This window comes from Micromonospora sp. H61, assembly GCF_018070325.1.
GTDB classification, from domain to species: Bacteria; Actinomycetota; Actinomycetes; order Mycobacteriales; family Micromonosporaceae; genus Micromonospora; species Micromonospora salmantinae.
The window spans coordinates 171,045-228,715 of the sequence record NZ_JAGPXY010000003.1 but is presented as its reverse complement, the minus strand read 5'-3'; the positions used below and the strand labels follow the sequence as shown (position 1 = coordinate 228,715).

The following is a 57,671-nucleotide window of genomic DNA, read 5'->3' as shown; positions in this document are numbered from 1 at the left end:
GAAGAGCAGGATGCCCTCCGCGCCGATCTCCACGTCGAAGCCGTCCACCTCGGTCAGCTTCAGCACGTCCCGGGCGCCGGAGTGGGTGACAGTGCCGGAGACACTGACCGTCCGGCCGTCCGGCAGCGCGCCGCGCACCGTGACCAGGGTCGGCTGCTCGGCCGTCTCGGCCAGCGTGGCAAGGGTGACCTCGACGCCACGCTCGGCGGCCAGGTGCGGGGCGTTGACGTAGGTGACCTGCTCCTCGACCACGGAGCTGAACAGGCCCTTGGTGGCGGCGAGCTTGAGCACCGACACGTCGTGGCTGACGATCTCACCGCGGACCTCGACAGTGACGCTGGCGGCGACCCCGCCGGCGACCGCGGTGAACGCCCGACCGAGCTTCTCCGCCAACGGCAGCAGCGGCCGAACGTCCTCGGCGACCACGCCGCCGGCCTGCACGTTCACCGCGTCCGGAACGAACTCGCCCTGCAACGCCAGCTTGACGCTCTTGGCCACGGCGAGACCGGCCTTGTCCTGCGCCTCGTGGGTGGAGGCGCCCAGGTGCGGGGTGGCCACCACGTTGTCGAAGGCGAACAGCGGCGACGAGGTGCACGGCTCCTTGCTGTACACGTCGACGCCGGCGCCGGCGACCCGCCCCTCGGCGATCGCGTCCGCGAGCGCCTGCTCGTCGACCAGCCCGCCACGGGCGGCGTTGATGATGCGAACGCCGGGCTTGACGAGCGCCAGCTCCTTCTCACCGATCAGGCCCACCGTCTCCGGCGTCTTCGGCAGGTGGATGGAGATGAAGTCGCTCTCCCGCAGCAGCTCCTCCAGGCCGACCAGGCGGACGCCGAGCTGCGCCGCACGGGCCGGCTGGATGTACGGGTCGTACGCGATCAGCCGGGTGCCGAACGCGGCGATGCGCTGAGCGAAGAGCACCCCGATACGACCGAGACCGACCACGCCGACCGTCTTGCCCTGCACCTCGACGCCGGTGTACTTCGACCGCTTCCACTCCCCCGCCTTGAGCGCGGAACTGGCGCTGGCGGTGTTACGGGCGACGGCGAGCAGCAGCGCGACGGCCTGCTCGGCGGCGGAGACGATGTTCGAGGTGGGCGCGTTGACGACCATGACGCCCCGCGCGGTGGCGGCCGGCACCTCGACGTTGTCCAGCCCGACGCCCGCCCGGGCGACCACCTTGAGTCGCGGCGCTGCGGCGACCGCCTCGGCGTCGATCTGGGTCGCGCTGCGCACGATGACGGCGTCGGCCTCGGAGAGCGCCGAGAGCAGGGCCGGACGGTCGGTGCCGTCGACGTGACGGACGTCGAAGTCGTGGGCGAGCACCTCGATGGCGGCGGGGGCGAGTTCTTCGGCGATCAGTACGACAGGATTCATCGGTCCTCGTAGAGGTCGTGTTTGCGATCGGCCCGGGCGGCGGGGCGCCGCACTGCGCCCTGCGCTGATCCGTGCCGTGGCCGTCAGGTGCCGGCTGCTGCACCTACAGGCGATCGTAGGGGCCTCGCTGGTCGGCGTGTTCCGGTCTTCGGGGTGAGTGCCCTCACACGCCCGGTCGGGCGACGGACATCGGCCGTTCACCGCACCGACACGGTTGCTCCGGCCGGGCCGAGCACCGGCGGCGTCGGTCACCCGGTCACTTCGGGAGAGCCGTGGCGCACGAGCACTGCCGCCCGACGTATCGACGGGCGGCAGCATGCCGGGCAGCCCCGGGGCGGCGCTGGGGAGAGCGCCGGCCCAGGGGCTGTCGGTGGATCGTCGTTCGGACGGGTCAGGCGGTCTCGGTGATCGGGCGGTCGACCCAGCTCATCATGCCGCGCAGCTTCTTGCCGGTCTCCTCGATCGGGTGCGCCGCACCCTCGGCCTGCCACTTGGTGAAGTTGGGCCGGCCGGCCTCGTCCTCGGCGACCCACTCGCGGGCGAACTCGCCGGACTGGATCTCACCCAGGATCTTGCGCATCTCGTCCTTGACCCGGGAGTCGATGATGCGCGAGCCGCGGGAGAGGTCGCCGTACTCGGCGGTGTCGGAGATGCTGTAACGCATCTTCGCGATGCCGCCCTCGTACATGAGGTCGACGATCAGCTTCAGCTCGTGCAGGCACTCGAAGTAGGCGACCTCCGGGGCGTAGCCCGCCTCGGTGAGCACCTCGAAACCGGTCTGCACCAGCGCCGAGGCGCCGCCGCAGAGCACCGCCTGCTCGCCGAAGAGGTCGGTCTCGGTCTCCTCGGTGAAGGTGGTCTTGATCGCGCCGGCCCGGGTGCCGCCGATCCCCTTGGCGTACGCGAGGGCGAGCGCGAGCGCGTTGCCGCTGGCGTCCTGCTCGACGGCGACGAGACAGGGCACGCCCTTGCCGTCGCTGTACTGGCGGCGGACCAGGTGGCCGGGGCCCTTGGGCGCGACCATCGCCACGTCCACCTCGGCCGGCGGCTTGATCAGGCCGTACCGGATGTTGAAGCCGTGGCCGAAGAAGATCGCCTTGCCGGGGGCGAGGTGCGGGGCGATCGACTCCGCGTAGATCCCGCGCTGGGCGGTGTCCGGTGCGAGCACCATGATCACATCGGCCTCGGCGGCGGCCTGTGCGGGCGTGACCACCCGCAGGCCCTGCTCCTCAGCCTTGGGACGGCTCTTCGAGCCTTCCGGCAGACCGATCACCACGTCGACGCCGGAGTCACGCAGCGACAGCGCGTGGGCGTGGCCCTGGCTGCCGTAACCGATCACCGCGACCTTCTTGGCCTGGATCAGGCCGAGGTCGGCATCGTCGTCGTAGTACACCTCAACGCTCATGAGAACTTCCCTTTCGTACGACGGCCGGGGCGGCCCGTCGTGGTCTGTGCGGATGAATTCGCCGGACGGTCGGCCGAGGGCCGACCGGCGGGTCAGGCGGCCCGCAGCGCGGGACCGGCGGTGATCGAACGCGAGCCGCGCCCGATGGCCACCAGCCCGGACTGGACCATTTCCTTGATGCCGAAGGCCTCGAGGTCGCGGAGCAGCGCGTCGAGCTTGTCCGGGGTGCCGGTGGCCTCGATGGTCAGCGTGTCCGGTGCGACGTCGACCACCCGGGCGCGGAACAGGTTGACGGTCTCCAGCACCTGCGATCGCGCGGACCGGTCGGCGCGAACCTTCACCAGCAGCAGCTCTCGGGCGACCGAGACCTGCGGATCCAGCTCAACGATCTTGAGCACGTTGACCAGCTTGTTCAACTGCTTGGTGACCTGCTCCAGCGGGGACGACTCCGCGTTGACCACGATGGTGATCCGCGAGACGTCCGGGTTCTCGGTCTCGCCGACGGCGAGGCTGTCGATGTTGAACCCGCGCCGGGAGAACAGGCCGGAGACCCGGGCGAGCACGCCCGGCTTGTTCTCCACCAGCACGGACAGCGTATGCATGGTCATTAAATGTCATCCTCGTCGAAGACCGGGCGGACGCCACGGGCGAACATGATCTCGTCGTTGCTGGTGCCGGCGGCGACCATCGGCCAGACCATCGCGTCCTTGCCGACCACGAAGTCGATCACCACGGGCGCGTCGTTGATCTCCATGGCGGCGGCGATGGTCTTGTCGACGTCATCGGCGCTCTCGCACCGCAGCCCCACGCAGCCCAGGGCCTCGGCGAGCTTGACGAAGTCGGGGATGCGGTGCTTGTGGGTGCCGAGCTCGGTGTTGGAGTAGCGCTCGTTGTAGAAGAGCGTCTGCCACTGCCGGACCATGCCGAGATTGCCGTTGTTGATGACGGCGATCTTGACCGGGATGCCCTCCAACGCGCAGGTGGCCAACTCCTGGTTGGTCATCTGGAAGCAGCCGTCCCCGTCCACCGCCCAGACCACGGTGTCCGGCTTGCCGACCTTGGCGCCCATCGCCGCCGGCACCGCGTAGCCCATCGTGCCGAGGCCGCCGGAATTCAACCAGGTGTACGGCTTCTCGTAGGAGATGAACTGCGACGCCCACATCTGGTGCTGGCCGACCCCGGCCACGAAGATCGCGTCCGGGCCGACGATCTCGCCCAGCCGCTTGATCACGTACTGCGGGGACAGGGTCCCGTCGACCGGCTCGTCGTAGCCCAGCGGGTAACGGTTGCGCAGGTCGTTGAGCTGCGTCCACCAGTCACCGAGGTCGGCGGTGCGCCCCGCCGACCGCTCGGCCGTCACCGCGGTGATCAGCTCGTCGATGACGTGCTTGGCGTCGCCGACGATCGGCACGTCCACGTGCCGGTTCTTGCCGATCTCGGCGGGGTCGATGTCCGCGTGGACCACTGCCGCGTCCGGGGCGAACGAGTCCAGTTTGCCGGTGACCCGGTCGTCGAAGCGTGCGCCCAGCGCGACGATCAGATCAGCCTTCTGCAGGCCGTAGACCGCGGCGACCGTGCCGTGCATGCCGGGCATCCCCAGGTGCTGCTGGTGCGAGTCGGGGAACGCGCCGAGCGCCATCAGCGTGGTGACGACCGGGATGCCGGTCAGCTCGGCCAGCCGGCGCAGCCCGTCGGTGGCACCGGCCTTGAGCACCCCGCCACCCACGTAGAGCACCGGCCGTCGGGCCGCGGCCATCAGCCGCGCCGCCTCCCGGATCTGCTTGCCGTGCGGGTGCAGGGTTGGCCGGTAGCCGGGCAGGTCCAGGGTGGGCGGCCAGGAGAAGGTGGTCGACGCCTGGAGCACGTCCTTGGGGATGTCGACGAGCACCGGGCCGGGTCGCCCGCTGCTGGCCAGGTGGAACGCCTCGGCCAGCACCCGGGGGATCTCCTCGGCGTTCTGCACGAGGAAGTTGTGCTTGGTGATCGGCAGGGTGATGCCCTGGATGTCCGCTTCCTGGAAGGCGTCGGTGCCGATCGACGGGCTGGCCACCTGACCGGTGATCGCCACCATCGCCACCGAGTCCATGTACGCGTCGGCGATCGGGGTGACCAGGTTCGTCGCGCCCGGGCCGGAGGTGGCGATGCAGACGCCGACCTTGCCGGTGGCCTGCGCGTAGCCGGTCGCCGCGTGCCCCGCGCCCTGCTCGTGCCGCACCAGGATGTGCCGGACCGTCGAGTCGTAGAGCGGGTCGTACGCCGGCAGGATCGCGCCGCCCGGAATGCCGAAGACGACGTCGACCTCGAGCGCCTCGAGGGACCGCACGAGCGAGCCGGCCCCGGAGATCGGGGTCGCGGCGGCGGGCCGTACCGCCGGAGCGGCCGGAGTGGCCGGGCGCGTGGCGGCCTGGTCGACGTCGAGGGTCGGGTCGGCAGCCGCGCGGGCCCGGCGGGCGGTGTGGGCGAGGGTCTCGGGCGTGGGTCTCGTCATGGCGGTTCTGGCCTTCGGCTGGAGTGGCTGGTGGCTAGTCAAGCGATGCGACGCGGGCGCGGCCCGCCTCGCCAGGTTCCGATGGCAATAAAAACGGCCCTCGTGCAGATGCACGGGGCCAGCGCACTCTCGGTGAGGGAGAGTGCGCTCAGGTAAGTACTCGCAGCGACCGGTACGACGACATGCGGCTAAGCCTGACGCATCTCACGCGATGAGTCAACTGATCCCACATGTTGGTTAACGGAGGTCGGCGCGTCGGCCGGCGACGCGCCATCGGCAGGTGGGGTGAGCTGCCCGGACCCGCCCGGAGCGCGGCGTGGCGCGGGCACCGGAGCGGGACGCGCGCCCGGGGACGTGGCTGCCTCCAGCATCGCCTCCAGGTGCTCGGCCGGCACCCCCCAGCCGAAGAGCGCGCCCTGGCCGAAGCGGCAACCGGCGGCCACCACCGCTGCCAACTCGGTCGGGGTGGTCACCCCCTCGGCGATCACCTCCAGGCCCAACTGGTGGCCCAGACGCATGACGATGTCGACCATCGGGGCGAACGCCGGGCCGTCCTGGCCGACCGGATGGACCGGCTCGTGCTCGGCGACCAGGCTGTGATCGATCTTGAGGATGTCGATCGGCAACCGGCGCAGCTGCCCCAGCGACGAGTAGCCGGCCCCGAAGTCGTCCAGCGCGATCCGGACACCGGTCAACCGCAGCGCGGTGAGCCGCCGGATCAGCTCGTCCAGGTCGGTGGCGACCGCGTGCTCGGTGACCTCCAGCACCAGCCGCTGCGGCGGCACGTGGTGGGCGCGCAGCGCCTCGGCGACCTGGACCACGTACGCCGGGGCGTGCAGCTCGCGCGGGGAGACGTTTACCGACACCCACACGTCGTGCCCGTCCGCCAGCCACCGGGAGAGCTGGTAGCAGGCCTGATGCAGCACCCAGGCACCGAGCGGGGCGATCATGCCGCACTCCTCGGCGAGCGGGATGAACTCGTCCGGACGCACGTTGCCCAGCTCAGGATGGTGCCAGCGGAGCAGCGCCTCGGCGCCGACCGGCCGCACCGACGGCAGCGACGCCACCGGCTGGAACGCCAACCGCAGCTCGTCGCGGTCGATGGCCCCGCGCAGCTCGTGCTCCACCGTCGTACGCCGGCGCAGCAGTTTGTCGTACGCGGCGTCGTACCGCTCGATCCGGTTCTTGCCACGCTGCTTGGCGTAGCGCAGCGCCAGGTCGGCGTGGCGCAGCAGCAGCTCCACGTCCGGCTCGTCGGCCCAGTCGGCCACCCCGATGCTCACCGACAGGAAGACCGGCCCCTCCGGCTGGTCGTAGGGGCGGTTGAGCACCCCGAGGAGCCGTTCGGCGACCCGGTCCGCCTCGACCGGCCGGCCCTGCATGAGGACGGCGAACTCGTCGCCACCCAGCCGGGCGGCCACGTCGCCGGGGCGCAGGTTGCCGCGCAGCCGCCGGCCCACCTCGGCCAGCACGGCGTCGCCCACGTCGTGGCCCCGCATGTCGTTGACGTTCTTGAAGCCGTCCAGGTCCAGGCCGAGCAGCACACACGGGTTGTGGTCGGCGGCGTTGCGGTGCAGCGCCCGGAGCAGCCCGCGCCGGTTGGCCAGCGACGTCAGCGGGTCGGTGTGCGCCAGCTCCCGGAAGTGCGCCTCCCGCTCGGCCAGGCGGCTCGCGTACCCCCGGACGTCGCGCAGGGTGAGGTACTGCCGTGCCACCAGGGCGAAGCCCTCCACGCTGCCGGCCACGATGCCCGCCGCGGTGAACCGGCCGTCCTGGGCGAGGTGGTACATCGCCGAGGCGGCCATCGCCAGCATCGGGGCGATCGCGTACTCGCCGTCGCTGCCGACCAGGTCCAGGTCGATCTGCCCCGGCCGGTCGGCCCGGTACACGGCGAGCGCGACGATCAGCAGACCAGCGGCGAGCACCGCCGCTCCGGTCAGCGCCATTGTCGGCCCGGCCTGGCAGAGCCCGGCGCTGAGACCCAGCCCACCGCAGGTCACCGCGCTGATGCCGGCGCCCAGCGCGGCGAGCCGTCGACGTGGCGCGGCGGCCCGGAAGACGACGATCACGACGAGCCCGGCACCGAGCGCGGCACTCACAGTGGCCACCAGAATCGCCGGGCAGGCCATCGGGGTGGCGGCACCGAGCAACCGGGTGGGCTCGGAGAAGAGCACCCAACCGACGAACCACAGCGCCGCCGCCATGACCAACCCGTCCAGGGCGAGCCGGGTCGTTCCGGCAGCGGTGGCGGCCACCCCGGGCAGCCGGAGCAGACCAGCGGCGAAGGCCAGCCCGCTCACCGCAGTGCCGATCGCCACCGCTGTCGCCCAACCGGTGCGCTGCCCCTGCTCGTGGGCCCAGTGGTCGTTCGCGCTGAGCGCGGCGACCACCCCGGCCAGGAGGCTGAGCACTGCAACACCGGCGGCCGCCGCGAGCAGCACGTGTGCCGGTCGACGCGGCACCGTCCGCCGCCGGGCGACGACGGTCAGCAGCACGGTGGCCACCGCGGCGACGAGCCCGCTGAGCGCCGCGACAGCGACCATGCCCGGTGGAAAATGCACGCCTCCAAGAGTGCCGGATGGGCGCACGTCATGGGGGGCTGGGTGTGCATCTGTTGGGACACGGCAGATACCGGGGTGGGCCGACGCGCCGACGGTGTCATGCTGGTATGCATGCCTGAGCTGCGGTCGAGGACTTCCACACACGGTCGGACGATGGCCGGCGCCCGGGCCCTCTGGCGGGCCACCGGGATGACCGACGACGATTTCGGCAAGCCGATCGTCGCCATCGCCAACAGTTTCACCCAGTTCGTGCCTGGTCACGTACACCTCAAGGACATGGGTGGCCTGGTCGCCGACGCGGTCGCCGAGGCCGGTGGGGTGGGCCGGGAGTTCAACACCATCGCTGTCGACGACGGCATCGCGATGGGCCACGGCGGCATGCTCTACTCGCTGCCCAGCCGTGAGCTGATCGCCGACGCGGTCGAATACATGGTCAACGCGCACTGCGCGGACGCCCTGGTCTGCATCTCCAACTGCGACAAGATCACCCCCGGGATGCTGCTGGCCGCGTTGCGGCTCAACATCCCGACCGTCTTCGTCTCCGGCGGCCCGATGGAGGCCGGCAAGACGATGGCGATCGAGGGCGTCGTGCACAGCAAGATCGACCTGATCGACGCGATGATCGCCTCCTCGAACGAGGCGGTCACCGACGAGCAGCTCGGTGAGATCGAACGCTCCGCCTGCCCGACCTGCGGCTCCTGCTCCGGCATGTTCACCGCCAACTCGATGAACTGCCTCACCGAGGCGATCGGGCTCGCGCTGCCCGGCAACGGTTCCACGCTGGCCACCCACGCCGCCCGCCGGTCGCTCTTCGTCGAGGCCGGCCGGACCATCGTGGAGATCTCCAAGCGGTGGTACGACGGCGACGACGACTCGGTGCTGCCGCGTACGGTCGCCTCCAAGGCCGCCTTCGAGAACGCTGTCGCCCTGGACGTGGCGATGGGCGGCTCCACCAACACGGTGCTGCACCTGCTCGCCGCCGCCCGCGAGGCGGAGATGGACTTCGGCGTCACCGACATCGACGCGATCTCCCGGCGGGTGCCGTGCCTGGCCAAGGTCGCGCCGAACTCGCCGAACTACCACATGGAGGACGTGCACCGGGCCGGCGGCATCCCGGCGATCCTCGGCGAACTGGACCGGGCCGGGCAGCTCAACCGGGACGTGTGGGCCGTGCACTCCCCCTCGCTGGCACAGTGGCTGACCGACTGGGACGTGCGCGGTGGCTCGCCGACGCCGACGGCGGTCGAGCTGTTCCACGCGGCTCCCGGTGGGGTGCGTACCGTCGAGCCGTTCTCCACCACCAACCGGTGGTCGTCGCTGGACACCGACGCGGCCGGCGGCTGCATCCGGGACCGCGAGCACGCCTACTCCGCCGACGGCGGGCTGGCCATCCTGCACGGCAACCTGGCACCCGAGGGCAGCGTGGTGAAGACCGCCGGCGTGCCCGACGACTGCCTGACCTTCCGTGGCCCGGCGAAGGTCTACGAGTCGCAGGACGACGCGGTGACCGCGATCCTCGCCAAGCAGGTGGTCGCCGGGGACGTCGTGGTGATCCGCTACGAGGGGCCCAAGGGCGGCCCCGGCATGCAGGAGATGCTCTACCCCACCTCGTTCCTCAAGGGGCGCGGGCTGGGCCGCTCCTGTGCGCTGCTCACCGACGGCCGTTTCTCCGGCGGCACCTCCGGGCTCTCCATCGGGCACGTCTCCCCCGAGGCGGCCTCCGGCGGGCTGATCGCCCTGGTCCGCGACGGCGACGAGGTCGTCATCGACATCCCGGGCCGGTCGATCGAGCTGAACGTGCCCGCCGAGGAGCTGGAGGCACGACGGGTGGCCGAAGAGAAGCGCGACAAGCCGTACACCCCGACCGATCGGCAGCGGCCGGTGTCGGCGGCGCTGCGCGCGTACGCCTCGATGGCCACCTCGGCCAGCGACGGCGCATACCGCCGCGTCCCGGAGTAACCAGCCGTTCCCACCCGTACGGCCGACATCCGTTGCTGTCGGGGTATCCCGTCGACCCGGATACCCCGACAGCAACGATCGCGTCTCGATCAGGGGTGGATCGGCGAGAACGCGGTGCCCCCGAATCGACCATGTGGGCTAGCGTGTCGTCGGTCCACTGGGAATCGCCCCAGGGTCCTACGGGGAAGAGGCACGCGCGTGTCGCTCTGGAAAAGGACCGCGGTGACAGCGGTGTCGGCGCTCACCGTGTTCGCTGTCTCGGCCTGCGACGTGGCATCCGGGTCGTCCGAGACGCCGAAACAGCCCAGCGCCCTGGAGTTGCTCACCAGCGATCCCAAGGGGGCGCTGCAGAAGACGGCCGAGGTCACCGACAGGGCCGATTCGGTGACGCTGATGATGCTGGGCACCGCGGGCGACGAGAAGATCTCGATGCAGGGCGTCCTGGACCCTGGCGACCCGGTCAAGGCCGAGATGACGATGGCGAACTCCAGGGGCACCATGAACACCGTCCGGATGATCGGCGCGGTCTTCTACGTCGAGATGCCGGCGGAGAGCCGCGCGAGCATGGGCGGCAAGCGCTGGTTGAGGCTTGACCCGACCACCGACGGCGACCAGGCTGGGCTGGATCTGACCAGGCAGTTCGACGACGTCGATCCGACCAGGCAGGTCAAGAGGCTGCTCGCCACCGAGGGCACGAGGGTGGTCGGGCAGGAGACGGCGAACGGGGTGGTCGCTGTCCACTACACCGTCACCACCCCCGTGGCGACCTACCTGGGCCAACTCGATGCCAAGCTGCGGGCAGGCGTCAAGAAGCAGATGACCACGTGGGGCGTCCGGGAAGTCACCGTCGACCTGTGGGTCGACGAGCAGTACCGACCCCGTCGGGCGGGCCTAGACATGGGCGCGTACGGCCACCTGGTGACCGACTACACCGACTACGGCGACGCAGTGCCCGTCGAGACGCCGCCGCTGGCGGAGATCGCCGACCTCGCCGAACTGCCCAAGGGCATCAAAGGTCTGACCACCGGTAGCTGACCGGACCGACGCACTCGACGCTCCGCTGTCGGGGTATCCCATCGACCCGGATACCCCGACAGCAACGATCGCGTGGCGATCAGCGCACGACGAGGACCCACTGGGCGAATCGGCAAAACGCGGTGCCCCCGAATCGATCAGGTGGGCTAGCGTGTCGTCGGTCTACTGGGGATCGTCCCAGATTCCTACGGGGGAAGGCGTGTACGTGTCATTTTGGAAGAAGCCGGCTCTGGTGGCGGTCTCGACGCTCACCGCGCTCGCCGTCTCCGCCTGCGGTGTGACGTCCGGAGCCTCCGAGGCGCCGAAGCAGCCCAGCGTCCTGGAGTTGCTGGCCAGTGATCTCAAGGGGTCGCTGCTGAAGGCGGCCGAGGCGACCGACAAGACCGAGTCGGTGACAGTGACGATGACGGGCACGATGGGCGGCGAGAAGATCTCGATGCAGGGTTTCCTGGACCTGGGTGACCCGCTCAAGGCCGAGATGAAGATGACCAACAGCAAGGGTGCCACGACCGTCCGGATGATCGGTGCCGTGATCTTCACCGAGATTCCAGCGGAGGGCCGCACGGCTACGGGCGGAAAGCGTTGGATGAAGATGGACCTGACCGGTCTGAGCGAGATGGCAGGCACAGGCTTCAGCAAGCAGCTCGAGGACATGGACCCGGTCAAGCAGGTCAAGACGCTGCTCGCCATCGAGGGCACGACGGTGGTCGGCCAGGAGACGGTGGATGGGGTGCCAACGGTGCACTACACCGTCACCACTCCCGTGGCGACCTACCTCAAGCAGATCGACGCCATGCGCCGCGACGCCACGGAGGAGACGCTGGCCACGCAGGGCGTCAAGGAGCTGAAGATCGACCTGTGGGTCGACGAGCAGTATCGGCCGCGTCGGGCGGGCATGGTCATGGGCAAGATGGGCGACATGGTGATCGACTACACCGACTACGGCAAGGCCGTGACCGTCGAGACCCCGCCGCCAGCGGAGACCGCCGACTTCGCCGAGATGCTCAAGGGCCTGACCGCCGACAGCTGACCAGAACTGGATTGCTGCCCGGCCGGCGCGGAGAGGCGCCCGCCGGGCAGTGCCGTCTAGGGGCAGGGGCAGCCCGCACAAAAAATCTGATTCCGAACGGACCCACGCTCATCGTTCTACAGCGCACTTAGCCGGGTCGAACATCGGATCCTCGATCGCCTTCAGCAGCGGTCGGGATGCCGCATGCTCCGGCCTGATGTGCCGCCCGAGCACCACGACCGCCACCGACGACGCGCCAGCGCTCTTCAACGCGTACGCCAGCGACTGCGCCCGGGAACCGGTCGTCCAGGTGTCGTCCAGGACCAGCGGCCGAACGTTGACGCTCTCGACCGGAAGCTGGACCGTGAACCAGTCGCGCTGGAACGTCCGCGTCTCAGATCCGTGGCGGGGATTGGACAGCGCCGTGAGCCACGGCAGTCCAAGACGGTCGCCGATCAGATCCTGCAGGGGGTGCGGATGAGCCTGGGCCGACCCCGGTGTGGACTTGTACAAGCGCAGATGGTGGTGATGCTGACCGGTACGCGGCGAGTAAGCGATTGGAGCGACCACGTCGGCGAGCAGGCCACCAGACGTCGTCTGGTGTTCCTGACAGGGGTAGCAGTAGTCGAACCCGGGAGTGCGGACACCGCGACACGTCGGGCAGATCCAGGGAAGAGTGGGCAGGGGATTTCGAAGGAAGTTCCGCTGGGTTTCCACGTACTCCCGGACCCTTGCCCACGGGTCAGAGGCTGGCGAAATCAGGAAAGCCCTCCAACTCGGCCGCGGCCGGTGAACGGTCGAGAATGGCGTCGACCGCCTCCACCAGGTCCATGGTCCCGTGCGCGACGTGGACGCCGGGCCGGGCGGCGAAGGCGCGTGCCCAGTCGTGCCGCATCACCTGACTGGTGAGCACCACGGGCCGACCGTGCTGAAGAGCGAGCCGTGCCTGGATCCGGGCTCCACTGCGTTCGCCGGCTTCGATGACCACGGTGGCAGCGGCGTAGCCGCTCATCACCGCGTTTCGCATTGGGAAGCTCTGCTTTGTCGGGGCGGCATCGGGCCAGAACTGGCTGAGCACCAATCCGACCTCTGCGATGTGCTCCTGGAGCGCGCGGTTGACCGTCGGGTAGTGGTGACGGATTCCGGTGCCGATGACCGCGACGGTGCGGCCCCCCGCCGCGAGTGCCGCCTGGTGGGCCGCGGTGTCGATCCCCTTCGCCAGACCGCTGACTACCGTCACACCACGGCGGGCAAGTGATTCTGAGACCGAGCTGGCGATCTCGACGCCTCGATCGCTCGCTTCGCGGCTGCCGACCACCGCGATGGCCCGAGCGTCGGGACGCGACTCACCTCGGGCGAAGAGCACTGGCGGCATCTCGCGGATGTCACGCAACTGGGCGGGGTAGTCGTCGTCGAAGAAGGCCCGCACAGTGATGCCCTCGGCCCGCCAGCCCGCGAGGTCGCCGGCCGCGGCCTCGATCAGCGAGTCGACGGAGCGGGTGTCGGGAAAGAGCGTGTCGGTCTGCCCGACGACCCGGCGCAGGACTGCCAGGGCGGTGCCGACCTCTTGAATGTCGTGCACGGCATCAGACCAGCCGAGGTCTGGCTGCCGCAGCAGCGCGATCAGCGCAGCCCGCTCCACCGTCACCCGGTCCATGCCCCTGATCGTAGAGGCAACTCCCGGTCGCCCGGCCCGCCGGCCACGCGGAGCCGGCAGAGAAGCCCGGCGCACCTCAGATCGCCCCACGTGATCGAACATATGTTCCCTCGACCCTCAGGTCAACCGAAGATCGCGCAGGTCGGGGGCTTCGGCGAGGAGGCGTACGCCGTCGCCGTCGTGTCGGTGCGCGGTGCAGCCGGCGCGGGTGAAGCGAACGGTGACCACCCTCCCGGCGTGCTGGGCCGCCAGGCGTAGCAGTTCCGGCTCGGGATCGGCGACGTCCCACGGCCCCGAGCCGGGCACCGGGATGGACACCGTCGGGTCGGTTGGGGCGGCCCCGGCTACGGCGTCGGTCAGGCACTCGACGCACCAGGAGAGCGCGGCGGCCAGGCTCGGCCGGTAGGGGAAGTCGTCGGGGCGGACAGGTGCGTCAAGCGGCTTCACCTCGACCGACCAGCGCAGTCCGTCGGCCAGCAGTGGGTCTGCGGCGTTGTGCCGCAGGTCGCAAACGGCCACCACGAGGGCCAGGTCGAGGCCGAGGGCGAGCCGCAGCAGCTCGGCCAGCGGCGGCGCGTCGGGAGGCGTCGCCACCACGATCAGACGGCCGGCCGGAGTACCCCGCCCTGCGCTGCGGACGTGCTCCCCGACCGGGTCGGCCCCGGCCCAGGGCAGTGTGACGTAGCCGTCGCGGAGGTCCTTGCCGATCTGCTGCCCGCCGTCGGCGTCGGCCAGGTCGTCGGGCCGCGCGCCGAGCACGGCCGCCCAGGAGCCCAGCCGGTAACGGTCCGGAAGCTGGACGACGGGCCTGCCGCCCGGTTGGGTGGCGACCAGCGGGGCAACCTCGGGCGTACCGGCCTGCCAGGCCAGGTGCACCACCCGGTGCCGCAGGTCGGTGACGGTGACCAGCACGGTCTGATGCAGGCGCTGGGTGTCGCCGCAGGTGAAGCAGTGCAGCGCGGATGGGCGCAGGCCGGCGCCGCAGCAGTGCGGGCAGTCGGGGTCGGCGGCGCGACCGCCGAGCCGGCAGTCGCAGGCGCGTAGCCGGCTGTGTGGTCGGCAGTCCGGGCACTGCCGCCAGTCGACGGGTTCACCCAGCCAGGGCGGGTCGGGCGGTTCGTAGCCGCGGCTGACCGGCACCAGCACGCGGCGGACGACCTGGCCGGTGGGCTGCTCCGCGAGGGTCTCCACTGGCTCGCCGGCGCGCAGAGTCGTGTGCCACCAGCGGCCGTTGCGCCACAGGGCCTGTGCGCCAGGCAACTCGCCCCCGTCCAGGCCGACGCAGTCAGCGAGGACCCGGCGTTCGAGTTGGTCGACGTCCACGGCCGGGGCGGCGGGTGGGCGCGGCGAGTCGGGGCGAAGCAGCCGGGCGGGAGCGGCCAGGCCGCGCTCGGCAAGCCCGCTGAGCGCCCTGGCCACGTCGGTGCAGGCCAACACCTCCGGCAGGTCCCGGCACCAGCCGGGCGACCCGAGCGGCACCGGGGAGCCGGGCACCTCGTGCCGGATGGCCCAGCAGAACCCCGCGCCCTGCCGGCGGGCCTCGACGACCAGGTCGAGCAGCAGCAGGTCGGCCAGCGCGCACAGCCGGGCCAGCCGTGCGGCCGGGTCGACGGTCGCCGGGGCGGTGGATCGGCCCAGCACCAGCCGCCAGGGGGCGTGATCGGCCCGCAGGATGGCGTGGGCCTCCAACTCGTGCCGCAGCGCTGCGGGCAGGTCGGGCCGCCACTGCCGGTCCAGCCACAGCGAAGGCGCGTCGGCCTCATCCAGGACCGCGCCGACGGTGGCGGCGAGTTCGCGTACCCGGGAAGGAAGGTCGACCACCCAGTGGCCCGCCGGGTCGCGGTGGGGGTCGAGGCCGCCGGGCACGACCTGGTGGGACGCGACAGCGCCGGTGTCCAGGTTGGCGACGGTGACCACGAGCTGCGCCCGCCGCCGGCCGCGCCGGCCGCAGCGATAACAGGGGTACGCGACGCTGCCCGCGCCGCGACACTGCTCGCAGCTCCGGTACGCCTCCCGGCGCGGCCCGAGCGCGTCGGCGTCGGCGAGGAACCGGTCACCGTAGGTGGTGCACCGGCAAGGCTCCAGCGTGAAGGTCATCCCGTCGCAGTCCGGGCAGACGACGACGGGCGCGGCGGTCACCGACACCGCCGGGCCGCGCAGTCACCGTCGTGTTCCACCCGCCGCACGCACCGCCGACCGCCGTCGAGCGGCAGGTCGCAGAAGACCCGATGGCGTACGCCCTGCGCGTCCTCGGCCGACACGGTGGTCTCACCGGCGTCCACTTCGGTGAGGAAGGTCAGGGAGCGGGCCAGGGTGCCGGCAAAGTGTTGGGCGGCCGGCAGGCCGGCGGCGGTGAACGGCAGGTGCGCCACCCAGCGGGCGCTCATCGGCGGGCCGCCAGGTCCTCGCGGGCCCGCCGTGACTGCCAGCACCTCAGCGCATCCTTGATCCGCTCGGTCTCCCGCCGGCTGCTGCCCAGCGCCGCGTACACCTCGGCCAGATCGTGGGCGACGCGGTCGAGGAACTCGGCGACCTCCACGGCGTCCACGCCACGCCGGCCACGGCGGGTGAACCGGCGCCCGCGGACCTGCCAGGGCTTCAGGGGTACGTAGTTGGCCGCCCGATAGGGCGCCGGCCGGGGTGGCTCGGCCCGGAGATGACGGAGAAATGCGCGCACGAAGCAGCACCACCCTTCCTCATATTTGATCGACGATCACCGGCGCGGCAATTGCGCGTCCATCGCTGATGTCGGACCAATCTTGTAAGGTCGGAGGCACCATCGCAATGAATGTCGACTCACACTGTTCCGCTATTTATGGGCAACATTCCGGTGTTGCAGAACGGCTGTCGGGATGTTGCAAAACTCAACAGGAAGGAGAGCCGGGTGGCCGATGACATGGGCTCGACGGTGCCCCGACGCCAGCTCGGCAGGGCACTGCGTGACCTGCGCACCGAGGCGGGAGCGACCCTCGACGCGGTCGCCGAAGCGCTGGAGTGCAGCCGGCAGAAGGTGTGGCGGATCGAGAGCGGGCTCGGCTCGGTGCGCGGCGTCGACGTCCGAGCGATGTGCGAGCTGTACGGGGCGACGGGCGAGCTGACCCGGGCGCTCATCTCCCTGGCCGGCGAGACGAAGGCGAAGGGCTGGTGGCACGCGTACGGCGATGCCGTCCCGGAATGGTTCGAGCTGTACGTCGGCCTCGAATCCGCCGCGTCGAAGCTCCGCTTCTACAAGAACAGTCTTGTGCCTGGCATCCTTCAAAGCCGCGACTATGCCCGGGGCATCTACCGCATCGACCAGCCGGACATGAGCGACGATGACCGGGAGCGAGCGGTCGAGCTTCGGCTACAACGACAGTCCCTGCTGACCCGCCGCCTGCCACGGGCTCCGCAGGTGCAGGTGGTGCTCTGCGAGTCGGTGCTCCTTCGGCCGGTAGGCGGCCCCGAGACCGTGGTGGATCAACTCCACAACCTACTTCGGTTGACCCGCCTGCCGAACATCTCGATTCGCGTGTTACCCCTGATCGCGGGGCCCCACCACGGGACCGTTGCTGGCGAGTTCGTGCTTCTTGATTTTCCGATCGGCAACCGAAGCATGCCTGAGCCGCCGTTGGTCTACAGCGAGGCGATCACGGGCGCTCTCTACCTCGACCGTCCCAATGAGTTCGCGACCTATGAGAAGGTCTGGTCGAGCCTGCTGTCACTCGCCCTCGATGAGGGACAATCGTTCCAACTGATCAACAAGATCATCGGGGAGGTTCACCATGGTTGACCTGACGGGCGCTTCCTGGCGCAAGAGCACCCGCAGCGCGGGCAATGGCGGTGAGTGCGTCGAGGTTGCCGACAACCTGCTCGGCATCGTCGCCGTACGCGACAGCAAAGACCCGCACGGACCGGCCCTCACCTTCTCCCCCACCGCCTGGGCAAGCTTCGTTCGGGGAACCCACCGCCACTAACCTGTGAGCAGCGAGCGCGCTCACGTTGAGCCTTCGTCAGGTGACTCCTCAGACGTAACCCGGCGCACGCTGACTTGCGGTTATCACTACCCAACACCTGCCCTAACGACGAGGCCCCCAGCGCTTGCCGGGGGCCTCGCTCTTCACTCAGGCGGACCAGGTGCGACGGCCGGTCGAGAACTTCGGTGGACGTGTCGGGCGTTGAGAGCGCATCGTGACACTGGTCTGGGCATCATCGCCGGGAGGCTTGGCGGCGGTCAGAGTGCGACGACGGCGTCCTCGGCGAGGGTGAACAGCCCGGCGTCCAGGGTGATCGTTTTGAGCTTGGTGCCCTTCGGAACGTCGAAGAACACGTTCGCGGTCACCGAGTTGCCCGGATTGATCTCATCGAGGAATCCCTGCCCGTCATCATTGCCGTAGATCCCGGCCTCGCCGTCGACCTCGTATTTCCGGCCACTCCCGTCCTGCGCGGAAATACTGCCGTCGGCGTGGAAGCTGTGCGCCTTCTTAGTAACGTTTTTGACCGTCACGCTGACTCTGCAGAACGTGCCCTGCGCCTTGGTGTTGAGGAACTCGCTGCCTACCTTCGCGATCCCACACTTCACGCTCTTGACGGTGAATTCGAAATCACCGCCGCGCACCTTGTCGCCGATGCCGGCTACCTTGGGCTTCGTCTCTGCGGGAGCCGCCGAAGTCTTGGCCGGCGTGGGTGCGACCGCCTCGTCTGCCGGTGGCGCTGCGCTCGCGGCAACGCTGTTCGTGGCGGCGGGTGCGCCACTGCTAACGGCGGCGGCGTCAACCTTCTTGTCATCAGCGGTAAGACTGACCACCATGGCGCCACCACAGCACAGCACCACGAACGCGCCGACCCCGATGAGAGTGGGAAGTAGCCAGGATGCACGCTTCTTTGGGGCGGGCGGCGGCGGGAACTGGCCGGGCGGCGGCGGAGACTGACCTAATGGGGGCGGCGGGAACTGCCCGGCGGGCACCTGCGAGAACTGAGCCGTCGGTGGCATCGGCGGCTGGCCGGCGGGGAGCTGATTCTGGTGAGGCTCGTTGGGTGCCGTCATCGAGTGGTGTCTCCCGGGTCTTGACTGGCGCTGCTGCGCAAAGAAGCAAAGCGCTTTGCACAGTGCCATAGGCACCCTTGGAGATTAGTCCTCCGGCCGGGCTGGAACCACACGACGAGGCAGCTTATAAAGCACCCGGTCTGACCAGACCAATGTCAGCCGTTCAGGCAATTCTTGAACTCGGTCCAGCGAATATCCAAATACCTCCACTCTCAGCTCTGTCAGATATCCTACAAAAGGCCTCTTTGTCTGACGGCTGGCCTGTGATTCCCCGGTCAGGGGCCGGGAGGAAAGAGCGCCTTCGCCGCAGACCCAGCACGGCCGGAAGGACATCGACCACGGTACCCATTCTCGACCGTGCGACCCCACGGAAACCGTCCAATTCGGTGGACCGCAGGCCATCAAGTCCGGATCACCAGGTCAGGACGGCGCCCACGGTCCGCTGACGAACTGCCCGTTGCCGACGAACGGGCTGACGTTGGGCACGCACCCGCCCAGGCCCATCGTCTGGGTCATCATGACCGGGGCCGGCTTGCCGCGACCGCCGCACTTCATGTGGGCGAAGCCGAGGAAGTGGCCGAACTCGTGATTGATCACGCCGGCGTGGTACTCGTCGATGCTGACCGGGTATCCCGGTGAGCCCTGGAGCCAACGCCGCAGGTTGATCATGATGGTCTTGCCGTACTTGCAGGAGTAGACGCCCTCGGTGTCGACGCCACTAGCGCCGCAGAGTCTGTCCACTGTCCTCGGTGTCGCGAGCCGCACGTCGACGTCGACCTTAGAGGTGCCGACCCGCTGGAAGGACCACGACGCCCGGGTCAGGTTCACCGCGGCGTTGGTGACCGGGTGCTGTGCGGACGTGGCCCACCCGTTCGGTGCGGCCAGCACCTGGTCGATGCTCGCGGCGAACCGGTCCGGCTTCCAGGCGGGGATGTCACCCCAGGCGATGCCCTTCTCCACCGAGACGCTGTAGCGCACCCGCTTCTTGCCCTTGCCGATCACGCGACCGTTGCCGGTGGCGGTGGTGAAGGTGCCGGCGGCCCTGGTGGGGATCTGCGCGTCGGTCGGGATCTCCGGAGTCGGGCTGGAGGTCGGTGTGTCCTTGGGGCTCGGAGCTGAGCTGTGCGTACTCGGGCCGGAGCGTGGGACTTCGGCCTGCCCGGACGCCGGTGCCGACAGGCCACAGGCGGCGGTTGCCAGCACCACTGCCAACGAGATCGGCACGAGCAGCCGTCCGTTGATCCGCACGTCGAAACCTCCTGGGGCAGTCACGGGTGAGTGAGGAACATCGGAAGGCTACGTGACTGCCTGTAAGGAAACTGTCAGGATGATTGGTGTCGACGCACGCGTAAAATCGGATAGATCCGGCATGCTACACAGAAGAAGATAACCCTAGGTGACCACTGCGGTTGCTTTGAGCGAGATCAGGCGGACGCTACGACGTGGTCGATCACCAGGTGGGCGGCACCGGTGATGCCGACGTCCTGGCCGGCGGCGACCCGTTCGATGAGCAGGGTCTGGGTGGCCAGCGGGAGGCACCGTTCGTAGAGGGTGGCCCGCATGCTGGCCAGCAGCGGCTCGCAGTCGGCGAGCCGACCACCGATGGCCACCACCTGCGGGTTGAAGAAGTTGACCACCACGGCCAGGATCTCGCCGACTGCGCGACCGGCCTGCCGGGCGAGGGCGGTGGCCTGCCGGTCACCGTCGTCGATCAGGCGGATCACACCGGTCAGGTCGGAGACCGGCACACCCTGCTCCCGCAGCGCGGTGACCAGTGCGGCGCCGCTGGCCACCGCCTCCAGGCAACCGGCGTTGCCACAGGTGCACGGTGGCGCGGGATCGGCCACCACCCGGCAGTGGCTGATGTCCCCGGCCGAGCCCTGCGCGCCCCGGTGCAACCGTCCACTGGAGATCACCCCGGAGCCGATTCCGGTGCCAGCCTTGATGTAGACAGCGTGGTCCAACTCGGAATGCGCGGTGCGGTGCGCGCCGAGCGCCATCAGGTTGGCGTCGTTGTCCACGATGACCGGCACGTCGACCCGGTCGGCGCAGAACGCGGCGACGTCGAAGCCGTTCCAGCCGGGCATCCGCGACGGGCTGACTATCCGCCCGGTGGAGTGCTGCACCGGACCGGGAATCCCGATGCCGATGCCACGGAGCGCACCTGACGCCGAGCCGCCGGTCGCCGGGGCGCTGCCCACCAGCGTGGCGACCTCGGCGAGTAGCGCGCCGAGCACCGCCTCCGGGCCGTCCTCGATGCGGACCGGCAGGGTGCGGGCCTGGACCACCCGCCCGGAGAGGTCCAGCGCACCGACGCGGGCGTGATGCGCGCCGAGGTCGATGGCGCCGACCACGGCGCCGCCGGTGGGCACCGCGAGTTGGCGGGGTCGCCGGCCACCCCGGGACCGCCCGGCGCCGGCCTCCTCCAGCAGCCCCTGGCTGATCAACGCCTCGACCCGCTGGGAGACCGTCGACGGGGAGAGCCCGGAGAGGCGGGACAGGTCGGCCCGACTGACGGCCGCACCGGTGGCCACCCAGCGCAGTAGCTCCCGGGGGCCGCCCCGGAGGGCATCGCGTGGCGCGTCGTCAATCGTCACGTCAGCTTCTTAGCACCCGGAGTTTGTTCAAGCAACCGGTTGACTTAGTTTCCTGGCTACCTTTAGATGGCGCTGTTGGTTCGATATGAAGCTGACTTAGTTTTGTAGTCGAAGGAAGTGAGGCCCGTCTGGTGGCACCGAAGACGACGGATGCGGACCGACCGATGGTGTCGGTACGCGGCCTGAACAAGTGGTTCGGTCCGCTGCACGTGCTCAAGGACATCGACCTCACGGTGGCCGCCGGCGAGGTGGTCGTCGTGGTGGGGCCCTCCGGCTCCGGCAAGTCGACACTGTGCCGCTGCCTCAACCGCCTGGAGACCGCCGGGCAGGGCAGCGTCGAGATCGACGGTGAGCCGCTGCCCGCCGAGGGCCGCGCGCTGGCCCGGCTGCGCGCCGATGTCGGCATGGTCTTCCAGTCCTTCAACCTCTTCGGCCACAAGACGGTGCTGGACAACATCACCCTCGGCCCCACCCGGGTCCGCCGGATCCCCCGACCCGAGGCGCGGCAGCAGGCGATGGCCCTGTTGGAGCGCGTCGGTATCGCCGACAAGGCAGACCACCACCCGGCCCAACTCTCCGGCGGGCAGCAGCAGCGGGCCGCGATCGCCAGAGCCCTGGCGATGCAACCGAAGGTGCTGCTCTTCGACGAGCCGACCTCGGCCCTCGACCCGGAAATGGTCAACGAGGTGCTCGACGTGATGGTCTCCCTCGCCGCCGAGGGGATGACCATGATCGTGGTGACCCACGAGATGGGCTTCGCCCGTCGCGCCGCCGACCGGGTGGTCTTCATGGACGACGGCCGGATCGTCGAATCCGGCGCACCCGACGACTTCTTCGCAGCCCCGCGCACCGAGCGGGCCCGCGACTTCCTATCCAAGATCCTCCAGCACTAGCCCCCAACGGGAGGGTGTCATGTCAATCCTCAAGATGAGCTTCACCGGGCGGCGGTCGCTCGCCCTCACCGCCACCGCTGTGGCGGTGGCCCTCGCCGCCGCCGGCTGCGGCGGCGACAGCGGCGGCAGCGCTCCGACGTTGCCCGGCAACCCCGGCCTGGGCGGCGACGGCGTGGTCGCCCAATCGGTGTACGACGCCGCCCCGGTGGCCACCGACGCGGACATCCCGGCCGGTTCGACGATGGAGGCGATCCGCAAGCGCGGCTACCTGAACATCGGCGGATCTCTGGACGCGCCACTGCTCGCCCAGCAGAACCCGGTCAGCGGCACCATCGAGGGCTTCGACGCCGACATGGCGAAGTTGCTGGCGAAGTACATCATCGGCAAGCCCGAGGTGAAGACGACGACCATCGGCACCCAGACCCGGGAGGCCATGCTCCAGGCCAAGTCGGTGGACGCGGTCTTCCAGACGTACACGATCACCCCGCAGCGGGCCACCCAGGTCGCCTTCGCCGGGCCGTACCTCACCTCCGGCCTCGCCGTCGGGGTCCGCAAGGACGACACCTCGATCAAGAGCGTGAAGGACCTCGCCGGCAAGACCGTGATCGTCGGGGCGAACACCCCCGCCGTCACCGCGCTGCCCTCCGCCGCGCCCGGCTCGAAGCAGATCGCCTTCGGCACCGACCCGCAGGCGTTGCAGGCGCTGCTGCAGAAGCGCGGCGACGCGTACGTGCAGGACTTCACGCTGCTCGCCTCGGGCGCCAAGGCGAACCCGGGGATGAAGGTGGTGGGCGAGCCGTTCACCACCGAGGCGTACGGCATCGGCCTCAACAAGGAGGACGTGCAGTTCAAGGAGTTCGTCAACAACTGGCTGAAGAAGATCCAGGCTGACGGCACCTGGGCGAAGGTCTGGGAAGGCACCCTCGGCTCGGTGGTGGAGGGCGGGGCGCCCACCCCGCCCGCCCTCGGTTCCGCCGACGGCTCCTGAGCAGCCTCTCGTACCGATGGAAGCCCTCACCTCCCACCTGAGCGAGCTTGGCCACGGCCTGGTCACGACGGTCGAACTGACCGTCGTGACCACCGTCGGGGCGATGCTGCTGGGCATCGTCGTGGCCACCCTGCGCATCGCCCCCGTTCCGCTGCTGCGCGCCATCGGCACCGCGTACGTGGAGGTGTTCCAGAACCTGCCGCTGCTGGCGCTACTGGTGCTCTTCGTGTTCGCGCTGCCGACCATCGGCATCACGTTCCCGCTGTTCACCTCAGCCGCGATCGTCATCGCGGTGTACGAGGGGGCGTACCTGGCCGAGGCGATCCGCGCCGGGATCAACACCGTCGGTGTGGGCCAGGCTGAGGCAGCCCGAGCCATCGGGCTCACCTTCGGCCAGTCCCTGCGGCACGTGATCCTGCCGCAGGGACTCCGGGCGGTGATCCAGCCGATCGGCAACATCTGCATCGCGCTGCTGATGAACACCTCGCTGGCCGCCGCCGTCGGCGTGGTCGAGCTGACCCAGGCCGCCAACACCGTCAACCTGGTCGAGGCTCAACCGATCGCTGTCTTCACCGGCGCGGGCCTCGCCTACATGCTGCTGGCGCTGATCATCGGTCAGGTCACCGGCCTGCTCGAACGAAGGCTGGCGATCGTCCGATGAACAAGACGCAACAGATCCTCTTCGACGAACCCGGCCCGCGCGCCCAGCGGCGGATCCGGATCGCCACAGTGCTGGGCGCCGTTCTCCTGGCCGGCGCCCTGGTCGCGGCCGTCTACCAGTTCGCCAGCCACGGCGAGTTGGCCGCCGCCCGATGGGAACCGTTCACCACCTGGCCCATCTGGCGGTACCTGCTCAACGGCCTGTGGGCCACGCTGCGCGCCGCCGCCGCGACCGCAGTGCTCAGCGCCGCGCTCGGACTGCTCCTGGCGCTCGGCCGGCTGTCGACGCACCGACCGCTGCGCTGGCTGGCCGGCGCGTACGTGGAGATCTTCCGGACCGTCCCCACCCTGCTGCTGATCTACGTGACGCTGTTCGCCCTGCCGCAGTACGGGCTGAACTTCCCGCTGTTCTGGAAGCTCGTGGTGCCGCTGGTGGTCTCCAACTCGGCGGCGTTCGCGGAGATCTTCCGGTCCGGCATCCTGGCGCTGGACCGTGGGCAGACCGAGGCCGGGCTCGCGGTCGGGCTGCGCCGCGGGCAGGTGATGGCGCTGGTGGTCCTGCCGCAGGCGCTGCTCCAACTCGCCCCGTCACTGGTCAGCCAGCTCGTCGGGCTGCTCAAGGACACCTCGCTCGGCTTCGTGGTCAGCTACACCGAGCTGCTCTACAGCGGGCAGGTGCTCTCCTCGTACACCCATCTGTTGATCCAGACGTTCCTGGTGGTGGCGCTGATCTACCTGGTCGTCAACGCCTCGCTGTCGAAGTTCGCCCGCGTCCTCCAGGCCCGCAACGGCCGCTTCGGTGGACGGCGCGGACGGCGGAGCGCCGAGCTGCCCCCACCACTCCTCGAAGGGAACACTCCCCGGTGACCATCTTCCGCTACGCCGAACTGGCCCGGGTCGTGCGCAACGGCTTCGTGGAGAGCCGGCACTACGGCAGCGTCGTGGTGCTCGCCCCGGACGGAAAGGTCGCCCTCGCCGCCGGCGTACCCGACGAGCCGGTGCTGCCCCGCTCCACCCTCAAGCCGGTGCAGGCACTGGCCTGCCGGATCGCGGCGGGCGACGAGCTGACCGGCCCGGCGCTGGCCCTCGCCGCCGGCAGCCACACCGGCGACGACAGGCACGTCGAGGTGGTGCGGGCGATGCTGGCCGGGGCCGGCCTGACCGAGAACGCCCTCGGCTGCCCGGAGGACTGGCCGGAGGACGAACCGACCCGGGACCGGCTGATCCGCGCCGACGGGCAGCGCGACCGGGTCCGGATGAACTGCTCCGGCAAGCACGCCGCGATGCTCGTCGCCTGCGTCGCCCGGTCCTGGAGCACCCACGACTACCTCGACCCCGACCACCCGCTCCAGCGGGAAACCGCCGCCGCCGTCGCCCGGCTGGCCGGCACGCCGATCGCGCACCACGCTGTCGACGGCTGCGGGGCACCGCTGTTCGGCCTGTCGCTGACCGGCCTGGCCCGCACCTTCCAGGCGTTGGTCACCGCGCCGGCCGGCAGCGACGAGGCGCTGGTCGCGCAGGCCATGCGCCAACACCCGGAGTACGTCGGCGGCTGGAACGGGCACCCGAACACCGACCTGATGCGGGCGCTGCCCGGCGTCCTCGCCAAGGGCGGGGCCGAAGGCGTTCTCGCGGTGGCCGCACCGGACGGTCACGCGGTGGCGGTGAAGGCGATCGACGGTTCGCCCCGAGCCACCACCGCCATCGCCCTCGCCGCCCTCGACGCCGTGGGCGTACCGGTGGGTGGGGCCGACGCGCTGCGCCAGGTGCCGGTGCTCGGCGGCGGCGTACCCGTTGGTGCCGTCACGGCCGTCATCGACTGGACCACGGCATCGTCTCGTACGTCTCGCACGGAAGAGGAAGAATCATGAACACATTCGAGATCTGCATCGACAGCGTCGAGGGAGCGGTCGCCGCCGAGGAGGCCGGCGCCGACCGGGTGGAGTTGTGCTCCGCGCTCTTCGACGGCGGGCTGACCCCCAGCCTGGGCACCATCGAGACGACAGTGCGCGCGGTCAGCCGGATCCGGGTACACGTGATCGTCCGTCCTCGGGCCGGCGACTTCATCTACTCGCCGTTCGAGATCGAGGCCATGGAGCGGGACGTCCGGGCCGCGGTGGCGGCCGGTGCGCACGGCATCGTGATCGGCGCGTTGACCGCCGAGGGTGACGTCGACGTGCCGACCACCCGCCGGCTGATCGCCGCCGCGGGCGACGCCAGCATCACCTTCCACCGGGCGTTCGACATGACCCGCGACCCGCACGCGGCGCTGGAGCAGCTGATCGAGCTGGGCGTGCACCGGGTGCTCACCTCGGGTCAGGAGGTCAGCGTGCTGGAGGGTGCTCCGCTCATCGCCGACCTGGTGCGCCGGGCCGCCGGCCGGATCGTCATCATGCCGGGCGGTGGCATCACGCCACGCAACATCGCCCGGATCGTCGAGGCGACCGGCGCCGACGAGTACCACTTCGCGGCCCTGGTCAGCTCGGACAGCCCGGCCGTGCACCGCAACCCGGCGCCGCTGATGGGTGGCAGCCTGAACCGGCCCGAGTACGAGCGCTCCGGCACCTCCGGCGCCCTGGTCGGCCAGGTGCTCGCCGCCGCCCGCGCCTGACCGTCGGATCGCGCCCCCGGGCGTGATCGTGCGCGAACATGGAAGTAGTGGCCTCCCCACCTGAGGAGGCCACTACTTCATGGATCGAGCACGATCGGGTGGCCCGCTGCGGGGAGCGCGACGGTGCGGGCGTACCGGATGGCGGCGGGCGTGTCCGGGAAGAGCAACTCCTCGCGGCGCAGGTCGTCAGCCACCCCCAGGGTGGCCAGCACCTCGTCGTGTGCGGGGTTGATACCGGAGAGCAGGACGATGATCCCGCGGCCGCGTAGCCGCCGGATCGCATCGCCGAGGACGTGCGCGCCGGTGCCGTCCATTGTGGTCACCCGGGACATTCGCAGGATGACGACACGGACGTCGGTGACCTCGGAGAGTTCGAGGAGGAAGGTGTGGGCCGCAGCGAAGAAGAGCGGCCCGTCCAGCCGGTACGCGACGATGTGTTCGGTGAGCAGCGCGTACTCCTCGGCGCTGTGTTCCCCTGGGTCGAGGGGCACCTGTTCCAGCCGGGCGCTGCGGGCCACCGCGCGCAGGGCGAGCACCACGGCGACGCCGACGCCGACCGCGACGGCGGTGACGAGGTCCCAGATCACCGTGACGGCGAAGGTGAGCACCAGCACCACCGCGTCACCCCGGGTGGCCCGGGCCAGCGCCCACAGCGACCCAGCCTCCACCATCCGGACGGTGGTGGCCAGCAGCACCCCGGCCAGGGCGGCGAGCGGGATCCGGCCGACCAACGGCGCGGCGGCCAGCACGATGGCGGCGAGGGCGACGGCGTGGGTGAGGGCCGCCAGCTTCGAGGCCGCCCCGGCGCGGACGTTGACAGCCGTCCGGGCGATGGCGGCGGTCGCCGGGATACCGCCGAAGAGGGGGGCGGCGAGGTTGGCCATCCCCTGACCGAAGAGTTCCCGGTCCGGGTCGTGCCGCTCGCCGACGGTCATGCCATCGGCAACGGTGGCGGAGAGCAGACTCTCCAGGGCGGCGAGCGCGGCGACGGCGAGAGCGCTGGGAAGCAGCACGCCCAGTGCGCCGAGGTCGAGGAAGCTGAGCGAGGGCGCGGGCAGGCCCTGCGGCAACGCGCCGATCCGGATCAGATCGATCGGGATGACCTCGGCGAGGACGGTGGCGGCCCCCACACCGAGCAGCGAGAACGGCAGGCCGGGTCGCCACCGGGCACCCAGCAGCATCAGCGCCGCGACGGCGAGGGCCACCGCGAGCGCGGCCGGCCGCGGGTGTACGACGAAACGGGCGACCGCGTCGAAGGCGACGGCCCAGACCTTTTCCCCGTGCGCGTCGCTGACGCCGAGTGCGGCGGGCACCTGTTGCAGCGCGATGACCACGGCGATGCCGGCGGTGAAGCCCTCCAGCACCGGGGTGGGCAGGTAGCGGACGTAGCGGCCAAGGCGTGCCACGGCGAGCGCGATCAGCACCAGGCCAGCCATCGCCCCGACCATCAGCACGCCGGTGGCTCCGAACTGCTGCACCACCGGCACCAGCACCACTGTCATCGCCCCGGTCGGCCCGGAGACCTGGAGGTTGGAGCCCCCGAAGACAGCGGCCACCGCACCGGCGATCACGGCGGTGATCAACCCGGCCTGGGCGCCCAGCCCGGAGGTGACACCGAACGCCAGGGCCAACGGCAGCGCCACCACCGCCACGGTGAGCCCGGCCAGCAGGTCCCGGCGCGGTGAGCGGTGGACCGCGGCCCAGTCGGCCCGGCCGGGCAGCAGCCCGAGGAGCCGCTCTCGGGCCACCGGGATGGCGCCGCTCACCTGTCCGCGCCGGTGGCGCGCAACTCCCCGAGCAGGCCGTCCCGGTCGGTGAGGACCGCGCCCAGGATCCGCCGCCCGGCGGCCAGCAGGTCGGCCACGTCCGGGGTGCTGAGGGCGTACATGACGAGGGGGCCGTCGCGGTGTGAGGTGACCATTCCGGCGCGGCGCAGCACGGCGAGTTGCTGGGAGAGGTTGGAGGCTTCGACCTCGATGGCGGCGAGCAGGTCGCGGACCGGCTTCGGGCCGTCCTGGAGCAGTTCGAGGACCCGGATGCGCACCGGGTGCCCGAGGGTGCGGAACAGTTCCGCCTTGGCCTGGTACAGCGGCACCGACATGAGCACCCTCCCGATCGATACGAAGACTTTAGCACTTGAACAAGTCTTCAACTCGAGGCCACGACGCGGGTCCCAGGCAACGCCATTGCGTTAGCGCGGCGGCCGGTTAGGCAAGACCTTGATCAGCAGCTGCCCTCGTCGTGGTGAGGGGGCACAGGCCACCCCCACCCCCTTTGCTCTGCACCCCAATAAGCACCAGTCGCAGACCGTAGCCGTCGCGCCCGCGGGTGCAGAGCAAAGGACAACCGACCGCCCCTCACCCCCCGGCCACCTCAGGCACACGCCAACAGAGACACCCAGCGGTCACGCAACGGACATCAGGAAGTAGTGGCCTCCGCAGCCGTGAAAGGCCACTACTCCATGGATCGAGCACGATCTTGGACGTCAGGCGAGGTCGTTGACGCAGCGCAGCACCGGGCGGGCCGTGAGGGCGGCAGGGTCCAGCGCCCCGGCCGCGCGCACGGTGAACGTGGCCGACTCGCCCGGAAGCAGGGTGATCAGGGCCTTGTCCACGGATGCCGTCGGGTCCAGGCGGTCCGGGAAGAGCGTCAGGTCGCGCAGCACCGTGCGGGCCGTGACCCGGACCCGCCGCCCGCCGTCGACAGGCTCGACCGTCGCGTCCCAGGCCGCCGTCGGCCAGTCCACCTCCCGGTCCTCGGCGAAGAACCACAGGGCGCGCTGCGCGGTGTCACCGGCCTCCGCGACCAGCAACTCGCGCCGGGTGTCCTCCGACCGCGCCAGGTCCGCCGGCAGCACCAGCACCACCGAGGAGTACGCCGGGACGTCGATGTCGACCGAGGTCTTCGCCCTCGGCTCCCCGGTGAGCGTGAACCGGGTGACAGCGGCCGTCGCGGTCCATGCCTCGGCGGTCTCGTTGACAGCCACCAGGGCCAGGCCGCCGTCGCGCGGTTGCACGGTGAGCAGCCGGTCGGCGTAGGCGCGGCGCAGCGCGTACCACAGGGGTTTGCGTCGGCCGTCGCCGTCGACGGCCGACCAGGAGGTCACCGGCCAGCAGTCGTTGAGCTGCCAGACGATGGTGCCCGCGCAGACGTCGCGGTGGGAGCGGAAGTGCTCCACCCCGAGCTGGATCGCCCGGGCCTGGTTGAGCTGCGTCAGGTAGTGCCAGTCGTCGAAGTCCGCCGGGGCGGGCAGGTGCGCGTCGAGGCCCCGCTGGAGCTTGGCGTCACCGCCGGCCGCCTTCTGGTGGTGCGCCATGCCCGGTGAGTCGTGCGCCAGCGGTTCGTCGCTGATCGTCCGGCGCAGGGTGGCGTACGCCGGTGGGGCCTGGTAGCCGAACTCGGCAACGAAGCGCGGGACGTACTCCCGGTACTTGGTGTAGTCGTCGGTGTTCCACACGTCCCAGATGTGGGTGGTGCCGTGTGCCGGGTCGTTGGGGTGGATCGCCTCGGTGCCCGACCAGGGGCTGCCCGGCCAGTACGGGCGGGTCGGGTCCAGCTCGCCGACGATCCGGGGCAGCACGTCGAGGTAGTAGCCGCGCCCCCAGGTGCGCCCGGCGAGGGCCTGCTGCCAGTCCCAGTCGTGCCAGCCCCAGATGTTCTCGTTGTTGCCGGTCCACAGCACCAGGGACGGGTACGGCGCGAGCCGCGTCACCTGCTCGGCGGCCTCGGCGGCCACCTCGGTGCCGAACGGCTCCTCCTCCGGGTACGCGGCGCAGGCGAAGAGGAAGTCCTGCTGGACGAGGAGGCCGCGCTCGTCGGCGAGGTCGTAGAAGTCCGCCGACTCGTACCGGCCGCCGCCCCAGACCCGGAGCAGGTTGACGTTGGCCGCGAGGGCCTGGTCGAAGCGCTCGGCCAGCCGGGCCCGGGTGATCCGGGTGGGGAACGTGTCGTCCGGGATCCAGTTGACCCCGCGGACGAAGACCGGGACGTCGTTCACCGACAGCGCGAACGGGGTGCCGTGCTCGTCGGGTGTGGTGTCCAGCCGTACCGAGCGGAAGCCGATGCGGTGCGACCAGTTGTCCAGGGTGTCGCCGTCCGGTCCGTGCAGTGTCACCTCGATCGGGTGGCGGGCCTGCTCGCCGTACCCCCGGGGCCACCACAGCGCGGGCTCGCGGACGGTGAGGGTCAGCACGGCAGTGCGCTGCCCGGCCGGGACGACCACCTCGGCGCGGACGCCGGCCACTGCGGCGCGGACGGTCAGCGGGACGTCAGCGACCCGCTCGACCTCGACGTGCACCTCGACCCGGCCGTCGCGACCGTCCATGGTGACCAGTGGACGGACGGTGGCCAGTCGCGCGGTCGACCAGGCGTGCAGGCTGATCTCCTGCCAGATGCCGGCGGTGACCAGTGTCGGCCCCCAGTCCCAGCCGAAGTTGCAGGCCATCTTGCGGATGAAGTGGAACGGCTCCGGGTAGGCGTTCGGCCGGTCGCCGAGTCGCTCCTGCTGCGCCTCGGCGTAGCGGTACGCGGAGTCGAACCTGACCACCAGGTCGTTGTTCCCGTCGCGCAACAGCGGTCGGACGTCGAACCGGTAGCCGCGGTGCATGTTCGCGGTGCGGCCGACCTCCACACCGTTGAGGGTGAGCGTGGCGACGGTGTCCAGGCCGGCGCAGACCAGGTCGACGCGCTCGTCGTCGCCCGCCCGGTGGACGAATGTGGTCTGGTAGACCCAGTCGGTGCGCCCGATCCAGGCCACCGCCCGTTCGTTGTCGTCGAGGTACGGGTCGGGGATCAGCCCGGCGCCGAGCAGGTCGGTGTGCACACAGCCCGGCACTGTCGCCGGCACGGACCGGCCGGCGACCTCCTCGGGCACCTGTGCTCCGGGGGCCGCCCGCACTGTCCAACCGTCGTAGAGTGCCTGTCGGCTCACGATTTCACCGCACCTTCCCGCATCGAAAGATGCCAACTGAACCGGATAAGCTGAGAAACCGTACGGTCCGGAATCCGGGCTGTCAACGGCCAGAGAGCGAAGGAGCACGCCGGTGAAGCGGCCGACCATCGCCGACGTCGCCCAACGCGCCGGGGTGTCCAAGGGCGCCGTGTCGTACGCGCTGAACGGGCAACCCGGCGTCTCCGAGGCCACCCGGCAGCGAATCCTCGCCATCGCCACGGAGATCGGTTTCAGCCGCAGCAGCGCCGCCCGCGCCCTCTCGGCCGCCACCGCCGGCGCGATCGGCCTGGCCCTGTGCCGACCGGCGCGGACCCTCGGCGTCGAGCCGTTCTTCATGGCGCTGATCAGTGGCGTCGAGGCCGAACTCTCCGCCCGCTCGTACGCGCTGACCCTCCAGGTGGTGGCCGACCCGGACGCCGAGATCGCCGTCTACCGGCGCTGGTGGGGCGAACGACGGGTGGACGGGGTGCTCGTCTGCGACCTGCGCACCGACGATCGTCGCATCCCCGCACTCGAACGGCTGCAACTGCCGGCGGTGGTGATCGGCGGCCCCGGCGGCACCGGTGAGCTGGCGAGTCTCTGGTCCGACGACGCCGCAGCGCTGACCGAGACGGTGGAGTACCTGGTCGCGCTCGGGCACCGGCGCATCGCCCGGGTCGCCGGCCTGCCCGACCTGCGGCACACCGAGATCCGCACCGACGCCTTCGCGGCGGTCTGCCGGCGGCTCGGCCTGGTCGACGCGGTCACCGTCTGGTCCGACTACACCGGCGAGGAGGGCGGTCGGGCCACCCGCCGGTTGCTCAGCTCGGCCGACCGGCCCACAGCGGTCATCTACGACAACGACGTGATGGCCATCGCCGGGCTCTCCGTCGCCCAGGAGATGGGCCTGACAGTGCCCGGCGATCTGTCCATCGTGGCCTGGGACGACTCGCCGCTGTGCCGGCTGGTGCACCCGCCGCTGACCGCGCTCGGCCGGGACATCCCGGCGTACGGCGCGCACGCCGCCCGGCAACTGCTCGCCGTCGTCGCCGGGCAACCGGCCGGGCGGGTGCAGGACGAGACACCCCACCTCACGCCGCGCGGCAGCACCGCACCACCCCGGAGGAGATGAACCGGTTCAGCGAGACGCTGAGGGAAACTCCTCGAAGTACGCCTCGACCCGCTCGGCCGTCGCCGGACGGGCCAGCGCGAACCCCTGCCCGTACCGGCAACCACCCCGGCGCGCCCCCTCGACCTGGGTCGACGACTCCAACTCCTCGGCGACGATCTCGACGCCCAACCGCTCGCCCACGTTGACCACCACGTCGATCAGCGGCGGTTGCCCGTCCGGCCGTGCCCCCACCAACTCCGGGCCCACCTTGAGCAGGTCGATCGGCAGGCGGCGAAGCTGGGCCAGCGAGGCGTGCTCGGCCCGGAAGTCGTCCAACGCGGTGCGGACGCCAATCGACCGCAGCCCGGCCAGCCGAGCCACCACAGTCGGCAGATCACCGGCGACTCTCGGCTCGCTCACCTCCACCACCAGCCGCTCCGGCGGCACCCCGTACGCGGCCAGCACTGCCGCGAGCCGCTGGACGAAGTCGGGGGTGGTCAGCTCCCGGGTCGTGACGTTGACCGCCATCCACAGCTCCCGGACGCCCACCGACCAGTTGGACAACTGCCGGCAGGCCCGGTCCAGCACCCACCACTCCAACTCGCCGACCAGGTCCAGGTCCTCGGCGACCGGCAGCAACTCGGCCGGAAGCACAGTGCCGAGCACCGGGCTGCGCCACCGCAACAGCGCCTCCGCGCCGACCGGCTGCCCGTCGGCCAGGTCGACCACCGGCTGGTAGACGAGGTCCAGCTCGCCGCGCGCCACCGCACCGGGCAGCTCGCGCTCCAGGTCGAGCCGGCGCACCAGCTGCTCCTCCAGGAACGCGTCGTACCACTCCACCCGGTCCCGGCCCAGCTGCACGGCCCGTCGTCGGGCCAGCTCGGCCTGCCGGAGCACGTCTGCCGGCCCGGCGCCGCTCACCTCGGCCAACCCGATGCTCGTCTGCACGCGCAGCATCGCGCCGGCCAGCCGGTAGGGCGGGCCGAGCGCGCTCAACAGTCGGGTGCCCAGCGCGTACGCCAGCACCGGCCCGGCGGCGGTGACCACCGCGAAGCCGGTACCCGTGCACCCAGTGACCAGATCGTCGGGGGCGATGACCGCGCGGGCCCGGTGCACCGCCTCGGCCAGCACGTCCTCCCGGGCCGTCGGGCCGAAACCCTCGGTGCCGTGCAGGTCCACCAGCAGCAGCGCGCCGGCCGGCGCCGGAACGTCGCCGATCGCGGCCAGGGCGTCCAGCAGGGCAGCCCGGTCGCCGGGGGTGCCGCTCGCCGCCGCCGGTCGCCGGTCGAGCCCCGACCACGCGGAACTGTGGTCAGGCGACCAGGTCGAGCCGGCACCCGCCGCGGTCGCCGCGCCCTCCGCGACGTCGAGGGCTCGCCCGGGCGGCGGCTCCGGTGTGCCCGGCCAGCGGGCCGGGGCCGCACGGCGGTGCCGCAACGAACGGCCGGCCCGTCGCCGATGAGCGGCCCGCCGAACGGACGTGGACGCGTCACCGGCGCGCAGCAGCTCGCGCAGCACCAGGGGCGGCACCGCCGCCAGGGCCAACAGCACGCTCGTCCGGTCCGGTGCGCGGCCGGCGCCCAGGTGCAGACCCGCCGCCAGCAGCAGCACCGCCGCGGGGAGCACCGACCGGGGCCAGGCCGCGGCGACCGGCTCCACCGACTCGAAGTCGTCCGCCGCATCCGCGGCGCCGACCGCGACGAGCAACATCCCGAACACCAACGGGGGTACGGCCAGCAGGGCGGCCCGGCCGGCCGGCGCGGACGGCAACGTGGCCAGCAGCACCAGCCCGCCCACTGTGAGCAGGACGCCGCCCCGGCAGAGCGCCGCACCCGAGCGCCGCCGTGGCCCCGCGAACGCGTTCAACGCGGCCATGCCCAACCCGCCGAGTGTCAACGCGGCGACCAGCCGAACCGGGACCGGCAGGCCGTCGGGGGGCAGCAGCAACCAGCCGGCGAGGGCCAGACCGACGGCCGGGCCGGTCGACTCGACCAGCCACCGCAACCGGGCCGAGGCCGCCGCCCGGGACCGGCCGGGGAGCCGGTACAGACCGGCCGCCGAGAGGGCCGCCACGACCACCGACCCGATCAGCACGGCGAGGGTGTGCCCGATGCCGGCCAGGGGCAACACGACGGCGGTGAGACCCGCCGCCACCACCGCCGCGTCGAGGAGCACCCCCGCCGCACGCGGTGTCGGATCGGTGCCGCGTCGGGAGGCCAGCCGGGACAGTCGCAGCCCGGCGAGCGTGGCGCCGGCACCGGCGGCCAACGCGATCACCACCGAGGGCGGAACCAGGTCGACGGAACCGGCGAGGAGGAGCAGCGCCACCGCCACGGACGTGGCGGCCTCCGGTGCCGCACGGCGGGGAACGAGAACGCGGAACGGGTACGCGAGGAGCACGGCGGTCGCCTTCGTGAGGGGGCACGGGGGCGGTGCGGCGGTGCGGGACATCGGACGTTGCGAGTCCGCTACCCACGATTGGCAACGACGGACGGCCGAATTGGTTACTTGCCGGTCACTCAGGGGAGACAACGACCTGTGTCACTGTACGGCGTACCGCACGCTGCCGGCACCGCCCGCCGCGAGCCGAAACAACCCGAAGTGGGATCATCGGAGGGTGAGTAAGCCCGACACTGTCCGCTTCCGGTACAACCAAGCCATCCTGGTGGCCGCGATCATCGCCTTCGTCGGCGCCCTGCCGCTGGCCAACGCCCGGGACTACCTGCTGCCGGTGCTGCTCGTCCCGCTCGCCGTCGCGGTGTGGGCCTGGCGGGCCGGCACCGACGCCGACGCGCGGGAGCTGCGCATCCGGGCGCTGGTCGGGCAGCGTCGGATCGACTGGGACCAGGTCCTCGAGCTGACCACCGACCAGCGCGGGCGCGCTGTGGCCCGGCTCGACGACGGCCACCAGGTCACTCTGCCGGCCGTCCGTGGGGCGGATCTGCCCCGACTGGTCGCGGTGACCGGCCAGCCGCTGCCGGACGCTCCGGCGGAGACCCCCGGTCAGTAGCCGTCGACCACCGTGTTGATCAGCGGTTGCCCGGCGGCGAACCGGCGGACCTGATCGCCCACCAGTCGGTAGGCCCGCGGCAACAGCCCGCGCACCGACCCGCCGACGTGCGGGGTGAGCAGCACGTTCGGCATGACCCACAGCGGGGAGTCGGCGGGCAGCGGCTCCGGGTCGGTGACGTCCAACGCCGCCGAGATCCGACCGGTGCCCATCTCGGCGACGAGCGCCTCGGTGTGCGCCACCGGGCCCCGGGCGGCGTTGACCAGCAGCGACCCGTCCGGCATCGCGGCCAGGAACGCCTTGTCGATCAGGCAACGGGTCTGGTCGGTGAGCGGCACCAGCACCACCACCACGTCCGCGTCGGGCAGCAGCCGGGGCAGCTCCTCGACGGCGTGCACCCCCTGCTCCGGGCGGGCCGTCCTGGCGACCAGGGTGAAACTCACGTCGAACGGGGCGAGCCGGTCACGCACCGCGGCCCCGATCGAGCCGGCGCCGATGATGAGCACCCGCTTACCGGTCAGCTCGTCGGTCGGGGTGTTCTCCGCGTACGTCCAGCGCCGCTCGGCCTGCGCGCGGACGAACGCCGGGAACGCCCGCAGCTGGGTGAGGATCGCGGTGACGACCCACTCGGCGGTGGAAGGGTCGTGCACGCCCCGGGCATCGCAGAGCGTGACAGCCGGCGGTGTCCGGCCCGCCCAGGCGTCCGCCCCGGCGGAGAGCAACTGCACCACCGCCAGGTCGGGCAGCTCCCGCAACACCGCCGTCGCGTCCGAGCCACCCAGGAACGGCGGCACCCAGAAGCGGACGTCGGCCGCCTCCGACGGCATCCGATCGGTGTGCTCGAAGACCTCCACCGTCACGTCCGCGGGCAGCTCGCCCAGGAGGTTCAGGCCGGCCTGGTGCGGAATCCATACCTTCACGTCCGCCGACGATAGTCCCCGACGCCGCAGCCGGTGGAGGCACGGCGGCGAACCGGCGTCCCGGGGGATGGCGCGCGGGGTCACGGCGGGCGAGACTCAGCACACCGATGTTCGACTCCGACCCCGACGAGGTATAACGAAGGGTCGGAGGGCCGGTCGGCCTCCGCCCCGGCAGACAGGTGCTCGATGACCGACGGCTCCCCCGGCCCCGCCCGGCGTTCGATCGCGCCTCCTTCGCTGCTCGGCGACCCGGAGCGGCTGCGCGCGCTCGCCGACACCGGGCTGGACGCCGCCCCGGACGAGGCGTTCGACCGCTTCGCCCGGCTGGTCAGTGACCTGCTGGACGTGCCGGTCGCGCTGGTCTCCCTGGTCTCCGCCGACCGGCAGTTCTTCCCCGGCGCGGTCGGGTTGCCGGAGCCCTGGTCGCGGCGGCGGCAGACCCCGCTGAGCCACTCGTTCTGTCAGCACGTGGTGGACATCGAGGTGCCGATGGTGCTGCCGGACGCCCGGCTCTACCCCCGCGTCCGGGACAACCTGGCCATCGACGACCTCGGCGTGGTCGCGTACGCCGGGATGCCGCTGACCGACCTCTCCGGCCGGGTGCTCGGCTCGCTGTGCGCCATCGACAGCAAACCTCGCGCCTGGACGGCGGCGCAGCTGCGGACCCTGGCCGACCTGGCCGCCGCCTGCTCGTCCGAGCTGCGGCTGCGGATCGCGCTCGACGGCGCCCAGGAGGCCCGGCGGCGGGTCGTGCAGGCGCACGATCGGCTGGAGCTTGTCGCCGGGGTGAGCGAGACCCTCGCGGGCACCCTGGACGTGGGCACCGCGTTGCGCCGGCTCGCCGCCACCATGGTGCCGCTGCTCGCCGACTGGTGCCTGCTCACCTTGATCGGGCCGACCGGCCTGCCCCGCGAGGTGGTCTCGGTGCACCGGGATCCGGCCCGCGCGGCGGACGTCGACCGCTTCGGCGATCTGCTGCGCACCGGGCTGAGCCCCGAGTCGGTCATCCGGGCGGTGCTCCGGACCGGCCAGCCCCGGCTGGGCAGCGCGGCGTCCCTGGCCGACATCACGAGGGGCACCACCCACCCGGAGATGGCCTCCATCGCCAGTCGGCTGGGCATCGCCTCCTACCTGAGCGTGCCGGTGCGGGGTGTCGGCGGCACGGTGCTGGGGGCGATCACGCTCGTCAACGGTGGCCAACGTCAGCAGTTCGACGACCGGGACCTGCTCACCGCTGTCGACATCGGCCGCCGGGCCGGCCAGGCCGTCGGCAACAGCTCGATGTACGGCGAGCAACGGCACGTCGCCGAGGTTCTGCAACACAGCATGCTGCCCCGACTGCCGGTGGTGGCGGAGCTGGAGTTGGCGGCCCGCTACCAGCCGGCGGCCGACCGGGTGGAGGTGGGCGGTGACTGGTACGACGCCTTCGTGCAGCCCGACGGCGACGTGATCGTGGCGATCGGGGACGTGGCCGGGCACGACATCGAGGCGGCGGCGACCATGGGCCAGCTACGCAACCTGGTGCGGGGCAATGCCTTCGGCCGGCCGGACGCGGTCGGGTCACTGATGAGCAACCTGGATGGCGCCATCCGTGGCCTGCGGCTGCCGATCGCCGCCACCGCGACGCTGGTGCGGATCTGTCCGCAGCGCGCCGGTGTGCACGAGGTGACCTGGTCCAACGCCGGGCACCCACCGGCCCTGGTGGTCCGGGTCGGCGGGGCGGTGGAGGCCCTGGAGGCGACGCCGGAGCCGCTGCTCGGCCTGGCCCGCCCGTCGCCCCGGAGCAGCCAGTCGACCGTCCTGGCCACCGGCGACACCCTGCTGCTCTACACCGATGGGCTGATCGAACGGCGGGACCGCTCCATCGATGAGGGGTTGGCCGAGCTGGTGGGCCTGCTGACCGGCACCGACACGCTGCCCCTCGACGGCCTGTGCGACCTGCTGCTCGCCTCGATCCGGCACCGTGAGGACGACACCGCGTTGCTGGCCGTACGGGCTCGGTGAGTGGTCCACCGGGGATCATCGGGCGGGTCCATCGGCACCCGTTGCACCTCGACGGGCCCGGCCGGGTCGCGCGGCGGGCTACCCTGGGCCGGGTGAACGCCCGTCCCCCGTACCCTCGCATCCGCCGCCTCCGGGTGGCCCTCGCGGCGTCCTGCGCGGCGCTGCTGTTCACCGCCGGTTGCAGCTTCGGTGAGCCGGAGCCCGACCCGGCCGGCGAACCGCCCAACCTGCCGACCCCGTCCACGTCGGCGAGCCCCGGCGGCGCCGGCCAGCAGGCGGTGGCGACAGTACTCGCCAAGGGCCTGCGGGTGCCGTGGGCGATCGCCTTCCTGCCGGACGGCGGCGCGCTGGTCACCGAGCGGGACAACGGCCGGATCCTCCAGGTCGGGCCCGAGTCCGGGCCGGACGGGCTGCGGGTCCGCCCGGTGCAGACGATCACCGACGTGGCGGCGGCGGGTGAGGGTGGCCTGCTCGGCATCGCCGTGTCCCCCGACTACGCCCGGGACCGGACGGTGTTCGTCTACTACACCGCCGAGCGGGACAACCGGGTCGCCCGGCTGCAACTCGGCGGGCAGCCCACCCCGATCCTCACCGGCATCCCCAAAGCCAATGTGCACAACGGCGGTGGGCTGGGCTTCGGCCCCGACAAGCAGCTCTACGTCAGCACGGGTGACGCCGGTCAGCGCCCCCTCTCCCAGGACCTGAAGAGCCTCGGCGGCAAGATCCTCCGGATCACCCCGGACGGCAGGCCCGCCGCCGGCAACCCGTACCCCAACTCCCCGGTCTGGTCGATGGGGCACCGCAACGTCCAGGGTCTCGCCTGGGACGCCGCGAAGCGGATGTACGCCGTCGAGTTCGGCCAGAACACCTGGGACGAGATCAACCAGATCACCAAGGGCGGCAACTACGGGTGGCCGGAGGTCGAGGGTCGGGCCGGCGACAGGCGGTTCACCGACCCGATCGCGCAGTGGGCGACGTCGGACGCGTCCTGCTCCGGTCTGGCCGCCACGGACCGGCTGCTGGTCACCGGCTGTCTGCGCGGCAAACGCCTCTGGGTGATGGAGTTGACCGACACCGGCACCCTGCTCGGTCAGCCCAGTGAGCTGCTCACCAACCGGTACGGTCGGCTGCGTGCAGTGGCCGCGGCACCGGACGGGTCGCTCTGGGTGAGCACCTCCAACCACGACGGCCGGGGTGACCCGGCGGGCGACGACGACCGGCTCCTGCGGGTGGTCTTCGCGGGTGGTGACGGCGGACGCAGCTGATTGCGTCACCATCCGTTCAGGTTTGCCAAGATCTTCCGACGGGCAGGTCAGACTTTCAGCATGGACGGGCAACGCGACGAGCGGCACGACGACGCCGATGACCGGGACGACCCGGTGACCGGTGACGATCGACCACGCCCGGCGGGTTGGTGGGTCGGCGCGGCCGGCCCGCTGCGCCGCCTCGGGCTGATCGTCGCCGTCCTCGCCGTGGCCCTGGCCGGGGCGGTGCTCGGGGTGCTGGCAGGCGGCCAGGTGAGCACCGACATCGGCCCGTTCCGGGCCAGTCTCAGCATCTCCCCCGCTCGGGACGGCGGCACCACAGTCGACATCCCGCCGCTCGGCGCGCTGCTGCTCGACAGCCACGACGGGCCGACCCATCTCACCGTTCGGCTGGGCGCCCTCGACCAGGGGCGCACCGAGGCACTGATCGACGACCCGGCCAGCATCAGCCGGGCCAGTCAGAGCGCCGTGGAGGACGTCCGCTCCGGGGTGATGCGCCTCGGCCTGCGTACCCTCGGCGCGTCGGTGCTTGTCACGTTGATCCTGGCCGGGCTGATCTTCCGGGACGTCCGGCGCACCGCCTGGGCGGGAGGGTTGGCGCTGCTGGTCACCGCCAGCAGCCTCGGCACCGCGGCGGCGACCCTTCGTCCGCAGGCCATCGAGGAACCACGCTACGAGGGGCTGCTGGTCAACGCGCCGGCCATCGTCGGTGACGCCCGCCGGATCGCCAACGACTACACCAAGTACGCGGAGCAGTTGCAGCGCCTGGTCGGCAACGTCAGCCAGCTCTACACCACCGTCTCGGCGCTTCCGCTGTTGGAGCCGACCCCGGGCACCACCCGGGTGCTGCACGTCTCCGACATGCACCTCAACCCCACCGGGTGGCAGCTGATCCGGACGGTCGTGGAGCAGTTCGGCATCGACGTGGTGATCGACACCGGGGACATCACCGACTGGGGCAGCGAACCGGAAGCCTCCTTCGTCGCCTCGATCGGCCTGCTGAAGAAGCCGTACGTCTTCATCCGGGGCAACCACGACTCCGGCAAGACCGCCGCCGCTGTGGCCCGTCAGCCGAACGCGATCGTGCTGAACAACACCACCACGACGGTCGCCGGGCTGACCATCGCCGGCATCGGCGACCCGCGCTTCACCCCGGACAAGAACACCTCCCCGGCCGGCAGCGGGTTGACCCAGCAGGTGGCCGACCAGGTGATCGGGGTCGGCAACCAGCTTGCCGCGACGGTCCGCAGCTCACCGCGACCTGTCAACATCGCGCTCGTGCACGACCCGGCGTCGGCCGGGCCGCTCGCCGGCACCTGCCCGCTGGTGCTGGCCGGGCACACGCACGCCCGGCAGGTCTCCAAGCTGCCACAGGCACCCGGGCAGCAGCCCACCACGCTGATGGTGGAGGGCTCCACCGGCGGCGCCGGGCTGCGCGGCCTGGAGGGCGAGAAGCCCACCCCGCTGTCGATGAGCGTGCTCTACTTCGACCAGCAGAAGATGCTCCAGGCGTACGACACCATCACCGTCGGCGGCACCGGGCAGGCCCAGGTCAACCTGGAACGACGTCTGGTGGAGAACCCGGCCGCCCCACCCACACCCACGCCGAGCGGCGGTGTCCCCGGCACGCCCACGCCCACGCCGACCGGCTGAGCCGACGTCGACGCCCGCCGGCGGACCGGCGGGCGGTCGACGGTCGACGGGTCAGCGCAGGGCGATGGCGGCCAGTGCGGCGTTGACGATGCTGCCCGGCAGCAGGTCGTGCAGTTCGTACAGCTCGGCGACGCTGCCGGACTGGCCGAACTCGTCCACGCCGAGCGGCACCGCCGGCGCGCCGACCGCCGAACCGAGCCAGGCCATCGCGTGCGACGCCGCGTCGTGCACGCTCACCACCGGCACCCGATCGGCGAACGCGGACCGCAGCGCGCCCGGCACGCTGGGTACGGTGGCCGTCCGTACGCCCTGGCGCAGGGTGCGCTGCCAGGCCCGGTAGAGCCGGTCCAGCGAGGTCACGTCCACCACGTGCGCGGCGATGCCCTCGTCGGCCAGCTCCGCCGCGGCGGCCAGCACCTCGGGCAGCACCGCACCGGAGGCGGCCAACTGCACCACCGGGGCGTCGACCAGGTGCGGGTACGCCTGGTGCGCGTCGACCAGCCGGTACGCCCCGGCGACGACCTGCCGGCGCAGCACCGCGTCGCCGAGCCGGGCCCGGGCCGCCTCGAACGGCGCCTGGTCCAGCGGTCGGGTGCTCAACCGGAAGTAGTACGCGCCGTCCTCGGCGGGTGCGGCGGTCGCGGCCGGGACCGAGCCACCGGCGATCTGACCGAGCGCGTCGCAGAGCAGCCAGTCGAGGGTGGCCGCGTACGCCGGCTCGATGAAGGTCACCCCGGGCAGCTCCAGGCCGACCGACGCGGTGATAGTGGACTGGTGGGCGCCGCCCTCGGGGGCGAGGGTGATGCCGGACGGGGTGCCGGCCACCACGAACCGGGAGCCGGAGTAGGTGCCGTACAGGAACGCGTCGAGGCCGCGCAGCACGAACGGGTCGTAGACAGTGCCCACCGGCAGCAGCGGCTGCCCGGACAGGTCCCAGGACAGCCCGAGCTGGCCGAGCAGCAGGAACAGGTTCATCTCCGAGATGCCCAGCTCGATGTGCTGCCCAGCGGGGCTCTCCGTCCAGCGCAGCATGCGGTCCTCGGTCCAGGAACGCTGCTCGGTGGGGGCGAACACCCCGGTCTTGTTGATGAACCCGGCGAGGTTGGTGGAGGTGGCCACGTCCGGGGCGGTGGTGACCAGGTAGCGGCCCACCTCCCGGTCCCGCGCCAGGTCCACCAGCACCCGACCGAAGACCTCCTGCGTGGAGATCGGCTTGTTGGCGCGTACTCCAGTGCTTTCCGGGACGGTGACCCCCAGCGCACGCTCGCGCGGCGCGCGGGACAGCGCCTCCCGGCGGGCGCCGGCCCGGATCCCGGCGGGTGACGCCGGGTCGAGGCGGTCCCACTCGGTCTCGGCGGTCAACCCCTGCGCGGCGCGTAGCGTGTCGACCTGCTCCGAGCTGAGCAGCGCGGAATGGTTGCGCGGATTGCCGGCGATGGGCAACCCCCAACCCTTCACGGTGTACGCGAAGACGACGCTGGGCCGGTCGGTGACCGCGTCGCACTGGGCGTACGCGTCCAGCATCGCCTGAAGGTCGTGCCCGCCCAGATCGGTGACGAGCGGGCCGAGCTCCTCGTCGGAGACGTCGGCGATCAGCTCGGCGATGCCGGCCGGGGCGCCGTCCAGGAACTGCTTGCGCAGCGCCGGCCCGGCCAACCCGAACAGCGACTGGTACTGCTCGTTGGGCATCGCGTCGATCCAGTCGCGCAGCGCCTCGCCGCCCGGCCGGGCGTACGCCTCGGCGAGCCGGCGGCCGTACTTGACCTCCACGACGTGCCAGCCGGCCGCCTCGAACTGGCCCCGCCACTGGTTGATCCGGATGCCGGGGACCACCCGGTCCAGCGACTGGCGGTTGAAGTCGACGAGCCACATGACGTTGCCCAGCCCGGTGGTCGCCGGGTCGGCCACCGCCTCCCAGATGTTGCCCTCGTCCAGCTCGGCGTCGCCGATCAACGCCACGAACCGGGAGTGCGGGCGGGCCCCGAAGTGCGCGTCGACGTACCGCCGGGTGGCGGCGGCGAAGAGCGGCGCCGCCGCGCCCAGGCCGACCGAACCGGTGGAGAAGTCCACCTCGTCCGGGTCCTTCGTGCGCGACGGGTACGACTGGAGGCCGCCACGGGCCCGCAGCCGGGGCAGGTAGGAGCGGTCCAGGTTGCCGAGCAGGTACTGGATGGCGTGGAACACCGGCGACGCGTGCGGCTTCACGGCGACCCGGTCCTCGGCGTCCAGGTGCGCGAACCAGAGCGCTGTCATCGCCGTGACCAGGGAGGCGCTGGACGCCTGGTGGCCGCCGACCTTCACACCGTCGCCGGTGGCCCGGTCATGGTTGGCGGCGTCCACGATCCGGGTGGCGAGCCAGAGCACCCGCCGCTGGATCTCGTCGAGGACATCGAGGTCGTGCTCGGTCACGGTGGCTCCATCCAGGCGTCGCCGTTGACGCCCTCGCGAGGGGTGCGGGGTGGCCGCGTAGTCGACAGGGGGGTTGCGGAAGGCCGCCGCCGGGTCGCGGCGGCGGCCTGCTGCGGGTGGGTCTCTCAGCCCTGGACGCCGAGTCGCTCCAGGATCAGCTCACGCAGGGTCTTCGCGTCGGCCTGACCACGGGTGGTCTTCATGACCGCGCCGACCAGCGCGCCGACCGCCGCGACCTTGCCGCTGCGGATCTTGTCGGCGATGCCGGGGTTCGCGGCGATCGCCTCGTCCACGGCGGCGGTGAGCGCGCCGGTGTCCGACACGACCTCCAGGCCCCGGTTGGTCATGATCTCGGTGGGCGATCCCTCACCGTCGACCACGCCCTCCAACACCGTGCGGGCCATCTTGTCGTTGAGCTTGCCGGCGTCGACCAGCCCCTGAAGCTCGGCGACCTGCGCGGGGGTGGCACCGATCTCGGCCAGCTCCACGCCGCTCTCGTTGGCCCGGCGGGACAGCTCACCCAGCCACCACTTGCGGGCCGCCGCCGGGGTGGTGCCGGCGGCCACGGTGGCCTCGATCAGCTCGACCGCGCCGGCGTTCAGCACCGACTGCATGTCCAGGTCGGAGAGGCCCCACTGCTCCTGGAGCCGACGCCGGTGCACCCGGGGCAGCTCCGGCAGTGCGGCCTTCAGCTCGGCGACCCAGGCCGGGTCCGGGGCGATCGGCACCAGATCCGGCTCGGGGAAGTACCGGTAGTCGGTGGCCGTCTCCTTCGAGCGACCCGGGGTGGTGTCACCGGTGTCCTCGTGGAAGTGCCGCGTCTCCTGGGTGATCCGGCCGCCCGCGTCGAGCACCGACGCCTGCCGCAGCATCTCCGAGCGGACCGCCCGCTCCACCGACCGCAGCGAGTTGACGTTCTTCGTCTCGGTACGGGTGCCCCACTCCGCGCCCGGCAGGTTGAGCGAGGTGTTCACGTCGCAGCGCAGCGAACCCTCCTCCATCCGCACGTCGGAGACGCCGAGGGTGCGGATCACGTCGCGCAGCTCGGCGACGTACGCCTTGGCCACGTCGGGGGCGAGCGCACCGGTGCCCGTGATCGGCTTGGTGACGATCTCGACCAGCGGGATGCCGGCCCGGTTGTAGTCGACGAGCGACTCCGTCGCGCCGTGGATGCGGCCGGTGGCACCGCCGACGTGCAGCGTCTTGCCGGTGTCCTCCTCGAGGTGCACCCGCTCGATCTCGATCCGTACCGTCTCGCCGTTGACCTCGACGTCCAGGTAACCGTCGACGCAGATCGGCTCGTCGTACTGGCTGATCTGGAAGTTCTTCGGCATGTCCGGGTAGAAGTAGTTCTTCCGGGCGAACCGGCACCACTCCGCGATCGAGCAGTTCAACGCCAGGCCGATCCGGATGATCGCCTCGATGGCCGCCTTGTTGGCCACCGGCAGCGAACCGGGCAGACCCAGGCACACCGGGCAGACCCGGGTGTTCGGCTCGCCGCCGAAGTCGGTCGGGCAACCGCAGAACATCTTGGTGTTCGTGCCCAGCTCGACGTGGGTCTCCAGGCCGATCACCGGTTCGAAGCGCGCAACGACCTCGTCGTACGCGGGCAGTGTCGTGGTCATGAGACGCTCCAGGCGCGATCCGGGACAGAACCTGTCCAGCCTAATGGGGTTGCCCGATCAATCCTCGGCCGGGTTTCTTCCGGCGTGCGTGGCGTCACCGACGGTGGGGTACGAGGGAGAAGCTCGCCGGATTCTGCTCGACGAGTCCGATGACATTAGCAATCGAGCACGGCCCTCTTCGATCGCGTAACGGCTGAACGTCAGCGACCTCGACCGCGTCCTCGAATTCCGTCAAGCAGATCTCGGTCAACGCCCTGGCAAGCAGCCTGGGAAGAAACTGGTCATCGGTGACGCCCTCGGAGACCAACGCGGAGGTCAGGTAACGCATCAGTTGTCCAACTCCGCCATGACCTCGAACTCAGCGATTTCTCTCGGGCTCACCACACTCCCGACATCCAACGCGTCCTCGATCGTGAGCTGCCGTGCCCCCGCAATCGCCCTCCACCGACTGACCCGGCTGCGGGCCTGGCCGCGTTGCACGCGACTGACGACGTCCATGAAGACCGCGTCGGTCCGCAGCCGGGCGTGGGCGGGTTCCAACGCCCGCAGGATCGCCGGCGAGTGACTGCTCAGTATGAGCTGAGTAAGAGCGGTGCCCTCGGCTCTAGCGTCGATGGCCCTATCGACGAGGTTCCGGAGGTACCTGACGAACTGCGCGAGCCGTTGCGGGAAGATGCCGTTCTCAGGCTCTTCGAAGCAGATAAGACCGGCACCCCTGGGATCGTAAAGTGCCGCCAGCAGGGCGATCGCCCGGAGGGTTCCGTCCGAGGCCACCCTGGCGGAGAACGGCGCTTCCTCCCGAGTCAGCACTTCCACCTGCCGCTGTCGGCGGGCCTCGTCCTCAGCAAGGCGAACCCGGATGACACCCGGGATGACGGCGGCCAAGTCAGCGGACAGGTCGTTCAGCGCCCCTTCCGGCCTGTCGTCACTGCCGGTCTCATCCGCCAACCGCCGCAGCGTGTTGGCCAGGTGACCTCCGTTAGCCGCGAGGCCATCGGGGTCGTCGTAGGAATCAGGGGCACGGAGCGCGCTGGGATCCAGGTGCAGCAGACGCCACGACTGCATCTCCCGCTTGAGCGCGTACAGCAGGGGGAAGTCGGTGGCCGTGGTCAGGCTGGACAAGACTGTGGCGGTGGCAGCCGTCGCAGGAAGCCGACGCTTGCGCCCCTGATTGCCCTGCTGCCTGATGCTGAAGACCGGCCTGTTCTGCTCGTCCTGCTCCGTCTCCAACGGATCGGCACCGGTGCGGTAGGCCGCCAACCGCTTACGCTGCTCGGCGTCGAACCGGGCGACCCAGGTGTCGTCCGCCCGGCGGATTCTCCGAACCGCCTCACGGACGACATACGGCCGCTGCGTCCCGCTGTGGCCGGTCGACCTGAGTTCAAGCGTCAGCTCATAGCGAAGCCGCGAGTGGTTGACCTCGGCCGTGTCACCAAACGCATCGGTAACCGATCTGTCGAGCAGCACTTCCACGGCAAACGACATCACCTCGACCGAGGATCCGTCGGTGTGCTTGTGAAACAGATCCACGATGTCGCCACGCATGTGTTGGGCGGCCTCAAGAACCGGGTCGCCGGCCAGCCGACCGAGGAACTGAATGGCGTCGAACAAGTTCGACTTGCCTGCCGCATTCCGGCCGATGATCACAAGGAAGGGCGGGATGTCCAACGAGAAATCACGGAAAGACTTGAACCCGTCAATCTCGATCCGCGTCAGCATCCCGCCCGCCCTCAGAGCGCCGGCGGGGTGAACGTGCCGACTGCGGACTCCAACGCGGCGGCGACCCGGTACATCCGGTCGTCGGCCATCGTCGGGGCCATCACCTGCAGACCGACCGGCAGCCCCTCGGAGAGCCCACAGGGCACCGAGATGCCCGGCCCGCCGTACAGGTTCGTCGGAATCGTGTACAGGTCGGCCAGGTACATCTGGTACGGGTCGGCGGTCCGCGCGCCCATCGGGAACGCCACCGACGGGGTGGTCGGCGAGATCAGCGCGTCGACCCGCTCGAACGCGGCGGTGAAGTCCCGGGTGATGAGCGTCCGCACCTTCTGCGCCTGCCCGTAGTACGCGTCGTAGTAACCCGACGACAGCGCGTACGTGCCGATCATGATGCGGCGCTTGACCTCAGGGCCGAAGCCGGCCTCCCGGGTCAGCGACATGACCTCCTCCAACGACCGGTTGCCGTCGTCGCCGACCCGCAGGCCGAACCGGACACCGTCGAACCGGGCCAGGTTGGAGGAGCACTCGCTCGGGGCGATCAGGTAGTACGCCGGCAGGGCGTACGCGAACGTCGGGCAGGACACCTCGACGACCTCGGCACCCATCTTGGTCAGCGCGTCCACCGACTCACGGAACGCGGCCATCACACCCGGCTCGGCGCCCTCGCCCACGAACTCGCTCACGATGCCGAGCCGCACACCGGTCAGGTCACCGGTAGCGCCGAGCTTCGCCGCCGCCACCACGTCCGGCACCGGCTGCGGAATCGAGGTGGAGTCGCGCGGGTCGTGCCCGCCGATCACCTGGTGCAGCAGGGCCGCGTCGAGCACCGTACGGGCACACGGGCCGGGGGTGTCGAGCGACGAGGAGAAGGCCACCAGCCCGTAACGGGAGGTGCCGCCGTAGGTGGGCTTGGCGCCCACGGTGCCGGTGACCGCGCCGGGCTGACGGATCGAGCCGCCGGTGTCCGAGCCGATCGCCAGCGGCGCCTCGTACGCGGCCAGCGCGGCGGCGCTGCCACCACCCGAACCACCCGGGATCCGGCTCAGGTCCCACGGGTTGTGCGTCGGGCCGTACGCCGAGTATTCGGTGGAGGAGCCCATCGCGAACTCGTCCATGTTGGTCTTGCCGAGCATCACGGTGCCGGCCTCCCGCAGCCGCTGCACGATCGTCGCGTCGTACGGCGGGCGCCAGCCCTCCAGGATCTTCGACCCCACGGTGGTCGGTACACCCCGGGTGGCGAGCACGTCCTTGACCGCGACCGGCACACCCGCGAGCGGGCCCAGCTCCTCGCCGGCGGCCCGGCGCTCGTCCACCGCGCGGGCCGCGGCGAGCGCGCCCTCGGTGTCGACGTGCAGGAAGGCGTGCACCCGGTCGTCGACCGCGGCGATCCGATCCAGGTGCGCCTGGGTCACCTCGACGGCGGAGGTCTCGCCTCCGGCGACCAGGCTCGCGATCTCCGTCGCGGTCATTCTGGTCAGATCGCTCTTGCCGGTCAGCTCGCTCATGAGGCCACATCCTCGGTCAGGATCCGCGGTACGCGGAACCGCTGGTCCTCGGCGTCGGGCGCGCCCGACAGCGCTTCCTCCGGGGTCAGGCACGGCGTGACGACGTCCTCGCGGAAGATGTTGGTCAGCGGCACCGAGTGCGAGGTCGGCGGGATGTCCGCGGCGGCGACCTCGCCGACCTGGGCGACCGCCTGGAGGATCACGTCGAGCTGGCCGGCGAACGTGTCCAGCTCCTCCTCGGTGACGGCGAGCCGCGACAGGCGCGCCAGGTGCGCGACCTCCTCGCGGGAGATGGCGGCCATCCGTGCCCCCTTCTGAATTCCTGCTGGTCGGGCGGTGTGCCGGCCGCGCGACAGGTGGAGCGTGACACGCGGTGACCGGAGCGAGTCTATTGTTCCGCTCGGGTGCCGCGTCCCCGACTCCCCCTCCAGCGACCCTCGTGCCGGGTCAGCGGGTGGGACGGCGAGCGACATCCGGCTGCGGGTGCCCGCCGGTCGGGCGGACCGGCCGGTACCGGGCCAGCCAGGTGACCAACTCCTCGGCCGGCATCGGCCGGGCGTAGAACCAGCCCTGAGCGGCGTCGCAGCCGGCGGCGTGCAGCATCCGCCAGGTCCGCTCGTCCTCGACACCCTCGGCCACCACCCGCAGCCCCAGCGCGCCGGCCAGCTCGATCATCGACCGGACGATCGCCGCGTCGTCGGCGTCGTCGGCCATGCCGAGGACGAACGACCGGTCCACCTTCACCTCCGCCAGCGGCAGTCGGCGTAGGTGCTGGAGCGAGGAGTAGCCGGTGCCGAAGTCGTCCAACGCGATGGCCACCCCGATCCGGTGCAGCCGGGAGATGGTGGCCAGCACCCGACGCGGATCGGCCATCAACGCGCCCTCGGTGATCTCGACCTGAAGCCGCTCGGCCGGAACCCCGTGGCGGGCCAGCCGGTCGGCGATCTGGTCGGCGATCTCGCCGGTGTGCAGGTCACGCACGCTCACGTTCAGCGCGGCACGCAGGCCGATGCCGGCCGCCGACCACCTGGCGAGCTGCTCCACCACGTCGTCGACGACACGACGGGTGAGCAGTCGCATCACGGCGCTCTGCTCGGCGACCCGGATGAGTTCCTCCGGGTCGACCATGCCCCGCCGGGGGTGCCGCCACCGCAGCAGTGCCTCCACGCCGACCACCTCGCCGGTCGCGATGGCGATCTGCGGCTGGTAGTACATGGTGATTTCCCCGGCGTCGTCGGCCGGCTCGTCGTCCGCGTGGGCCCACCCGGTCGGTTCGAGTGGCTGCCCAGGCGTACCCGGCCCGACGTCCCGCCGAGCCCCGCTGCGCCCCTTGCCCACCGCGCTCCCGTTCGGGGACCGCCCACCGATCCCGCCGCCGGCGCGCCGCTCCCGGACCGGGCCGGAACGGGTGCCGGCGACAGTGGCACGGGTGTTGCGGCCCCGGATCGGGTCGGCTCCGGTGGCGATCCGGTTGATCAGCTCATCGGAGTGCACCAGCTCGGCGTCGGCGCGCCGACGGCGTGCCCACCACCGGGCAGGTCCCGGCCGTGCTGTGGCGACCGCCGACGCCGGGCCCGCCGCTGCTGCGGACCGGTCCGACGCCGCGGTGGGCAGCGCGCTCTCGGCCGGGGCGCCGGTGGGCAGCGCCGCCCCGTCACCGCCGCGCACCTCCCCCGACGCGACAAGGGGTACGTCGGCCGTCCGCTCGGCGTGGCTCGGCACGCCGTGCCGGCCGTTCCCGTCCGGCGCCGCACCCTCGCCCTGGCCCTGCACTGCCGACTCGGCGTCGGCGTCGGCCTCGAACGGCCCCTCGGTCGAGGGGCTGGCCTCCAGTACGCGGCGCAGGTCGGCGAGGAGACCGAGTCGCTCGGCGGAGTTGTGGTCGGACTCCGGGGCGTACACGGCCACCGTGTCGTTGCGGTGTTTGGCGTCGTACATCGCGACGTCGGCGTGGCGCATCAGAGTGGCGAAGTCCTCGCCGTGCTCCGGGAAGAGGGCGATCCCGATCGACCCGCCCACGTCCAACGGCAACCCGTCGAGCGGCACCGGCTCGGCCAGCGCCTGGACCACCCGGTCGGCCAACTCCCGCGCCTGACCGACGTCGGTCAGCCCGGTCATCACGATGGCGAACTCGTCACCGCCCAGCCGGGCGATCATCTGTGGCCGGGGCTGCATGTCGGTGAGCCGGGCGCTGACCTCGACCAGGAGCCGGTCGCCCACGGCGTGCCCGAGGGCGTCGTTGACGTTCTTGAAACGGTCCAGGTCGATCAGCAGGAGCGCGAGCTGCCCGTCGGGTTCACCACGGGCGGTCCGCTCGGCATGCAGGTGCACCTGTTCGGCCACCTCGGCCAGCAGGGCCTTGCGGTTGGGCAGCCCGGTCAGCGGGTCGGCGGCGGCAAGGTGCTGCTGTTCGTTTGTCAACCGTGCCATCCGGTAGACGGCGAAGAGCGGCACCAGCACCAGCGGGATCAGTGCGGCGCTGACCCGCGCCGCCGCGACCAGCACCGGGGCGAGCAGCAGCAGTGAGCCGGTGGAGAGCAACTCGAAGCCGAGGCCCTGGCGGACGGTGGGCCACCAACGGTCCCCGAACCGCAGCCGCACCGCCCAGCTGACCAGCCCGTAGTTGACGACGAACCAGGCCAGCGCGGCACCGCCGACGGCGGCCACGTCGGTCCAGTGCAACCGCCCACCGGAGAAGATGGTGCCCGAGCCGAGCTGGATCACCCCGTACGCGGCGGCGAGGGCGCACGCGTACTGGCCGACGTTGAACGCCGTGCGCCACGCGGCGTGCCGCATCCGCCAACCCGAGACGACGACACCCACCGCCTGCACCACCACAGCCGGGCCGAGACCCCAGCCGAGCAGGATCGCGAAGGTGAAGCAGGTGGACGGGAAGACCGCCGACGTCTGCCGGCGCCCCGGTGGCACGAACGGGCGCGCGTCGCAGACCACGGCGAGCGCGGCCATCGTCCAGAACGCCACCGGCAACTCGGACAACTCGCCGGGGAGCGTCGCGAGTGGAACGGCGGCGGTCAGCGCGGCGACCGCCAGGATGCCGGCGACGAAGGCGGCGAACGGTGCGACCCGTCCCGCAGGCAGCGAGTTGCGTGGGTCGGCGACCTCCACCACACCTCCCGACCGACCATCGGCGTGCCGGTGCGCGCGCCGTGACCCAATGAAACGCCCTCGGCCCCCAGTTTCCCGGTATGACAGTCACGAATCGGTCGTAGTCGTAATTAAGTTGGTATACGCGGCCAGTCGCCGCGGAAGCTGTCGGCGGGGTCAACCGCCGAGCTGAGCGACCTCCCGGGCGGCGTCCGGGCCCGCGTCCAGCAGGAGCCGGAACCCGTCCTCGTCGAGCACCGGCACCTTGAGACTGGCGGCCTTGTCGGCCTTCGACCCGGGGTTGTCCCCCACCACCACGAAGCTCGTCTTCTTGGAGACCGACCCGCTGACCTTGCCGCCCCGGCTCTGCACGGCCTCGGCGGCCTGGTCACGCGAATAGCCGGCAAGGGTGCCGGTCACCACCACCGTCAACCCCTCCAACGGGCGAGGCCCCTCGTCGACCGCCTCCTCGGCCATCCGTACGCCGGCCTCGGCCCACTTGCGGACCACCTCGCGGTGCCAGTCCACAGCGAACCACTCCCGGATGCTGGCAGCGATGGTCGGCCCGACCCCGTCGACGGAGGACAGTTCCTCCTCGGTGGCCGCGTCGATGGCGTCCATCGAGCGGAAGTGCCGGGCGAGCGCCTGGGCCGCGGTCGGGCCGACGTGCCGGATGGAGAGCGCCACCAGCACCCGCCACAGGTCCCGTTCCCGGGCGACCGCGAGATTGTCCAGCAACTTGGTGGCGTTGCTGCCCAGGCTGCCGTCCTTGTTGACGAAGAAGGGCGACCGGGACAACTGCTCGGCGTCGAGTTGGAAGAGGTCGCCCTCGTTGGTGATGATCTGCCCGTCCAGCAGCGCGGCGGCACTCTTCATACCGAGCGCCTCAATGTCGAGCACCTTGCGGCTCGCCAGGTAGAAGACCCGCTCGCGGATCTGCCCCGGGCAGGTCCGCGCGTTGGGGCAGCGGATGTCGACATCGCTCTCCTTGGCAGGGGCGAGTGGCGTGCCGCAGGACGGACAGGTGGTGGGCATCACGAACGGGCGCGCGTCAGCGGGACGCAGGTCGACCACCGGGCCGAGCACCTCGGGGATCACATCGCCCGCTTTGCGCAACACCACCGTGTCGCCGATCAACACGCCCTTGCGTTTCACCTCGCGGGCGTTGTGCAGAGTGGCCTGGGCGACCGTCGAGCCCGCCACGTGCACCGGCTCCAGCACCGCGAACGGGGTGACCCTCCCGGTGCGTCCGACACCGACCTCGATGTCGAGCAGCTTCGTGGTGACCTCCTCCGGCGGGTACTTGAAGGCGATCGCCCAGCGCGGGGCACGACTGGTCGACCCGAGCCGGCCCTGGATGGAGACCGGATCGACCTTGACCACCACGCCGTCGATCTCATGCTCGACGTCGTGCCGGTGCTCGGCGTAGTAGGCGATGAACTCCGCCACGCCGGCCAGGTCCGGGACGACCCGCCACCGGTCGCTGGTCGGCAACCCCCACGACTTCAGTGCGGCGTACGACTCGGACTGCGCCGTGGGCTGGAACCCACGGCGGGCGCCGATGCCGTGCACCACCAGGCGCAGCGGCCGGGTGGCGGTGACCCGTGGATCCTTCTGTCGCAGGCTGCCGGCGGCTGCGTTGCGGGGGTTGGCGAAGGGAGCCTTGCCCTGCTCGACCAGACCCGCGTTGAGATCGGCGAACGCGGCGATCGGGAAGTAGATCTCGCCTCGGACCTCCACCAACTCGGGAACGTCCGGGAATTCGGCGGACGGGACGAGCTGGCTGGGCACGTCCCGGATGCTGCGCACGTTCGCCGTGACGTCCTCACCGGTACGCCCGTCGCCTCGGGTGGCGGCCCGGACCAGCCGGCCGTTCTCGTAGGTCAGGTTGATCGCCAGCCCGTCGACCTTCAGCTCGCACAGGTAGGGCACCGGGCCGCCCGCGTCCCGTTCGACCCGCTCGGCCCAGGCCGCCAATTCCTCGTCGGCGAAGGCGTTGTCGAGCGAGAACATCCGTTCGGCGTGGGTGACCGCTGTGAAGTCGGTGGAGAACGTGCCACCCACCCGCTGGGTCGGCGAGTCGGGCGTGCGCAGCGCCGGAAACTCCTCCTCCAGTGCCTCCAGCTCGCGCAACTGCCTGTCGAAATCGGCGTCGGGGATGGTCGGCGCGTCCAGCACGTAGTAGCGGTACTGGTGTTCGGTCAACTCCTGACTGAGCACGGCATGCCGTTCCCGGGCCTGCGGCGTCGGCTCAGCCCCGGCCGCCGCCTCCTGCGCCGGGCTGACCTGCTGACCGATCTGTTCCTCGGACACACCGCCACCTTCGGACACGCCTGCGACCTCCCTGATCACGCTACTCCGGCACCGTATCGGGCCGGTGGGACAATCCGCCGCCCGCCCGCGCCCGAAGCGACCCCGCCCTCACCCGCCTGCCTTGATCACTTGATGCTGGGTAGCTCGACACCGGCGCGTCAGACAGAGTGACTCTTCGTCAACCCCGCCCTGCCCCGCCGATCGTGGAGTAGTGGTGGGCGACAAAGCGCCTCAATCGCGCCAAAACAGGCACCACAAGTCCATGATCGACGAAGCCGGACCGCCCTCCTCCGCGATCTTGCGTTTCCTGTCGCGACATTAGGTGGAATTACGCGCATAACGGCGACCGAAAGTGCAAGATCGGCGCGGCGGGTCCTTCGGCCACCAACCGGGCCGCCGACCCAACGGTGCTACTCAGCATCAAGTGATCGAGGGTGACGGTGGGGTGGCTCGGGGCGGCGAGGCGGCTGCGGTGTGGTTGGCGAGCGGCACCGGCGGCGGCGTGCAAGGATCGCCGGACGGCGCGACCGGCGGGTCGCCGGGACGCGGAGGTACTGATGCCCGAGGCACTGCTCTGGGCGGTGGCGATCCTGCTGGCCGTGGCCACCGGCTGGGCGTGGAACAGTTGGCGGCACCGGGTGGCCAACCGGCGTCCGGGTACCAGGCCGGGTCGGGGCGGCACCGGTGGCCGTCGTTCCACCCCGCCGCGGCCCCGTGGCGCCGAACGGCCGTCCACCAAACCCCGCTCGCGCGACACCGACCGGCACGGCGACGCCCCGGCGCCCGGCGAGATCTGGTGGGCCGACGTGCCGTACGCCGACGGCAGCGGGTCGAAGGTGCGTCCGTGCCTGGTGCTGCGCGCCGACTCCCGGGGCGCCGACGTCCTGAAGATCACCAGCCAGGACAAGAGCGACCGGGACGACCACGTGCGGATTCCCACCCGGGACTGGGACCCGGGCGCGGAGCACGACAGTTACCTCAGCCTCACCGAGCCGATCCGACTCAGCTCGGGCGCCTTCGCCGACCACGCCGGCCGCTGCGACGCCGACCTGTGGCGGAAGGTCCGCAGCCTGCGCCACCTCCCCACCTCCTGACCACCCCTCGTGGCCGCTCATCGGTCATGATCCACTCGGGTTCCTGAAAGTCGCGGTGTCCTGAGCTCCCGGATGCCCCGGTCTACAGAAACCCGAGCCGAGCCGGGCCGGATCAGTCCCAGATCGCGCCGAGCGTGGCCAACTGGTCCGCGTACTCGATGCGGTTGGCCCATTCGCGCGGCCAGGCGGTCATGCCGACGGCCGCGCCCACGAACGCGCCGGCCAGGGCGGCGATCGAGTCGGAGTCGCCGGCGGTGGTCGCGCCCCGGGCCAGCGCCGCGACCGGGTCGTCGGCGTGCCGTACGGCGCAGAGCAGCGCGGTGGCCAGCGCCTCCTCGGCCACCCAGCCCTCCCCGGTGGCCCGACACGGGTCACCACCGTCGTCGGGTTGCGCCAGGGTTCTGGTCAGTCGGCCCAGCACCGCCAGGCACTCGTCCCAGCCCTGGACGATGAACTCCTGCGGAGAACCGGAACCGGCGCGCTGCCAGAGGTCACCCAGCCACCGCTCGGAGTAGAGCCGGCGCTGGGACAGGGCCCGCTCGGTGAGCACCGCGGGAAGGTCGGGCAGCGGAACGCCCGCACGCAGCACGAAGACCGCGTACGCGGTGAGTTCGCTGGCGGCCAGCCCGGTCGGGTGGCCGTGGGTCAGCCCGGCCTGCAACTGGGCCAACCCGGCGAGCGTGTCGAGGTCCACGTCGAGCAACCCGACCGGGGTGGCCCGCATGTTCGCCCCACAGCCCTTCGAGCCGACCACCGTCGCCTCCTGCCAGCGCACCCCACGGCTCAGCTCGGCGCAGGCGCGCAGGCAGGTCATGCCCGGGGCGCGGTTGTTGTCCGGGCTGACCGCCCAGGCCAGGAAGCGTCGCCGCAGCAGTGGCTCCACCGCCTCCGGCGTGAACGACGGCGCCTCGTGCAGCGCCCAACCCACCGCCAGTGCCATCTGGGTGTCGTCGGTGACCAGTGCCGGCTCGCCGGACAGCTCCCGTGGACCGGTCGGGCCGTACCGGCGCTCGATCTCGGCGACGGTCAGGAACTCGGTCGGCTTGCCCAACGCGTCACCGTAGGCGAGGCCGAAGAGCGAACCGGAGGCGCGAAGCGCAGGGGTGTGGATCACGGCGGCCATGATGCCTGGCCGCCGCAACCCACGGCCGGGTCAGTCCCAGCAGAGGCAGAACGGGTGGCCGGCCGGATCGGCGTAGACCCGGAAGCCCTCACCCTCACCTGGCAGCCGCCGTGCACCCAGCGCGAGCACCGCCTTCTCGGCGGCCTCGATGTCGTCCACCGTCACGTCGAGGTGGAACTGCTGTGGGCGCTCAGGATCCGGCCAGGCCGGTGGGCGCAGGTTGAGCGCCTGTTGAAAGGCGAGGCGTGGCTGGTGACCGGGCGGGCCGCCCAGCACCACCCAGTCGTCATCGGAGTCGCCCTCGGCGAGCGGCACGCCGAGCATCTCGGCGTAGAACGCCGCCAACGCCCGCGGATCCGGGCAGTCGATCACCACTGAACGCAGCTGTCCAATCATGACCGTCATCCTGCCCACCGGGTACGACAGGAAACCTCAGTCCTCGGCGAGGCGCCGGCCGGCGTCCCGGCACGCGGCGAGCACCGCCCGCGCGTACTCCGGGGTGGCGCCGGCGAGGCCGCAGGCCGGGGTGACCACCACCTGCTCGGCGAGTTGGCGACGAGGGAAGCCGAGGCGGTCCCAGACCTGGCGTACCCGATCGGCGATCTGCGCGGAGGTCGGCGCGCCACCGGCCGACGGCGGCCGGGTCGGCGCGACCCCGGCCAGCAACCCGAGGCCGGCGTCGATCGCCTCGCCCAGCGGGTCGAGCTTGGTGACCAGGTCCAGGTCGAGGGCGACAGCGACGGCGCCGGTGGAGCGGATCAGCTCCAGCGGCACCTCCGGGGCGCAGCAGTGCACCAGGGTCGGCACGCCGACCGCCTCGACGACGGTGCGCAGCAGCGCGGCGGCGTCCACCGAGTCGACCGCCCGGTACGCGCCCAGACCGCTCTCGGTCGGCACCCGCCCGGCCAGCACTGTCGGCAGTGACGGCTCGTCCAGTTGCAGCAGCACCGATGCCTGGGGCAGTCGGCGGGCGACCGCCGCGACGTGCGCGCGCAGCCCTTCGGCGAGGGAGCCGGTCAGGTCGCGGACCGCGCCGGGATCGCGCAGCATTCGGCCACCGATCGGCAACTCCAGGGAGGCGGCCAGCGTGAGCGGGCCGGCGGCCTGCACCTTGATCGGCCCGGCGTACCCCTCGGCCTGCTCGGCGAGCTGGTCCAGGTCGCGTTCCATCAGGTCGCGGGCCCGGCGCAGGTCGCGGCCCGGGCGTGGGGCGACCCGCCACCGCCCCGCGTACACCTCGACGGGCAGCTCGACGAGCAGCCCGGCGGACCGGCCGATCATGTCCGCTCCGGGGCCACGGGCCGGCAACTCGGGCAGGTGGGGCAGCTCGGGAAGCTCACCGAGGACCACCCGCTGAGCCTCGCCGATGTCGGTGCCGAGCAGCGAACCAATTCCGGTTGCCGCGCCGGCCGGCCAGGGCCACGCCTGATCTGTCACGGGCGAAGGCTATCCCGCGAACACCCGGGCCGTGCGGTCAGCCGGTGATGGTCGCGGAGCCGAGGACCACGTCGCCGGCCGGGTCCGGTCGGTACGCCACCACGGCCTGACCGGCGGCGACGCCGCGTACCGGTCGGCGCAGCTCGGCGTGCAGCCGGTCACCGTCGAGGGCAACTGTCGCCGGC

General features: G+C 71.3%; 46 protein-coding genes (2 of these 46 cut by a window edge). 17 read left to right on the top strand and 29 right to left on the bottom strand.

All coding sequences use genetic code 11. From position 1 onward, the window contains the following. The 5 genes from serA to KBX08_RS03805 form a co-directional block, all read right to left on the bottom strand. On the bottom strand, window positions 1-1,377 hold the 5' portion of the coding sequence (gene serA / locus KBX08_RS03825; protein ID WP_210781110.1) for a phosphoglycerate dehydrogenase. 222 nt of this gene lie to the left of the window's left edge; only the first 1,377 of its 1,599 coding nucleotides appear in the window; it begins with the start codon at window positions 1,375-1,377; the stop codon falls past the left edge of the window. A gap of 391 nt (window positions 1,378-1,768) precedes the next feature. Further along, window positions 1,769-2,782, bottom strand: a complete 1,014-nt coding sequence (ilvC, locus tag KBX08_RS03820) for a ketol-acid reductoisomerase (RefSeq protein ID WP_112625850.1) — start codon at window positions 2,780-2,782, stop codon at window positions 1,769-1,771. A gap of 92 nt (window positions 2,783-2,874) precedes the next feature. After that, the gene (ilvN, locus tag KBX08_RS03815) at window positions 2,875-3,390 is read right to left on the bottom strand and encodes an acetolactate synthase small subunit (RefSeq protein ID WP_088946549.1); all 516 of its coding nucleotides are present in this window, start codon (window positions 3,388-3,390) and stop codon (window positions 2,875-2,877) included. Further along, window positions 3,390-5,270 carry an acetolactate synthase large subunit gene (locus tag KBX08_RS03810; protein ID WP_210781109.1) on the bottom strand — a complete coding sequence of 627 codons (1,881 nt, stop codon included), beginning with the start codon at window positions 5,268-5,270 and terminating at the stop codon, window positions 3,390-3,392. The genes ilvN and KBX08_RS03810 overlap by 1 nt, the downstream gene beginning before the upstream one ends. Window positions 5,271-5,458: 188 nt before the next feature. Next, complete coding sequence (locus tag KBX08_RS03805) at window positions 5,459-7,813, bottom strand: bifunctional diguanylate cyclase/phosphodiesterase (protein ID WP_247668844.1); 2,355 nt, start codon at window positions 7,811-7,813, stop codon at window positions 5,459-5,461. A 129-nt stretch (window positions 7,814-7,942) separates the two neighbouring features. On the opposite strand from KBX08_RS03805, the gene ilvD reads away from it, so the two are divergent. From ilvD to KBX08_RS03790, 3 genes are all read left to right on the top strand, one after another. Then, the gene (ilvD, locus tag KBX08_RS03800) at window positions 7,943-9,790 is read left to right on the top strand and encodes a dihydroxy-acid dehydratase (RefSeq protein ID WP_210781107.1); all 1,848 of its coding nucleotides are present in this window, start codon (window positions 7,943-7,945) and stop codon (window positions 9,788-9,790) included. 222 nt (window positions 9,791-10,012) lie between these two features. After that, on the top strand, window positions 10,013-10,825 hold the full coding sequence (locus tag KBX08_RS03795; protein WP_210781106.1) for a hypothetical protein: 813 nt from the start codon (window positions 10,013-10,015) through the stop codon (window positions 10,823-10,825). Between the two features lie 205 nt (window positions 10,826-11,030). Then, window positions 11,031-11,855 (top strand): hypothetical protein, encoded by an 825-nt coding sequence (locus KBX08_RS03790; protein WP_210781105.1) that lies wholly within the window; start codon window positions 11,031-11,033, stop codon window positions 11,853-11,855. 108 nt (window positions 11,856-11,963) lie between these two features. Here KBX08_RS03790 and KBX08_RS03785 read toward each other — a convergent pair whose 3' ends face one another. From KBX08_RS03785 to KBX08_RS03765, 5 genes are all read right to left on the bottom strand, one after another. Then, a complete protein-coding gene (locus KBX08_RS03785) occupies window positions 11,964-12,551 on the bottom strand; it encodes a phosphoribosyltransferase (protein WP_307850437.1) in 588 nt (195 codons plus the stop codon). Between the two features lie 25 nt (window positions 12,552-12,576). Beyond that, complete coding sequence (locus KBX08_RS03780; RefSeq protein WP_210781104.1) at window positions 12,577-13,491, bottom strand: DNA-processing protein DprA; 915 nt, start codon at window positions 13,489-13,491, stop codon at window positions 12,577-12,579. A gap of 117 nt (window positions 13,492-13,608) precedes the next feature. Next, complete coding sequence (locus KBX08_RS03775; RefSeq protein WP_210781103.1) at window positions 13,609-15,630, bottom strand: hypothetical protein; 2,022 nt, start codon at window positions 15,628-15,630, stop codon at window positions 13,609-13,611. After that, window positions 15,627-15,878 (bottom strand): hypothetical protein, encoded by a 252-nt coding sequence (locus KBX08_RS03770; protein WP_210781102.1) that lies wholly within the window; start codon window positions 15,876-15,878, stop codon window positions 15,627-15,629. The genes KBX08_RS03775 and KBX08_RS03770 overlap by 4 nt, the downstream gene beginning before the upstream one ends. Next, window positions 15,875-16,168, bottom strand: a complete 294-nt coding sequence (locus tag KBX08_RS03765; RefSeq protein ID WP_210781101.1) for a DivIVA domain-containing protein — start codon at window positions 16,166-16,168, stop codon at window positions 15,875-15,877. Before KBX08_RS03765 ends, KBX08_RS03770 begins: the two co-directional genes overlap by 4 nt. Window positions 16,169-16,375: 207 nt before the next feature. Between KBX08_RS03765 and KBX08_RS03760 the strand changes: the two genes are divergently transcribed. Continuing rightward, the gene (locus KBX08_RS03760) at window positions 16,376-17,260 is read left to right on the top strand and encodes a helix-turn-helix transcriptional regulator (RefSeq protein WP_210781100.1); all 885 of its coding nucleotides are present in this window, start codon (window positions 16,376-16,378) and stop codon (window positions 17,258-17,260) included. Further along, window positions 17,253-17,444: a DUF397 domain-containing protein gene (locus KBX08_RS03755; RefSeq protein WP_210781099.1), complete on the top strand. Its 192-nt coding sequence runs from the start codon at window positions 17,253-17,255 to the stop codon at window positions 17,442-17,444. The genes KBX08_RS03760 and KBX08_RS03755 overlap by 8 nt, the downstream gene beginning before the upstream one ends. Window positions 17,445-17,701: 257 nt before the next feature. Here the strand turns inward: KBX08_RS03755 and KBX08_RS03750 are convergent, their stop codons facing one another. The 3 genes from KBX08_RS03750 to KBX08_RS03740 form a co-directional block, all read right to left on the bottom strand. Further along, window positions 17,702-18,514 (bottom strand): DUF4352 domain-containing protein, encoded by an 813-nt coding sequence (locus KBX08_RS03750; protein WP_210781098.1) that lies wholly within the window; start codon window positions 18,512-18,514, stop codon window positions 17,702-17,704. A gap of 420 nt (window positions 18,515-18,934) precedes the next feature. After that, window positions 18,935-19,762: a DUF3152 domain-containing protein gene (locus tag KBX08_RS03745; RefSeq protein WP_210781097.1), complete on the bottom strand. Its 828-nt coding sequence runs from the start codon at window positions 19,760-19,762 to the stop codon at window positions 18,935-18,937. 176 nt (window positions 19,763-19,938) lie between these two features. After that, complete coding sequence (locus tag KBX08_RS03740) at window positions 19,939-21,111, bottom strand: ROK family transcriptional regulator (protein WP_210781095.1); 1,173 nt, start codon at window positions 21,109-21,111, stop codon at window positions 19,939-19,941. A gap of 164 nt (window positions 21,112-21,275) precedes the next feature. On the opposite strand from KBX08_RS03740, the gene KBX08_RS03735 reads away from it, so the two are divergent. The 6 genes from KBX08_RS03735 to KBX08_RS03710 are packed head-to-tail and all read left to right on the top strand — an operon-like array spanning window position 21,276 to window position 26,263. Beyond that, complete coding sequence (locus KBX08_RS03735) at window positions 21,276-22,004, top strand: amino acid ABC transporter ATP-binding protein (protein ID WP_210781094.1); 729 nt, start codon at window positions 21,276-21,278, stop codon at window positions 22,002-22,004. Window positions 22,005-22,023: 19 nt separating this feature from the next. Then, a complete protein-coding gene (locus tag KBX08_RS03730; RefSeq protein WP_210781093.1) occupies window positions 22,024-22,992 on the top strand; it encodes a glutamate ABC transporter substrate-binding protein in 969 nt (322 codons plus the stop codon). 16 nt (window positions 22,993-23,008) lie between these two features. Then, window positions 23,009-23,653, top strand: coding sequence for an amino acid ABC transporter permease (locus tag KBX08_RS03725; protein ID WP_091393215.1), 645 nt, complete (start codon window positions 23,009-23,011; stop codon window positions 23,651-23,653). Then, complete coding sequence (locus KBX08_RS03720; RefSeq protein ID WP_210781092.1) at window positions 23,650-24,519, top strand: amino acid ABC transporter permease; 870 nt, start codon at window positions 23,650-23,652, stop codon at window positions 24,517-24,519. The genes KBX08_RS03725 and KBX08_RS03720 overlap by 4 nt, the downstream gene beginning before the upstream one ends. Beyond that, window positions 24,516-25,523: an asparaginase gene (locus KBX08_RS03715; RefSeq protein ID WP_238691258.1), complete on the top strand. Its 1,008-nt coding sequence runs from the start codon at window positions 24,516-24,518 to the stop codon at window positions 25,521-25,523. Before KBX08_RS03720 ends, KBX08_RS03715 begins: the two co-directional genes overlap by 4 nt. After that, on the top strand, window positions 25,520-26,263 hold the full coding sequence (locus KBX08_RS03710) for a copper homeostasis protein CutC (protein ID WP_210781091.1): 744 nt from the start codon (window positions 25,520-25,522) through the stop codon (window positions 26,261-26,263). The genes KBX08_RS03715 and KBX08_RS03710 overlap by 4 nt, the downstream gene beginning before the upstream one ends. A gap of 77 nt (window positions 26,264-26,340) precedes the next feature. Here KBX08_RS03710 and KBX08_RS03705 read toward each other — a convergent pair whose 3' ends face one another. From KBX08_RS03705 to KBX08_RS03695, 3 genes are all read right to left on the bottom strand, one after another. Further along, complete coding sequence (locus tag KBX08_RS03705; protein WP_210781090.1) at window positions 26,341-28,029, bottom strand: SulP family inorganic anion transporter; 1,689 nt, start codon at window positions 28,027-28,029, stop codon at window positions 26,341-26,343. Next, complete coding sequence (locus KBX08_RS03700; RefSeq protein ID WP_210781089.1) at window positions 28,026-28,364, bottom strand: helix-turn-helix transcriptional regulator; 339 nt, start codon at window positions 28,362-28,364, stop codon at window positions 28,026-28,028. The genes KBX08_RS03705 and KBX08_RS03700 overlap by 4 nt, the downstream gene beginning before the upstream one ends. Before the next feature lie 384 nt (window positions 28,365-28,748). Then, window positions 28,749-31,193, bottom strand: coding sequence for a glycoside hydrolase family 2 protein (locus KBX08_RS03695; RefSeq protein ID WP_307850436.1), 2,445 nt, complete (start codon window positions 31,191-31,193; stop codon window positions 28,749-28,751). Window positions 31,194-31,305: 112 nt separating this feature from the next. Here KBX08_RS03695 and KBX08_RS03690 point away from each other — a divergent pair, with 112 nt between their 5' ends. Further along, complete coding sequence (locus KBX08_RS03690; RefSeq protein WP_210781087.1) at window positions 31,306-32,325, top strand: LacI family DNA-binding transcriptional regulator; 1,020 nt, start codon at window positions 31,306-31,308, stop codon at window positions 32,323-32,325. Between the two features lie 6 nt (window positions 32,326-32,331). Here the strand turns inward: KBX08_RS03690 and KBX08_RS03685 are convergent, their stop codons facing one another. Then, complete coding sequence (locus KBX08_RS03685; RefSeq protein ID WP_307850435.1) at window positions 32,332-34,704, bottom strand: GGDEF domain-containing phosphodiesterase; 2,373 nt, start codon at window positions 34,702-34,704, stop codon at window positions 32,332-32,334. A gap of 217 nt (window positions 34,705-34,921) precedes the next feature. Between KBX08_RS03685 and KBX08_RS03680 the strand changes: the two genes are divergently transcribed. Then, window positions 34,922-35,314 (top strand): PH domain-containing protein, encoded by a 393-nt coding sequence (locus tag KBX08_RS03680; RefSeq protein WP_210781085.1) that lies wholly within the window; start codon window positions 34,922-34,924, stop codon window positions 35,312-35,314. On the opposite strand, the gene KBX08_RS03675 is transcribed toward KBX08_RS03680, so the two are convergent. Then, window positions 35,308-36,234 (bottom strand): 2-hydroxyacid dehydrogenase, encoded by a 927-nt coding sequence (locus KBX08_RS03675; RefSeq protein ID WP_210781084.1) that lies wholly within the window; start codon window positions 36,232-36,234, stop codon window positions 35,308-35,310. The two genes, KBX08_RS03680 and KBX08_RS03675, sit on opposite strands and share 7 nt — an antisense overlap. 186 nt (window positions 36,235-36,420) lie before the next feature. Between KBX08_RS03675 and KBX08_RS03670 the strand changes: the two genes are divergently transcribed. The 3 genes from KBX08_RS03670 (at window position 36,421) to KBX08_RS03660 (ending at window position 41,156) form a co-directional block, all read left to right on the top strand. After that, window positions 36,421-38,238, top strand: coding sequence for a GAF domain-containing SpoIIE family protein phosphatase (locus tag KBX08_RS03670; RefSeq protein ID WP_210781083.1), 1,818 nt, complete (start codon window positions 36,421-36,423; stop codon window positions 38,236-38,238). A 92-nt stretch (window positions 38,239-38,330) separates the two neighbouring features. Continuing rightward, window positions 38,331-39,503 carry a sorbosone dehydrogenase family protein gene (locus tag KBX08_RS03665; protein ID WP_210781082.1) on the top strand — a complete coding sequence of 391 codons (1,173 nt, stop codon included), beginning with the start codon at window positions 38,331-38,333 and terminating at the stop codon, window positions 39,501-39,503. Between the two features lie 60 nt (window positions 39,504-39,563). Beyond that, window positions 39,564-41,156, top strand: a complete 1,593-nt coding sequence (locus KBX08_RS03660; RefSeq protein WP_210781081.1) for a metallophosphoesterase — start codon at window positions 39,564-39,566, stop codon at window positions 41,154-41,156. Between the two features lie 51 nt (window positions 41,157-41,207). Here the strand turns inward: KBX08_RS03660 and KBX08_RS03655 are convergent, their stop codons facing one another. The 7 genes from KBX08_RS03655 to ligA all read right to left on the bottom strand — a co-directional run bounded on the left by KBX08_RS03655 (window position 41,208) and on the right by ligA (window position 53,832). Beyond that, complete coding sequence (locus tag KBX08_RS03655; RefSeq protein ID WP_210781080.1) at window positions 41,208-43,565, bottom strand: pyruvate dehydrogenase; 2,358 nt, start codon at window positions 43,563-43,565, stop codon at window positions 41,208-41,210. Window positions 43,566-43,690: 125 nt separating this feature from the next. Continuing rightward, the gene (gatB, locus tag KBX08_RS03650) at window positions 43,691-45,190 is read right to left on the bottom strand and encodes an Asp-tRNA(Asn)/Glu-tRNA(Gln) amidotransferase subunit GatB (protein ID WP_210781079.1); all 1,500 of its coding nucleotides are present in this window, start codon (window positions 45,188-45,190) and stop codon (window positions 43,691-43,693) included. Window positions 45,191-45,517: 327 nt separating this feature from the next. Continuing rightward, window positions 45,518-46,909, bottom strand: coding sequence for an AAA family ATPase (locus KBX08_RS03645; protein ID WP_210781078.1), 1,392 nt, complete (start codon window positions 46,907-46,909; stop codon window positions 45,518-45,520). 11 nt (window positions 46,910-46,920) lie between these two features. After that, entirely contained in the window at window positions 46,921-48,414 is a 1,494-nt protein-coding gene (gene gatA / locus KBX08_RS03640; RefSeq protein WP_210781077.1) for an Asp-tRNA(Asn)/Glu-tRNA(Gln) amidotransferase subunit GatA, read from the bottom strand. Beyond that, window positions 48,411-48,716, bottom strand: a complete 306-nt coding sequence (gene gatC / locus KBX08_RS03635; protein ID WP_091393256.1) for an Asp-tRNA(Asn)/Glu-tRNA(Gln) amidotransferase subunit GatC — start codon at window positions 48,714-48,716, stop codon at window positions 48,411-48,413. Before gatC ends, gatA begins: the two co-directional genes overlap by 4 nt. A 145-nt stretch (window positions 48,717-48,861) precedes the next feature. Further along, complete coding sequence (locus tag KBX08_RS03630; RefSeq protein ID WP_210781076.1) at window positions 48,862-51,540, bottom strand: GGDEF domain-containing phosphodiesterase; 2,679 nt, start codon at window positions 51,538-51,540, stop codon at window positions 48,862-48,864. Window positions 51,541-51,696: 156 nt separating this feature from the next. Next, window positions 51,697-53,832 carry an NAD-dependent DNA ligase LigA gene (ligA, locus tag KBX08_RS03625; protein ID WP_210781075.1) on the bottom strand — a complete coding sequence of 712 codons (2,136 nt, stop codon included), beginning with the start codon at window positions 53,830-53,832 and terminating at the stop codon, window positions 51,697-51,699. A gap of 557 nt (window positions 53,833-54,389) precedes the next feature. On the opposite strand from ligA, the gene KBX08_RS03620 reads away from it, so the two are divergent. Next, on the top strand, window positions 54,390-54,926 hold the full coding sequence (locus KBX08_RS03620; RefSeq protein ID WP_210781074.1) for a type II toxin-antitoxin system PemK/MazF family toxin: 537 nt from the start codon (window positions 54,390-54,392) through the stop codon (window positions 54,924-54,926). 112 nt (window positions 54,927-55,038) lie between these two features. Here the strand turns inward: KBX08_RS03620 and KBX08_RS03615 are convergent, their stop codons facing one another. The 4 genes in view from KBX08_RS03615 to mnmA are tightly spaced (at most 37 nt apart) and all read right to left on the bottom strand, a layout consistent with a single transcriptional unit that may run on beyond the window. After that, entirely contained in the window at window positions 55,039-56,049 is a 1,011-nt protein-coding gene (locus tag KBX08_RS03615; protein ID WP_210781073.1) for an ADP-ribosylglycohydrolase family protein, read from the bottom strand. 30 nt (window positions 56,050-56,079) lie between these two features. Beyond that, window positions 56,080-56,445 carry a VOC family protein gene (locus KBX08_RS03610; RefSeq protein ID WP_210781072.1) on the bottom strand — a complete coding sequence of 122 codons (366 nt, stop codon included), beginning with the start codon at window positions 56,443-56,445 and terminating at the stop codon, window positions 56,080-56,082. Between the two features lie 36 nt (window positions 56,446-56,481). Next, window positions 56,482-57,486, bottom strand: a complete 1,005-nt coding sequence (locus tag KBX08_RS03605) for a methionine synthase (protein ID WP_210781071.1) — start codon at window positions 57,484-57,486, stop codon at window positions 56,482-56,484. Window positions 57,487-57,523: 37 nt separating this feature from the next. After that, a protein-coding gene (gene mnmA / locus KBX08_RS03600) for a tRNA 2-thiouridine(34) synthase MnmA (protein ID WP_210781070.1) crosses the window boundary here: on the bottom strand, window positions 57,524-57,671 show its 3' portion. 926 nt of this gene lie beyond the right edge of the window; the window shows 148 of its 1,074 coding nt (coding positions 927-1,074); the start codon falls outside the window, past its right edge — the gene reads right to left on this strand; its stop codon occupies window positions 57,524-57,526.

Excerpts from the sequence above, each read along its gene's own strand:
- ilvC (WP_112625850.1), bottom strand. The coding sequence starts at position 2,782 with ATGAGCGTTGAGGTGTACTACGACGACGATGCCGACCTCGGCCTGATC.
- ilvN (WP_088946549.1), bottom strand. The coding sequence starts at position 3,390 with ATGACCATGCATACGCTGTCCGTGCTGGTGGAGAACAAGCCGGGCGTG.
- KBX08_RS03810 (WP_210781109.1), bottom strand. The coding sequence starts at position 5,270 with ATGACGAGACCCACGCCCGAGACCCTCGCCCACACCGCCCGCCGGGCC.
- KBX08_RS03805 (WP_247668844.1), bottom strand. The coding sequence starts at position 7,813 with ATGGTCGCTGTCGCGGCGCTCAGCGGGCTCGTCGCCGCGGTGGCCACC.
- ilvD (WP_210781107.1), top strand. The coding sequence starts at position 7,943 with ATGCCTGAGCTGCGGTCGAGGACTTCCACACACGGTCGGACGATGGCC.
- KBX08_RS03780 (WP_210781104.1), bottom strand. The coding sequence starts at position 13,491 with ATGGACCGGGTGACGGTGGAGCGGGCTGCGCTGATCGCGCTGCTGCGG.
- KBX08_RS03770 (WP_210781102.1), bottom strand. The coding sequence starts at position 15,878 with ATGAGCGCCCGCTGGGTGGCGCACCTGCCGTTCACCGCCGCCGGCCTG.
- KBX08_RS03755 (WP_210781099.1), top strand. The coding sequence starts at position 17,253 with ATGGTTGACCTGACGGGCGCTTCCTGGCGCAAGAGCACCCGCAGCGCG.
- KBX08_RS03750 (WP_210781098.1), bottom strand. The coding sequence starts at position 18,514 with ATGACGGCACCCAACGAGCCTCACCAGAATCAGCTCCCCGCCGGCCAG.
- KBX08_RS03735 (WP_210781094.1), top strand. The coding sequence starts at position 21,276 with ATGGTGTCGGTACGCGGCCTGAACAAGTGGTTCGGTCCGCTGCACGTG.
- KBX08_RS03730 (WP_210781093.1), top strand. The coding sequence starts at position 22,024 with ATGTCAATCCTCAAGATGAGCTTCACCGGGCGGCGGTCGCTCGCCCTC.
- KBX08_RS03725 (WP_091393215.1), top strand. The coding sequence starts at position 23,009 with ATGGAAGCCCTCACCTCCCACCTGAGCGAGCTTGGCCACGGCCTGGTC.
- KBX08_RS03720 (WP_210781092.1), top strand. The coding sequence starts at position 23,650 with ATGAACAAGACGCAACAGATCCTCTTCGACGAACCCGGCCCGCGCGCC.
- KBX08_RS03710 (WP_210781091.1), top strand. The coding sequence starts at position 25,520 with ATGAACACATTCGAGATCTGCATCGACAGCGTCGAGGGAGCGGTCGCC.
- KBX08_RS03700 (WP_210781089.1), bottom strand. The coding sequence starts at position 28,364 with ATGTCGGTGCCGCTGTACCAGGCCAAGGCGGAACTGTTCCGCACCCTC.
- KBX08_RS03670 (WP_210781083.1), top strand. The coding sequence starts at position 36,421 with ATGACCGACGGCTCCCCCGGCCCCGCCCGGCGTTCGATCGCGCCTCCT.
- KBX08_RS03660 (WP_210781081.1), top strand. The coding sequence starts at position 39,564 with ATGGACGGGCAACGCGACGAGCGGCACGACGACGCCGATGACCGGGAC.
- gatB (WP_210781079.1), bottom strand. The coding sequence starts at position 45,190 with ATGACCACGACACTGCCCGCGTACGACGAGGTCGTTGCGCGCTTCGAA.
- KBX08_RS03645 (WP_210781078.1), bottom strand. The coding sequence starts at position 46,909 with ATGCTGACGCGGATCGAGATTGACGGGTTCAAGTCTTTCCGTGATTTC.
- gatA (WP_210781077.1), bottom strand. The coding sequence starts at position 48,414 with ATGAGCGAGCTGACCGGCAAGAGCGATCTGACCAGAATGACCGCGACG.
- gatC (WP_091393256.1), bottom strand. The coding sequence starts at position 48,716 with ATGGCCGCCATCTCCCGCGAGGAGGTCGCGCACCTGGCGCGCCTGTCG.
- KBX08_RS03620 (WP_210781074.1), top strand. The coding sequence starts at position 54,390 with ATGCCCGAGGCACTGCTCTGGGCGGTGGCGATCCTGCTGGCCGTGGCC.
- KBX08_RS03615 (WP_210781073.1), bottom strand. The coding sequence starts at position 56,049 with ATGGCCGCCGTGATCCACACCCCTGCGCTTCGCGCCTCCGGTTCGCTC.
- KBX08_RS03610 (WP_210781072.1), bottom strand. The coding sequence starts at position 56,445 with ATGATTGGACAGCTGCGTTCAGTGGTGATCGACTGCCCGGATCCGCGG.